This window comes from Sporosarcina sp. NPDC096371, assembly GCF_044762865.1.
Classification (GTDB): Bacteria; Bacillota; Bacilli; order Bacillales_A; family Planococcaceae; genus Sporosarcina.
This window is the reverse complement of sequence record NZ_JBIWFE010000001.1, coordinates 515,900-573,570: the sequence shown is the minus strand read 5'-3', so window position 1 is coordinate 573,570 and position 57,671 is coordinate 515,900. Positions and strand designations below refer to the sequence as shown.

The following is a 57,671-nucleotide window of genomic DNA, read 5'->3' as shown; positions in this document are numbered from 1 at the left end:
CATGAACGTACGAAAGGTCTGGTATTTGGATTCGTAACGGGTACCCGTATACCCCAAACAATTACTTCAAATAAAACAACCCACCATTTACAATGTCAATTTTAATCCTCGCTTCGTATTGCTGTTCCATGGCTTCCTTCTCCGTCTCATAACAATCCGGCCTGTCTTCTACCCCCTGATAGAAGTATTCCAACACTTTTCGATCTTTTTGCAACCTCAATTTTGCTTCTTCCGCCCATGTGTGGTCATCTTGTTGAATGCGATTATCGATAAACGTATCCAATCGTTCTAGGGCACGAAGCGGCTTTATAATATACGGTAAATGAAAGGTATTTGCCTGAATCGTCATAGCTAAATCCACTTCACCGATAGATTCCTGAAACCCTTCTACTAGATGACCTGTCATTAAATTAATGCCTAACGAATACAGCGTTTCTTTCGTTTGATCGCAGTAATACGATATTTTATAATTCACGCCTAGCCAAGGAGTTAAAATGATTTGCGTGTCAACGGGTTCAACTATCCGTTCATACATCTGTACAAATGAACCTAGCTCTTTTGTCACCCGAAACAATTGACTAAGTCGAGGGGAACCAAAGTGGACTACTTCCCCTCTCACGTCTTCCACAAGCTCATTTTTATCGGTGATAAATGTCAGCCTTGCTGGATTCGGCACTTCATTTATACTTTCAATGTAACTCCAATAATAGGGTCGATTCATAATTCTTTTATCCATTTCAATGGTTAATTGGACGTCGATGTAATGGGCATGATTCGTGATGACTTGGCAATTGTTTTCTTGAAAAAACTGTAGTAAATAACTGTGAATTTGTTGCGGGTACATAAGCAACCTCCTATCAATTACGCCTCGGTGTAATTGCGTCCAAATTTTGAATTGCGACTGAGGCCAACAGGATGTTGGTCATGCAGTCGTTGCGACAGGACGTCGCGATCTTAGACTGCCTTCCTTTTAATTTGTGACATCCACCGGAGGCTTTAACTTGCTTCTGCAGGGGTCCGCTGAAGCAAGCTAAATGGACTTCTTATAAGTAGATAAAATATCATCTAACTCACCCACTACTTTTTCAAAGACCCCGATTTTATCATAGAGCAAGTCCAATATATGGTCCTCGATGGTATGCTGAATGGCTAAATTGTAAATATGCACGTCATGTTCTTGCCCTAACCGGTGGACACGACCAATTCGTTGCTCTAACTTCATGGGATTCCAAGGTAAATCGTAGTTAATGACATGATGACAAAATTGCAGGTTTATCCCTTCACTACCTGATTCTGTTGCAATCAACACCTGCGCTTGTTCTTTAAATAGTTGTTTCATCCACTCTCGTTTACCTTTGTTGAACTTTCCATTAAAAAGGACGCTGGAGATTCCTTTTGAATATAAATACTCCTGCAAATAGGTTTGACTTGCCCGATATTCGGTAAAGATAATAACCTTATCATTTGCCTCGGCAATAATTTCATAAGCCTTTTCTGCTTTTGAATTTATGTCTAGTGCCATCAATTTTTGAATCGTTGCATCGACATGGGAAATGTCCTCAGGTTTCACGCATCTTTGGCGCATTTTCGTCAAGGTCTCATATGCCGCTTCCTTCGTACTGCACATTTCCCTTTGTAAAGTAATCATAGAGAAGGCAGCTGAAAAAACTGACGAAACATGCTTGAGTTCTGAAATCAGATCGTATACTTCTTGTTCCTCTTTTGTAAAATCGATAGGAATGATTTGAACGTGGCGATTTGTCCATTCTATTCCTGTATCCTGTCTTCGATTTCTGACCATCACTTGGTTTACCAATTCTCTCAAAAATTCATCGTATTCCTCATTATTTTCACTTGCCGAAAACAAGGATTGAAACGTCTCGTAATTACCAAGATGGCCTGGTTTTAGTAAAGAAATCAGATAAAATAACTCAAGCACATTATTTTGAATAGGCGTGGCCGTCAACAACAAACAAAACTTTTTCTTTAAATGTTGGACGAACTCATAATTCTTCGTTTTGTGATTCTTTAATTTATGGGCTTCATCAATAATGACCAAATCATAATCCTGCTCATAAATATTTTCTTTGTGCGGGCTTCTTTTCGCCATATCTATACTCATCACGACAATATTGCAATGATTTAAATCGTAATTTTTTCTATAGAGCAAAGCCGGAATATGAAATTTTTGATTCAGCTCATCAATCCATTGATTGGCCAGGGATGCTGGGGCCAAAATAAGTGCTTTTTTCACAAGTCCCCTGATTAAATATTCTTTCAAAATCAAACCCGCTTCAATCGTTTTACCAAGTCCAACTTCGTCGGCAAGAATCGCTTTGCCATTCATCCGTTCAATGACTGTTTCCGCCGCCTCCAATTGGTGGTCAAGGGGCGTAAGATTGGGTAAATACTTAGGTGATTGAAGACCATGGAAATCCGCAATCAAGTTCGTTTTCATTACCTCGTAACTCATATTGTATAATGTCCAATTATCCCATGCTTCCCGATCCTCCAACCGTTCGACAAAGCCTTCTTTCCACGCAGACGACCTTTCAATAATCATAAACATCACCTCACGGAATTTTTGCTTATAGACTAAGTTGCCCCAAAATGAATTTCCTATGTTTTTTTTAGTTTATTTCGCGTTTTTTTATGTTGTTCCCTAATTTCAAAACCACGATACACATCATACAGATTATTATCACCAGTACGAACAACGCAGGAATAAAATTATCAAACACATCTACAGTTAATCCCATAATAACAGGACCGAGTGCCCCAAATAGGTAACCACCACATTGCATCATCGCGGACCAGGAAATCGTTTCTTCCGTACTTTCAGCTTCTTGGAAAGGAAGAAGTAACGCCAATGGAAACAAGCCGCCAGCCCCAATACCAAGGAAAACAGTCGCTAGCCACGGAGATACATGAAACAACAACAGGATAATTCCTATTAATTCGAAAAGACTACATACGACTAACCAAGCTTGTCAATTTCCCGTTTTGCTGACGAGTATGGGAATGAAGAAACTTACGGGAATTTGAATAACTGTAAACAGCGTCAATATCATCCCCGATTGAGCATAACTAAACCCGGTAGCTTGTACGATTGGAGCTAGCCAAGCTGTTATCGAATAAAAGATAGCTGCCATACATCCAAAAAACAACATGAACAATGCTACCCTTTTATTTTTGTTAACTAATGAAGATATAGATAGAGGGCTTTTACTCTTTTCTGAGTTTTTTAGAAGTGGGAGAAGAAGTAAAATTGCCGGAACTGCTAATAGGCTCCAGAAACTTAATGAGGATTGCCAAGACTCATTAAACTTTTGGTATAAAGGGACAGAAAATCTAGAGGCAATCGCCGCCCCAATCACCATGGATACGAAAATTGCAGGTCAAAAGAACGTTCAGAAGGTACATTAAGGGGTTACCTACTCGATTATGGGTGTGGTAAACTGAGATGTACTAATATTTAAAGTTTGCCAAGTAATAGGAGGAAAAGTAAATGTTTAAGAGTTTTAAGAAGTTTTTTGCTACTAGCTTAGTAGCAATTCTTGCTTTATCTGCCATCGTTCCCTCTGCTTCAGCCGCGGAACACCAATTTATCGATGTAAATTCAAATTATGATGAGGCGGTAAGTTTCTTATTTGAATTCGATCTAATCAAAGGGAAAACAACTACTTTGTTTGGAACAGATTTAAACCTAACTAGAGGAGATGCTGCGGTCATCTTAGCAAACGTGCTTGAACTAGATGTGGAAAGTGCACCATCCGCTGGTTTTAAAGATTTAAACTCACGTGTCAGAGGTGCAGTAAACGCACTAACTGAAGCAGAAATTGTTTCTGGAATTACGAAAGACAAGTTCGGTCCGGATATTCTGCTAAGCCGTGGGGCAATGGCCAAATTCTTGAATCTTGGGTTCGGATTAGAAGACTATGCAGAAACAACACCATTTACAGATGCAGTAGGGGTATTCACACCTCATATTGAAGCTTTATATGGCACAGGAATCACAAACGGGAAGACGCCAACTACATTTGGAACGAATGATAATATCAAACGTGGTGAGTTCGCTAACCTTCTTTACAATACCATCATGTTCTCCTTCTATTTGTATACGCCATTTGCGGAATCGGCAACCATCTTGAGTCCAACAACTTTAGAAATCAAAATGGAAGAAGTTGCACCTAAAGATTTTCCTGCTGCAGACCTTGCCGAGATGTTCTACATCGAAGCGTATTTCAAAAATGGTTCAGTAAAGGGATTAGAATTTGTTGGTAGCTCTCTATCTGCAGATCGTATCACATTGACGGTTGAACTTTCTGCCGACAGCTCTTTGGAAGGAAAAAAAGGAAAAATCGAAATCAACGGAAGAAATGAAATCGATTTTGACTTTACAACACCAGCTGTGCAACCAGTAGAAACTAAATAAAGAATGAATAAAACTCATCCTCTGATGGAACTAGGAGATGAGTTTTCTTGTTTTTGAACTCGGAAAGGAGTGCATAGGGTCAGTAAAAAGTACTCGTTAACTCCAAAAAAGCCATGGGAAGTGTTACAACTCCCTTGGCTTTCTTGATTCTTTTATATTCCAACTTTCAGTTTTTCTAATACAGTCCCCTTCGCCTCATACATTGCGCGATCAGCATGTTGGAGTAACTCTTGAAAGTTTTCTCCATCATCGGGGTAAATGGCAAATCCAAGCGAAGCACTGATAGAAGGAAATCCATCTATTGACAGTTGTAGATTCCGAACATAAACGGTCTCGTAATCTTCTGCAATGTCAGGCACGAGAATCAAGAATTCATCTCCCCCCCATCGTGCTACCCTATCATTCTTCTGAACTGTTTTTTTTAACATCACAGCAAAATGACTTAATAATTCATCGCCTGTATGATGTCCATATGTATCGTTAATTTCTTTAAATTTGTTAAGGTCTATCATGATGATCCCTAACTTTTGATTTTCTTTTTTACGAGCTTGTAAGATTTTTTGGAAATACTGCTCTACTGTACGCCGATTGTATGTATCTGTTAAAGGGTCTTTTTCAGAGAGGTATTGCATGCGATCGTACTGCCTCCCACACCATAGGGCAATCATTAAAAAGATAAATGTTATTACAAAAAAGTTTGCTTTAAAAGGTAGAGCCAAGTATTGATGATAATAAAAATATCGAAGGACATTGAATAAACACACTAAGCCAACTGCAACTATCCTACCGTGACACTTCACATCATTCACCCATTTCTATACTCACAATAGGTATTTTACACTATTAAAGAGTTACCCGCAACTTCATTTCCCCATAATGATGGTCAAAAACTCGTATTTATTACCTGGCACCGCTCGCACACATAACACCAGCATAATAGGGAAACTGGAGCACTTGACGCTTCATGTCCCGAAAAGACTGCCACCTTTTTGTGTCCTCGCAATAGGTTTCCATGTCCATTTTGTCACTGGCGTCCAGAATAGTATGTGGCCGTACACCAAACATCCGCTGATGCACTGTTCGCGCTTCCTCCTCTTTTCCCGACAAATAAAGAGCAAATCGTTTGGAGGCCATCGGAACGATAAATAGCTTGACTCTGCACATCATCAATTGATTTTCATCTCGCATTTTCGAAATAGCTTCATAATCCAATTGCGCATAGGGGATCGTAGTTGCCGGATCTTCAAGCTTCACCATTCCTTGTTGCACGGCATAATAAATGGCATGTGCCAAATAGGGTTCGTCATATGTGATGGCATCACACAATAACTCCTTCACTGCTTGTCTCACGATTCAACACCTCCCCTGTGAATTTGTTGTAGCAAGTGATTGCTGTTCCAACTGGACCATTTCTATTTTTCGCAACAATGAGCTCCATCCCATTGTCAGCGTCGTCTTTCGAGTAATACGCATCGCGGTATAAGAAAACAATGACATCCGCATCTTCCTCAATCGAACCCGACTCACGCAAGTCTGCCATCATCGGACGCTTGTCCTGTCTCTGTTCAACAGCACGACTGAGCTGCGCCAAGGTAATCACAGGACAATTGAACTCGCGTGCCATCGCTTTCAACTCTTTCGTGATGCTAGACACTTGTAAATGCATATTATGCTTGTTTTCATCGGAATGAATGAGAGTTAAGTAATCAATTAAAATGAGTGGTTTCAACCCATTCTGTTCACTCATCATCTTGCGTATTTTCATACGCATTTCTGGAACAGTTTGCCGGCTACGATCGAAAATTTGAATTTTCGTTTCACTCACCAACCCGATCACTTTTGACCAATTTTCTTTTTGATGGTCCGTTAGCATGTGGTAAGGGTCCCTCATGCGACTTCTTGAAAAACGGCCTGTTGATGCAATGAGGCGATCTCGTAAACTAGTCGCTGACATTTCAAGCGAAAAGATCATCGGTACATAGCCTTTCCAACCAGCTTGCTTCGCGATATGTAGCATCACGTCTGACTTGCCCATAGAAGGTCTTGCTGCCAGAACGATTAATTCACCGTCCTGAAAACCATTTGTCATTTCATCCAATCTATCAATGCCTGAGGGTGCACCATCTGTAATGTCTTTTTCAACAAATGGATCCTCATAGACGTCAACCAGCATAGATTGGATATCGGAATGATCACTCACTCGATGATCCGTAAGGGCTGCGAGTTCAATTGTGATCCGGTCAATCGACCAATCCTCATGCATCGAAACGTGCAACACATTTTTCTTTTCACGTTCCCGCCAAATGTCCAGCATCACGCCAACATGATCATCGAACTTATCAATATGCGCATAATTGGTTAGGTCATTGACATAATTTGCGCCGCCCAAATCTTGTGGGCTGTAAGTCGTCAGTAATGTGACCAGGTCGACTGCTTTCCCGGCGATTCGCAGTTCCATCATGGATTGGAAGATGGTGCGATTTGTTGGATCTGTGAATTGTGATGCTAGCAAATTGGATTCGACGATTAAATAATTTTCTTTTAACATCGAGCCTAGCACTGCTTGTTCTGCAATCATGCGCCTTCTCCTTTCGCAAGGTCTAACCTGAATTCCTCTACCCGCTTTTTTGGTGTATGTGGAACTTGTCCCTTAGCCGCTGCATGTTCTTGCTTGATCTGGGATACCATGTGATCCCAATTCCGCCTGATGGATGCTGGCGAGAGGACAACCGTGTGCCAAAACGCATGTTGTTGTGACCAATTCATCACATGTGTAATCTGTTCGTTTGTCCGCTTATCCCGTTCGACGATCAACCTGAAATCGTTGGACCATTTTTGGAGATTCGGTTTAGTCAAATGTGGATGATTCATTTTTATATTTTCAAAGAGTGAAAAAGCGAATTGATAAAAAATAGATGATTCGTCGTAAACGTGCTTGCGACAATTACTTTTCTTTTCATTCTTATCATTCTTGTTAGTTGTTAGCTGTCTGTTAGTCGTTTGTTGCCCGTCTGTTGATCGAACTGTTGCTGTCTCCTCACTCCCTTGATAAACGCCCCAGTTTACAATGGTTATCAGTCGATTATGGGGTGTTGATTCGTCTGTTAGAAATTCGTATTTCGCAAATCTTTTGAGAGCCGTTCGTATCTTCTGTACACTGCTCCCTTTCCCGCATTTTTGGACGAGAGAAGACAAAGAGGTTACGAATTGACCAGGACTTGCCGAAAACACCTTCCCTTTCCATTCCCATTGTTTTTCTTCGTGATTGCCCATCAGCAATAACGTGATGAGCAGTATTTTTTGCTCAGCTGTTGCCTCTGTCCAAATGGGCTTTTCTAAAAGTTTTCGATGCATTTTTATCCAACCTTGTTCCATAATAATTCCCCGCTTTCTATTCTTTTTTGATTACCCCTGCTACTTCTTAGATAGACAATTAACACGTGAAGGGATACATCAGACGTAAATTTATTTTATAAAGATTTATTGGAACGGCAAAAAACACTAGAAATCCGTCGAGGTTCAATCGATAGATTCCCAGTGTTTTTCTTAAAAACACAACATGCAAGCCGACTTTGAGGAGTCAGCTTGCATGTTTTTCGTTTGAATTATTAACAGCCACGTAAAACCATTACACCTGGAAACTTTCCGATTTCGCTTCTGCCAATTGCCCGCCGCCATTTTTGAGGTATTTCTCAATTCCCTCTGATGCACGGTACGCCAATGCTCCGATTGTTGCAGTCGGATGGTGTCCACCAAAGTGCGGAAATGCAGAACCCCCTACAACAAAGAGGTTGTCCATATCCCACATTTGCAAATAGTTATTCACTGCAGATGTTGCCGGGTCGGCCCCCATAATGACGCCTCCCGCATAGTGTCCGCCATCATAGATGTGATCGAATTCTTCCGGAATCTCATCATCATCAATTATATCCGCACCCATCTGCTCTACGATTCCCCTCGTTTTCTCGATGCCGAATTTGGCAATATTACGATCTTGGTCCGTGTATTTATTCGTAACACGCAAAAGCGGATCATTAAACTCATCGGTATACGTCGGATCTAAATCTAAATAGTTATGCCACCATGGCATGATGGCAGGGGTGTACCAGACGACCATATTTCGGTTCGAGTAGAAAATCGACTTTTCTTTAAACTCCGCGCCCCATTTTGGCGTACCTTTTGGGACATGATTTGTGGCAATGGCCGCATGACCATATTGTCTAAATTCAATCCCCCCACCATTGATGAAATCTAGATCCGTATGATCGAAATTATCACCTGCAAAATCACTTAATGCTCCGCCTAATGCGCCTGCACCCATATAAAGATTAAACTTTTTTTCATTAAAATAGCCACGAGCACCAAGGAATGTGATAGCAAATTGACCATTAAAGTTTCTGCCAATCACGCCTTTTCTTGTCTTCGGATCATACTGTTGACCTATCTTTGATAACATCAGTAGGCGATTGTTCGTAATTGAAAATGCCGCTAAGACAACCACATCAGCTGGTTGTTCATATTCAATTCCCGTTTTTGTATCAACATACAATACACCAGTAGCCTTTTTCCCGGTGTACAGGACACGTCGAACATAGGCCTCCATTCTAAATTCACACTTACCGGTTTTTTTAGCTGTTGGAATTACCGTGACCATTGGATCCGATTTCGCACCAAAATCACATCCGTACTGCGTGCAATACGAACAGAACATGCATTGATTGATCGTTTCCCCGTCTGGATTTGTATACCCCTGTGACAAGTTACCTGATGGTACTTGATAAGGATGGTAACCCAACTCTTTCGAGGCCTTTTTGAACAACGCCACAGCTGGTGATTCTAGCATCGGTGGATTGGGATAATCATTTGTACGTTCCTCACCAAAAGGATCACGTTCACCGGAAATCCCAGCTGTTTTTTCAAAACGATCATAGTATTGTTCAAACTCTTTATAAGTAATACCCCAGTCCTGTATCGTCATGCCCTCCGGAATTTTCCCTTTACCATAACGCTCTACCGTCTTACTATAAATTTCAAAATCATACGGCATAAATCGATACGTAGCCCCCGCCCAGTGGACACCGCCGCCCCCCAAATTGGTTCCTGCCATAAATTCACTTCGCGTTCGAACAGGCAGGGCGGTTTCCTCAAGCGTATTGCGGGAAGTAATCGTTTCAGGTGCCAGATTTTGCATCATTTCATAACGATCCGTAAAACGGAGCTCATCTTTCACTTCCGTGTAGTCTTCCCTTGTTCGATCTCCTCCACGTTCAAGTGCAACCACCTTATAACCTGCCTTAGACAACTCGGCTGATACAATGCCACCTGCCCATCCCGTTCCTACTACGACAACATCTACTTTGTCTAGTTTTACTGCCATATGCAACATCTCCCCTTAGTGTCCTTGGTAATTTTTTAGACTTTCAGGTTCCATGACGATAAATTCCGTTTCGCCAATCTGCCCCAAATAACCCATTCGCGGACCTGGATATTCTTTCATTCGCCAGCCCGCCATATTTTTGTTGCCGCCATAGACAGGATCTGAATAAGCCCCCTCCAGCGTTGTTTGCAATAGTAAATTGAAGAAGGTAGCCGAATCCACCCCTGACAACGCCACTTTGTTATCGTCAAACATTTGAAGAATCTCATCTTGCTGAGCCGCTTCCGCATCCACAAACCGTGCTCCAAATTTTTCTTGGGACACGCTATCCATTTTCCGAAGCCCTGTGATGAATATTTCACTTCGGTTCAAACGCGTCTGATATCTTGCGGTAGGCGTTGGGATCTGTGTATCGGCATTAGGTCCTTGCTTACTCTGATCCTCGCCTTTATCCTGAAATCCTTGAATTTGAGGGTTTAAGACAAAAGGACCTTTCATATACTCTTTCGCATTCAAGCCCCACGCCCCGGCTAATTGTTTATCAATGAAGTAAGGGACACCCAATTCGATTGCACCTGGACCGTTATCATTTTTCGGAAAAATCCGTTCTGTAGCCGCTGATAGAATATCGAAATCTTCTTTACGACTGAAGAACATCCGGGCTTCTTGTAAATTTACGACGTCCTTTGTTCCTGTAGTCGTGGCTGGCTTTTTTTGAAACTGGTTTGTCAGCAACCCTCCAAATAGCGAGCCACCCACCACACCGCCAGCGACCAATCCACTATTTTTAAGGAACTGGCGCCGGCTTAATCCTTCTTTTGTATTTGTATCAGGTGGTTTATTCGTCATTCAATTTTCCTCCCCATAGATATTGTTAAGTTGATGTTTACTTCCACTGTTACCAACTTTATCCTCGAATAAACACATTTATGGAAACAAACAAGATTGTTTACACTTTCACTAGTGAATGCTTATCACCATACAATTAAAAAGCCACCCCGCTCCGGGATGACTTTTTATTCTACTTATTTTTCAGTACATTTGGTCGGATCTATATATGTGACTTCCCATTGACCTTTCTTACGCTTTACTAACTGAGACACTAACACATCTGTGTCATTCGTTAGTTGAATAAAGATAAATCTATAGTCATCGCCATCTGTACCGATAACATCAATGGTTTTCACATAGCCATCCCTTTTTGTCGGCAATCTTTTTTTAATTAATTTACACCAATTCCCATACTCGACATCAACAACCCCTTCTCCCTGTTGGCGCCAACCGTGATAGGCAGCACACAAAAAATCCTCACCTGTCAATGTGATGGCATCTATTTTAGATAACCCATCTTCCTGTATGACCGAAATAATCCCGTAATGATATTGGAAACCAGTTGCGCCTGTCGCTGTCCCATTAATCGTTTCAAGTTCGACGAAAAATTGAATCGGTTGGACGTTATGAGGATTCTGCAACTTATATAATTTAATGAGATTGGTATGACCGACACCTTCGAAAGAAGAAAGATAGGAGGAATAAGACGTTTTCTGTTGATAGGATTTGGTGAAGAAGTTATACGCGATTGGAAATGGTATCCTTACCCAGCCTACCGTACCACATCCACCAATGAGCTGATTTGTCAGATTTTCAGCCTCTCGCAAAATGCTGAAATAATTGAGGAGCATCCCTTCTGGCGCATCCATCAAAGACGAGGAAAGCTGGATTTCATCATACGTCTTGTTAATATACGGGTCGAAAAATTGGTATCCGAATAATCGTCGATTCAGTATCGAGCGACTGGATGGACGAAAGAATTGTTCCACCTCTATCTGTGGATTGGTTTCTTTCTCTTCGTTGATTTCCCTTTGCCTCCACTGTGGCTTTTGCAATTCCGCCCCCATGATAGTCGTGGTTGTCTTTTCATCATCGCTCTTTAGAAATCGTGTACGTTTCCTAAATCTCACGCTGCGACTCCCCTTTTTTTCTATTGCTTCTAGCGTATGCAGCTGTTAAAAAAAGAGTTTTGAAGTATACATATTTCAGAGATCGGATTCAACCGGGAATCCCCCATGGCGTTCGGGCGTGGTACTGTTCATTAGGTCATGTTCATACACTTACTCAACAGTTCTAGCTAGCTAGGTGGTATTTAAATCAAGGGAGAATGGGGGAAGATAGAGATAAAACTGGAATACATTCTTCATTCCTATTAAGGTGCTTGATTTTAATAAAGTTCCGAATTGTCTTAGTACCTGACTGCAGTTTCTATTATTCTTACTAAAATTAAGACCTCTTGGTAATTTCATGTAATCATAATGTTTTCTTACATATCCCTATGTTTTTCTACTATACTATTGAGAGGCATCATGCATGCTACAAGTCTGAAAAGTAAGGGGCATGAGGAAGATTCGAATTAATTGGAAGAAACTACTTGTACTTTTCGCTACTGTCTTCTTGGTGATCCAAGTCATCGGTAGCTTCTTTTTCTATGAGCTGGCCATCAAACGAGGACCAAAAGAATTCTTGCAGAATAATGCAGATTTAGAAGTGTCAGATCAAGCCATGGAACTGTTTGTGAATGGGGATTGGATCGACTGGGTCAATGCGCAATCATTTGAACAGCTTACGTTAACATCACGAGATGGACTCCAACTGTCCGGCTACTATTTGCCAGCAGCCAAACCAACAGATAAGGTTGTCATTTTAACACATGGCTATCTAGGCAATGCCAAACAAATGGGGCTATTTGGACAGTATTATCATAACGATTTAGGGTACAACATTTTCATGCCGGATGCACGAGGACATGGAAAAAGCGCGGGGAATTATTACGGATTCGGCTGGCCCGATCGGCTCGATTTGATTGATTGGACCGAAGCTTTGGTGAAGAAGCTTGGGAAAGATACGAAAGTGGCCTATCATGGGTTATCGATGGGGGCGGCAACTGTCTTGATGGCGAGTGGAGAAGAACTTCCCCGCCAGGTCAAAGCCATCATAGCAGACAGTCCGTATGCGTCCGTCTATCAATTATTTGCCTACCAAATGAATCGAATGTTTTACTTGCCAGCCTTTCCGTTGTTAGATAGCACGAGCGGATTAACGAAAATCAGAGCAGGTTATTCATTTAGAGAAGCAAGCGCACTGAAAGCTGTGAAGAAAACGAAAGTCCCGATCCTGTATATCCACGGGGAAAGCGATACATTCGTTCCGACGAAATTGACTAAGGATTTGTATCGGCATACCGCAAGTGATGCGGAACTCTTTCTTGTCCCGAAAGCGAATCACGGTGAATCATTTGTGTTAGCCCAGGATGAATATAAGATGAAATTAGATGATTTTTTGGGTCGATACATTGACTAGGGTTGTCTAAATAACAAAAATGCGCAAAGGGCTTCCCTTGCGCATTTTTATTTACACTATTATTTCTGTTTCAATGAATATTTGACGAAACCTTCTGCAGCTGGAGCAAGGTATTCAATACCGCTTCCTTGTTGAACAAAGTCTTTCGCTTTTCCAGATGTTTCAAAAGTTACATTGGCTTTTTTGCCGAATGATGCAAACGACCAATTGCCATCCGCAGATGGATCAATTGTGCCTAGGTTCACCATGTAATCCGTAACAACTTGACGGTTTTCATAGGCATAATCGATTCTTTCCGTTGCATTTCGTACGCCCGGGAAGTTTCCACTTGCACGGTAGTTATTCGTCACAACGATAAATTGTTGTTTCGGATCAATCGCTTTTCCGTCGTATTGCAAATTCACAACTCGACTCGCTTTTTCGTTAACCGTCTCACCCGAACCGTCATATTTTGCAGGTTGTGTCACATCGAATTCGTAAGTGACGCCATCAATGACATCAAAGTTAAACGTCGGGAATCCAGTATTGATCAAATCTTGTTCTTTCGTTGAAGTTGAATCGATTTGTTTAAATTGACCCGCAGACATTTCAAGCCATTCTTTGATGTCCGCACCCGTCATGACAAGCGCGAAAATCGTATTGTCGTAGACATACAAATCCGCAACGTTTTTAATCGCGATATCGCCTTCAGCTATTTCCGTATAATAACTTGACCCCATACGACCGCCCGCTTTAAACGGTGCTCCGGCTGACAAAATAGGAAGCTTGTCATACTTCGTGTTTTTGACTTGTTGCTCCACGTACCATGTTTGTGCATTATTGACAATCTGTATAGAAGGATCATCTTGTACCAAAGCAAAGTAGCTATTGATAGGCGCTGTCGTTTTTCCAACAGGGCTACGAACATACTTAACAGTTCCTTCGTGTGCTTCTTTTACCGAATCAATCACTTTCTGAACAACTACGCCAGATTTTTTATCGATTTGGCGCACTTCACCTTTACCACTTACAACTGACCATTGTTCCCCATCTTTTTTCAAGACAAGGTCAATCACACCTAAATGGTCACCAAATTTACCCGGCATCACGATAGGCGTACCGTTGATTGTTCCTTGCGCCTGATTTACATTTGCCAGATCTTTGAAGTCCCCTGGGAATAGCGCGTGGTTATGCCCAGTAAGAACTGCATCAACGCCCTCAAGCGCTGTAATTTGATACGCTACGTTCTCTTCACCTTTTTCGTGAACTTCATTACCAGGTCCAGTGTGAGCTAACACCACGATAACGTCAGCGCCTTGCTCTTTCATTTCTGGAATAAATTTCTTAACAGAATCTGCTGCGTCTTCTGCAGTGACTTTTCCTTCAAGAAGTGTGCGGTCCCATTGCATGATTCCTGGTGTAACAACACCGATGACACCTACGTTCACCGTATGCTTAGCACCATGACCGTCGACAACTTCTTTTTCAATAATTTCGTACGGCGTATAACGGTTCTTCTTCGTGACCGCATCGTAGACGTTTGCGTTCAGCATTGGAAATGGTGAGGTAGCCAACACTTCGTCCAAATACTCTAGACCATAATTGAATTCGTGATTCCCTAGCGTAGCGCCATCAAAATCAAGTGATGAAAGTGCAGCGATAGCTGGGTGAATTTCACCTTTTTTCAGCTTGTTCACATTTACTTTATAACCAGCCAAAGGCGTCCCTTGAATCAAATCCCCATTGTCGAACAGTAGGTTGTTCGGATTCTCTTTACGAGCTTGTTCAATCAGAACAGCCGTTTTCGCAAGGCCGAGTTCATTCGACACTTTGTCTTGGTAATAATCATAGTTCACAAAGTTCGTATGTAAATCCGTTGTGCCCAAAATACGAAGTGAAACCGAATCTTTTGGAATTTCTGGGCTATATACTTTTAACATCCGCTCGATAATTTGCATCGCTTGCACGTTTGTCACAAGTTTTTGAGGTTTGACTGTACCGTCTTCAAATCCTTGTAACAGACCAAGTTCGACACTTTTTGCAAGCTCTTTCAATTCGTTTGTTTTGAACGATTTGTGATCTTTAAATTTCTTCAGTACATCAGTTGAGAATGTTTTATCCGTTTGAATGGCACGGGATGCGATGATAAATGCATGTTCACGTGTCAATTTCTGATCAGGTCTGAAATCTCCTTCTGTTGTTCCTTTGACAAGACCCGCTTTAAACGCTGCTTCCACATAAGGTGCCAATTTTTCATTAACATCCTTAAATTTCGTCGTAACGCTGTCTCCAAGCTCTAATTCAAGTGCTTCGACAACCGCAGTAATAAATTCACCGCGTGTCACATCTTGCGTCTTAGCAGCCGCGCTTGCTTGTGTTGCAAACGACAAACTACTGAATGTAACTGCAATAATAGCAACCCACATTCCAGCTTTTTTCAACAAAGACATCATTCCATCTCCTCTGCTATTCATGTTTGTTTCGTATTTTCATACGAATCAACTCTATCAATCTAGTAGAATGATAGTGCTGCATTGGTAGCATAACACGGGAATGTAAATTTTCGGTTAACAATAATGGTTATTAGACTATAATAGGTTGTAGGGACTAGTTTGGATATTCGAATGAATAAGATTTTTATCCCACTTTAAAATAGAGGACTAGGACTTATTGCGAGATATGTACGGTACGCCCAACATTTTCTCCAATTAATGTAAGACATGCTATTATAAATAATAAGATTCTGGTTCATTCACCCAAGGAGATGATAACAATGCCTACCTACAACAAACTAGTGCGAGATCGCATTCCAGAAATCATCGAAAGCACTAACAAAATATTCACGTCTCGCTTATTAACGGATGATGAATATCGAAGTGAAATAAATAAAAAAATGCACGAAGAATTAGCGGAGTATGAAGCCACTACGACAAATGGAGATGCAGTCGAAGAACTTGCAGACTTACTTGAACTGATCCATGCGGCGGCCGCCCTACATGATACAACTTTTGAAGAACTTGAAAAAACACGTATGGATAAAGCGAAGCAGCGCGGTGGATTTGATGAGCGTATTTACCTGATTGAAGTAGAAGATGACTGAAGCCAGGCATTAACAAAATTATTAAAAGCGTAATACACATTCTCATCCGTCATTCTTTCAGGTCCTTCTCTTTTAAGATAATCTAGACATGCTTTTAATTTACCGATTATATCGTAAAGAAACATGGATTCAGTGAAAGCAACACTTGAGGATACCTTACACTACGCTTTATTGTCGAAAATCGTATATAATTCTAGCAAAAGGGGGAGATTATTTATGAAATTTGAAATGACGGAAAATGGTTTTGAGACAGCGACGGCATTTGGTCAATTAACCATTTCAGGCAATGAGGAATATGGGTTTAGGCCATACCAACTTCTTGTATCTTCTGTTGCGGTCTGTAGTGGTGGAGTGTTACGAAACATTCTAGAAAAAATGCGCATGCCCGCCGACAATATAACCATTGAAGTGAAGGAAGTCCGTCGGAATGCTGAGATCGCCAACAGAGTTGAAAAAATCCATCTTCATTTTATCATCGAAGGTCAAAAAATCGATGAGCCAAAGATGGAGAAAGCCTTCGAGTTAACGATGAAGAATTGTTCGATGGTACAATCCGTCATTGATTCAATTGAAATCATTGAAACGTATGAAATTAAAGCATAGCTGTTCGTATTTAGTACCTGTGTAATGGAAATTCATGATTGTTAAATAGTCACGATCCTTTCTTGCATAGGTACTTCAACAAAGTTTTATTATCTTTATCTACGGAAAAATCCGATTCAAAAAATGACGCAATGCCTGTTTCACTGAAGAATCACTTCATGATTAGAGTGTTGCCGTTTTTTGTAAATTTTTGCGTTTAATTTTCTTATGAGAATAACCTCATCCTCATAAGAAAAACACTAAGACATTCATCTTAGTGTTTTTTGTTTGTTTAATATTTGTATAGCATCACAATAACCTCGTAACCTACACCAACAGTCCAGAACATAACCAAGTCACCACGATTAATCTGACCAGCTTCAATCGCTTCATGAAGAGCCACGAATGGGCTACTTGTGCCAGTATACGCATAGCGGTCTCCTATATATACAAGCTTTTCGGGAGAAATATTAAAGCGTTCTTCAAATTTTTTAATATTAGTAAGTCCAAATTGCGAGAAGCAGAAGCTATCTACATCTTCAATTTCCAAGTTATTTCGTTCTAATATTTTTTCAATCAGTTCATATGAGATAGGTAGAGATACTGAACCATCGAATGGTTTCCATAGAATATAATCTGCTTTCCCATCACCTCTTAGAGCATGTGACAAACCCTTTTCTGGATATAAAACATTATTAAGACCCTCTGAATGGACTTCAAACAGACCATCAATAAACCCTGTATCTTCTTCCGTTTTCTCTAAAATAATTGCGGAAGCAGCATCTCCGAAATTCGGATAAGTTAATGAATCTTCAGGATTTGCAAGTAACGAGAAGTAATCAGAACCTACAACTAATGCTTTATTAATATGCGGATTTGACAGCATGTATCGTGATACTTGTTCCACAGCGATAGTCATTCCTGCACAATTTGCATTTAAATCATACATAACTATACCCTTTTTAGCCTCTATTGCCTGATGGACAAACACAGCATTCGTTGGGAGAGTTGTTTCAGGAACTTGTGTGGAAAATACAATCATATCCATATCTTTTCCTTCTAACCCTGCTTTTTTTAGTACACGTTTAGAAGCTTCAATCGCCATTGTAATTGAATTTTCTTCAAGTCCATCTATTATGTATCGTTCTTTTCTCCCCATTATTTCTAAGAAGTGTTCGATATCCTTTCCTTGCTTTTTAAAATGTTCAATATAAAATTCATTTTTAACGATTTTTTTAGGATGATATACATCTACCGCATTTATTCTTATGTTTGTCATGGTGTTGTAATAACTCCTTTTGAATATATTAATCTATTATTTTCAAGCAAATATTATCTTACAAAGACCATAGAATAATATTAATGAAAAACAACTCTATACTTGTTGAATAAAGACAAATAAAAAAGAAGCAAGAAGCAAGAATCAATTAGGATTCTCACTTCTTTTGGTTTTATTAATAGATTTCTGCAATCTCTAAATTTGTCATCCCTGCACCTCGACCCAAACGAGCCATTTGCATTTTAATGACAGGGTTTTTCTTAATTCCAAATTCTACTTTTTTGAAACCCGATGCTTTATACATTTGGAAGCAGCTTTCAAGAGCGGGTATCATCTCTGGTGTTACAATGTCCATATCTCCGCAATCCAATTTTAAAGTAAATTCATCAGCCTTAATTGACCCAACTTTACTTTGGTAATCTTTAATAAACGCCTCTGCTTTTGCTTGGGAAAAGCGACCAACAATCCTCACATCAATTGTTTTCGTTGCAATGCTTACGTTCATTGTGTAAGATCCTTCTGTTGCCATAGTGCAAAACACTTCCTTTTCTTTTATGTAATAAGGAGTTATATATCCCTATGATACGTATTAATTATACATAAAAGTATTACTTTTGTCACAAACTAAAAAATACAACTTTAGCACTCCACCGGACTCAGATCATTTAATTTCGCCTTCATTCGCTTGTGATTGTAATACTCAAGATATTCTTCTAATTCCTTTTCAAAATGCGCCCTGCTCTCAAACTTTTGTAAATAAAGCCGTTCTGATTTTAATAACTCAACTTTGGCATCGAATAAATTTGCGTTATTGGTTGCTTAGCTTGGCTTTAGTCCCAATACTATATATATCGACAGTTTTAGAAAATAATAAAGACACCTCATTCTTTTGGGATAGTGAGATTATCGAGAAATCACTACCACATAGAAGAGGTGCCTACTATACGACAAACCAAAATCGTATTGATAATCAACTACCTAAATAACTTTACTTTGTTTTTTCAGGGCTAGAGCTTATTAAACACTTGCGTAAAGCTGGCATTCAAATAGATATATACAGGTCCTCCCCATCTACTTACACACCCCTTACCGCTCCTTCATCTCAATACTCATGCTTATCAGTTCTTCACGGTCAATCATCCGAACATGATTACGTTTAGCCAATGTCTGCGCTTGCTTTGTATATGTACTGTTGGTGATAACCCATGCAGCAGTTGCATCGTACATCCTCATAGATGGAATCACTTCCTGCACAGCTTTAACCCCAACCGTTTGCTTATAACGTTTCGCTTGAACAACAATGACATCTTTTTCTTTTTTTAATATCAAATCCGCCCCATAGTCACCAGTAGTAGGCGTGTATATTACTTTGTAACCTCGACTTACAAAAAGCGTACCGACATACTCCTCGAACTGTCTACCAGTCATCTTGTCGATATCATATATTCCCGATTGTTGCATTCGTTTCTTAAAACGCTGTGATCGCCAAATGCTAAATGAAAGTACAATTCCAATACCAATTCCCGCTACGATTCCTGCCCCTTTAAGCGTTCCAGTCAAATACCATCCCGCGATTCCAGCAACGAGTATTAATAGACTAATCATCTCATCTAATTGTTTTTGTTCTTTTTTTGTACGATTGCGCAATTGAACTTCCCTCCTTTTCATTGAGTCTAATTACCTACAATGAACCATTGTATCAAATTTACCATAAAGAAAAGTCGAATCGTATCAATTCAGGTGTCTACTTCTAATTAAACTCCTAATTACGTTAGTATTTGATACTTCTTATCCCCTCATTATTGAAGAATAGAAAAAACATGATCCCCTCTGACTGAGGATCATGCTTTTTCTTTGTATTGCCAAATCTACTTCACTTGCACCCTAAGCAATTTATTCACCTTCAAAAATACAAGCACCGTAAAAACCACCGTTATCGAGCCGATTGCTGCGGCAATACCAATATTGCCGATAATTACTGCATATAAAAGAAAACAGATGCCCCTACTGTTAAATCATACGAAACTTTAAAGACATCCCCAACTTTCACTTGTTTGGGAGTATAACCACCTCCCGTTTCAGCATTAAAAAGTTCTTTCAACAATTCATTCGGGACGAAAAAATAGTTTCTTTTATAAAAAAGGTTTAATCACATCCAATCCGGGTATACAAAGAATACAAGGCGGAACTACCGGAGGGATAAAGTTGTAGACGAGCTACCTACAATGACTTCCAACGATGAACTGCACAGCCTTGGCGGAAAATTTGCTTTGCTGGCGATGGGTACACTTTTCAAGGATTGAGTAAGTAAGTATTACTAGTTAAGCGTGAACCAAGTAGTAGAATGAAAGTTTTTTGTTGAAGTGCAAATGGATAACTGACTACGACGAAGAAAATCACGTCTATTCTCTTGTGGCATTCAAAAACCAGTCAGCCCAATCAAACTGCAAAGATCGGCATTTCAATAATCGCCAGGAAGAACAGTTTGTGTAATTGAAAAAAACATCAAATTTTCCGAGTGCGCATCCCTGTTAGAAGGGATAGAAAAAGCATGGTCCCCGGGGGCCATGTTTTTTCATGTTTAATCGAAAACGTGTATTTCATTTAGCAAATCCTTCAACTTTTCCAAACTGAATCTACTTTTTTTAAACCTAAAGCACCGAATGAACTTTTCATTTCGGGAAATGCTACGACTCTAAGGAGGCGTAAACATGTCGAAAAACAATAAAATTCTAGTCCCCGAAGCACGCGAAGGGTTAAACCAACTAAAAGCAGATGTCATGAAAGCGCAAGGATACAAGGTTGATACTGTAGATCCAGGCAACGTCAAATACGAAATTGCGGACGAGCTCGGCATTCCGTTGACGAAAGGCTATAACGGAAAACTCACATCGGAACAAGCTGGGAAAATCGGTGGCCCGATTGGAGGAAGTATGGTTAAAGAAATGGTACGGATGGCGCAAGAACAAATAGCCAAAAAATAAAGTATCTTACCAACGAATACACTGTGAATATCTATCAGAAATCACACATCTTTTTCTAATCAATCAACGAAAAAAACGCTAATCCATAATAAGCGGATCAGCGTTTTTTCACTCACTCTTTAGTTCTTTACAGCTGGTTGATAGTCGCCGGGCACATTGTTCATTGCGATGGATAAGCGATTCCAACTATTAATGGTGTTGATTAAAAAAACTAAATCTACATATTGTTTTTCATCGAAATGGGCACGTACTTTTTTGTACAATTCGTCGTCCACTCGACTCGTTGCAACGAGTGTCACTGCCTCAGTCAATTCCAACACGACTCGTTCTGCATCACTATAAAAAGGTGCTTCACGCCATGCATTAAGACAGTAAATTCGCTGTTCTGTCTCTCCAAATGCACGGGCATCTTTCGTATGCATATCCAGGCAATACGCACAGCCATTAATTTGGGATGCCCGAATTTTAATCAACTCAATTAACGTCGTGTCAAACCCCGTTTTCTTAGCATAGGCCTCGAATTGCAGCATGATTTTGTAAGCCTCTGGGGCTACTTGCGCGGCATTGATACGTTGTTCCATCGTCATTTATTCCTTTCCTCAAAACTTCGATCCTCCATCTCCATACTCATTCAGGAGTTCTTCGAAGCTTTTATTTTTTTCACGTTCTTTGCGTTCACGACGAATTTGTTCTTGTCGCTCTTCTTCTTTCGCTTGTTCAGCAGCGGATAATTGTTGTTTAGCTGCCTTCAACTTTGCTAGTATATCCTCGCCGAGTGCATCTGATAACGTTAAGCCTTCATTTTCGACTTTTTTCGGACGTGCTGGCGCTGCTTGTTTTCGTTTTTTAGCCATTTGTTTCACCTGCTTTCATTCATGGACGCGTCACAATGGTAGCGACACCTTGTCCCCCTCCGATGCATAGCGTTGCCAGACCAGCCTTTGCGTCACGACGCTTCATTTCGTGTAGAAGTGAAACGAGAATGCGTGCTCCACTTGCGCCGATTGGATGACCTAGTGCGATTGCACCACCGTTGACGTTCAGTTTTTCTTTATCAAATCCAAGTTCTTTATCGACCGCAATCGATTGTGCCGCAAACGCCTCGTTCGCTTCAATCAGATCCATATCGGACAGTTGAAGATTGGCTTTATCGAGTGCTTTTTTAACGGCTTGTACGGGACCAATTCCCATGACAGATGGATCGACACCTGCACTACCATTTGCCGCAATCGTTGCGAGCGGTGTTAAGCCGAGCTCATCTGCTTTGGCTTTTGACATGATGACAAGCGCTGCTGCGCCGTCGTTGATGCCGGAAGCATTTCCTGCTGTTACACTGCCGTCTTTTTTGAATGCCGGACGTAGTTTCCCTAGCTTATCTGCCGTCGTTCCCGCTTTGACGTATTCATCTGTAGCAAAAATGATGGGCTCGCCTTTCCGTTGCGGAATAACAATCGGAACAATTTCTTCTGTAAATACGCCAGCTTCGATTGCCGTAGCTGCTTTTTGTTGGGAGTGTGCTGAAAACGTATCTTGCTCCTCGCGCGAGATGCCGTAGCGATCGCACAGATTCTCAGCGGTAATGCCCATATGGACATCATTAAATGCACACCACAGCCCATCCGCAATCATACTATCGATGATTTTCTGATCACCCATTTTAAAGCCTTCCCGCCCATTTTTCATGAGGAAAGGCGCTTGACTCATATTTTCCATGCCGCCTGCGACAATGATGTCCGCATCCCCTGCGACGATGGCTTGACGTGCAAGGTGCACGGCTTTTAATCCAGATCCACATACTTTGTTAATGGTCATGGACGAAACGGTTTCAGGAAGCCCCGCTTTGATGGCAGCTTGCCGCGCCGGATTTTGACCAAGCCCCGCTTGTAAGACATTCCCCATGATGACTTCGTCGACACTGTCAGGCGCCACCCCAGCGCGCTGCAATGCCTCTTGGATGACCGCTGCACCAAGGTCTGTTGCCGATACATTTTTCAATGAACCCAAAAATGATCCGATTGCGGAACGAACCGCACTAACGATTACGACTTCTGTTGACATAATTTTTCCCCCAATTCCCTTAATCACGTTGCCTGTATATGCATCCCTTCAGTACAATATACTAGAGGAGGGATGTTATGTTCATTTTACCAAACAACGTCACGATTATCGAGGTCGGCCCGAGGGATGGGCTACAAAATGAAAAGAAACATGTTGATGAACAGCATAAACTTGCATTCATCAAGGCACTCCTGGGGGCTGGCATTACGGAAATGGAGCTTACTTCATTCGTATCGCCAAAGTGGGTGCCACAAATGGCGGATGCAGAAGCTATCATTGCTGGAACGGAGCGTATCGGACGGCAGTTCGTCTTAGCACCAAATGCGAAAGGTGCCGAATTGGCGCGTGCAGCGGATGTGCGAAGTATCGCTGTGTTTGTAGGGGTCAGTAATACATTTAACTTAAAAAATATTAATCGAACAACGGATGACAGTATGGATGCGCTCGAACCAGTGATTGCTGCCTTAAAAGCAGATGGACTTTTTGTTCGCGCCTGCATTTCCACTGCATTTTATTGCCCATATGAGGGGAAGATAAATCCTACAGCCGTCGTTGCATTATGCCGGCGATTCGCAGCTCTTGGGGCGGATGAATTAAGTGTTGCTGATACCATTGGCATGGCGAATCCCCAAGAAAGTTATCAGCTGTTTACAACATTGAAAAAGGAACTACCTGATTTGCTACTAACGGCGCATTTTCACGATACGCGAAAGATGGCTATGGCCAATATTTTTGCTGCACTGCAAGCGGGTGTGGATCGGTTCGATACGTCAGCCGGCGGGTTAGGTGGCTGTCCGTTTGCACCTGGTGCGACGGGCAATGTGGCGACGGAGGATGTCGTCCATATGCTCGATACACTCGGTATCACAACAGGCGTAGATGTCAAAAAAGTGTGTGAGGCTGTCCAAATGATCGCACCACATGTAACACGGCCTATAGATACAGGGATGTACAGATTGTTCGAAAACAAGCAATTGTAAAAGGAGTTGAATGAGGATGAAACGGCGTGTTCTTTATATCACCGGTATCCTTTCCGGTATTTCCACGGCGTTGTTGACGATTTTTGGCTTTCTCCTAACAAGCAAAATGATGTTTTTAAAGACCAAGAAGTTTGAGTTGATTATGAGACGAGAAATTCTGTCCAAACGGTTCGATGAACAGTGGTATGAGACCGTTCACAAGGATGATATGTGGATTGATTCCCCAAATGGCTATCGTTTAAAAGCGGTCTTTTTGAAGCCGCTTCAGACAACAAGAACCGTCATTATCTGTCATGGGGTAACGGAGAATAAGATCAGTTCGATGAAATATGCTCGCCTATTTGAACGGCTCGGTTTTAATTCGGTTGTGTATGATCACAGACGACACGGGGATTCCGGCGGTAAGACAACTAGTTTTGGTTATTATGAAAAAATTGATTTGCAGGCGATTGTCCAAGCCGTGCGGAAACGAATCGGCAAAAGGGCTTTACTCGGAATCCATGGGGAATCCATGGGGGCAGCAACAACGATTTTATACGCAGGTACATATGAGGATGAAGCGGACTTTCTCGTTGTCGACTGTCCATTTTCCGATTTTACCGAGCAACTTCTACATGTTTTACGCACTGAAACACCGTTACGTTCGGCCATGATACTTCGAATTGGTAATCTATTTCTTAAAATGCGTGATGGGTACTCAACGAACCTGGTTTCACCACGGGAGGTCGTAAAAAATATTACAATCCCCATGCTGTTTATCCATAGTATGGAAGATGATTTTATCCTACCGTATATGTCCAAAGAATTGTACGAGGCAAAAGTGGGTGACAAAATGCTGAAATTGTTTCCAAAAGGAGCACATGCCAAATCATTCAACGACAATCCACAACAATATGAACAAATAGTGCAGCATTTTTTAGCCCGCTTCGGCTTTTCGCAATAACGAAAACACCCACTCCGTATTGCATGCTGAGTGGGTGTTTTGTTGATGGTCACATCAATCTTTTGACTAAATAATACTGTTGGCAATCTTTCGTTGGATGATCTTCAATGATACCAACGATTTGATAGCCATACTTTTGATAAAAATCGGGTGCTTGAAAGCTGAACGTGTCTAGTTGAATCAGTCGACACTTATTTTCTCTTGCCGTTTCTTCTATGTAATCCAATAATTTTTTCCCGTAACCTTTACCTCTTAACGATTCATCAATCCATAAGAAGTTAATATGCAAATGATGCCAAAATATAGTTCCTGTGATGCCCCCAAGTATTTCTCCCTTATCATTTTTAACCATAAAACTAATATTTTCCACTGGCTTCTTTATTTCTTCAGGTAATTTGGACGAATTATATTCAATAAGCTTTTGTCGAATATATTCACTGTCTTCCTGATTCCACTGCTGAATGATTTGCATCGTTTCCACCCCTTCGTAAAAGTCGGAATTTTATTATAACATAGGCGTTTAGCCTAGGCATCCCCTAGTGAATGGAAGGATGTTGTTCGCATTCGAATCTTTCCGCTATGACTAGAAACACTGGTAAGAGCGAATATCGTGTAGATTAACCGAATCATGTGTCCATCCCCACCTACTTCGCCAGCGGAATCCCCTAATCGAGTGCCTTCCCACAGATGTTGGAAAGAACTAACAGCTTCTCCCGTTCCATAAACAGATATAGGTGTTGCCATTTTGACAATACCTACCCCCCTAGGTTCCTACCTGGTGCGCTGGAATGGGCGGTGAAAAACCAGGTGGCGGACCCATAGGAAATGCCGCCGCTGGTGGTGGGCCAAACGGTGGTGGTTCAAAATAATCTTGCTGCCATCCTGGATAATTGTGTGGATGAAAGCTACTTCCATGCGGATTAAAATTATTGAAATTCAGATCCGTTCCTCCCCTCTATGTCATTCGTAGTAGTATATGAACCAGAAAGGGATTGGGACACCTGTGTTAAAATTGATATTTAGAAACTTTAAGAGGTTTTTAATCGTCTAAATAGAATGATAATAATAAAACTTAGGAGGTAATATTTTTTGAGAAAAGTTATCTTTATGGCTTTATCTTTAGCTTTTATGTCTTTGGTCCTCTTTGGTTGTCAACCGGAAGAGAATATCTCTACTGAAATCACAGTTAAGCCATCTACTAAATCAGAAAACAATAAAAAACTTTCAATAGACAGCAATTTTATAAGCATCGGCATTTCAAAAACAAAAGGCGTTGATGAAATTATTTTTGGTGATAAAGAATCCCTTAACTCCTTTCAAAATATCTTTTCAAGTGCAGTAAAAGAAGATGGCGAAGTTGATATAGCTGGCCCTGAATTTTATTTAGATGTCGCTTATGATAAGAATAATGAGCAGAGTTTATACTTATGGATAGGTGATAGAGGACAAAGAAGTACATTTATGAAAACAGAGAATACAAGCACCATTTATTCTTTTTCACCAGAGATAACCGATAAATTGATCAAATTAGTTGAATCTCGTTTTAATTGAGACCTCGTATGGGGTCTTTTTTATGTACATCTGAGCATTTCTACAGTAGAAGTATTCTATTTTTGACACGCTGAAATAAGCATTTGTTACACATACACATTTACCTCATTCCAACATTTGTAAATTTTCTACACTATACTCAAAACTGATTTGTAAGTATAGTTGAATTAGGTTAATATTCGAAACTTTATTTCTTTTTATTCGTTTGATTTATTAAGTGATTAAAAGCGAGGTGTGTAAATGCATAAAAAGTCAAAGTTATGCTTTGTCGTCATCCTACTTTTCATTAGCTTAATACTTAATTTATATTTGGGCATTACCAGTTATATCAAAAGTTCATATACCCCTAACTTAGATGATCAAGTAATTTTAGGGGAAATGACAAGAATGGTACTTCAAAACGAACAATATCAAGATATCGCTTTAAGAGAAACGATTTATTCGATTAAACAAGGCGTAAGTCGATTTAATGTCGCTAACCCTTCTTCTATATTCTTTTATGAAATTTCCGTACAAACCGAACAGCAAACGTATATTTTTACTTGTACCGACGAATCTTGTACAGATGTTTCGAATGAAGGGTGGACTTACTCAAGATACAGCGAAGAAGAGCCTGTATTACCTTTGAATAAAAACAATTGATCTATTTACTTGTATCTGCTTTGATGATTAATATTCCGTATTAAAGAAAAGGGCCGTTCCTCTGGAACTCATAAATAGTGAAAAAGGAGGTTACGCTGTGAAGACTGTGTGGAACATGTGTATGTCTTTATATATTCTTCTATACTTTGGTTATTTCTGGTGGATTGGTGCAATGCATAGCCGTTTTAATGCGGGCACTATAACAGCCTTAGTGCTACCTGTTGTCGTACTGATTGTACTATACCTTTTGCAACGGAAAGTAACTAATCGGGCAACACGTATAGGGCTAGTGATATGTATATTAATTTGTACAGGTGGTTTATATCAAATGTGGGTGCATGAACAACAATCTTATTTTACGATGGGCAAATGGATAGCAAAGCCCGAAGAGCGCGTTTGGATGGTGGATGACCTACTGAAACAATATGATTTTATTGGAATGGATGTGTTGACGATAGAATCTATGCTTGGCAATGAAACCGACACTTCTTATCCCGAAGCATCCAAACAGTTGGTGTACTATCTGGGCAATGAGCCTGGATCCCTTTCTATCGATAGTGAGTGGCTTGTCTTCGACGTTAACGAAGACAGCGTTGTGACGAACGCAATCGTAATGCGTGATTAAGTATGTGGAGCAACTTTCATAAACTCAACTCCCGAAACAATAATGAATGTTAGCATAGCCACTTAAAGTTAGGTCTTGCTTGTATGATTGATTTCAAACTTCATTTGCTTGATGCTGTGAGCTTTGTACATGTTCATTTCCCCCTGTCCACTTCTTAAAATAGAATGGAAGAATAACATAAATATTAGCTCCAAAACCGCTCGGAACACACCTAACGAACTTGATATTCTTAATGACACCCTAAGTCTCCAACTTCTTTAAGGCACGTCTAATGGTTGATACAGACTTCTCTACACCCTTTGAGTTGGTTTCATGCTTTAAGTGGGCCGCACCATGTTTAACTGAATATCTGCGAATCCTATCTAAAACAGCTCTATCAGTGTTATTGATTTGATTCCTTTTGAATGGGGTATGTTGAACTTCTCCACTAAATCGCTTAACAACAACAAAAAGACCTCCTTCTCTGATTAATCTTTCATCAGGAAAGTGGTCTATTTTAAAGGCAGAAATGATTTATTAACAATTTATTTATCTGTTTGTTTTTGCTTCTTTTTCAAATACTCCGCACGTATTTTTTCAAGTTGCTGCTTTTTATCAAATATGGCAGGCTTGTTTTTTTCATGATACTTTGTCACAGCTGCCTGACCTTTGTAATCCAATTGATATTTCCCCACATTGTTCACCTACTTTTCTTGTCTTTAAAGAAAATCTATTCAACACATATAATATACCCTATTTTACTGAAGTACACCTTATTTATCTTCGCCCGCAAATCATGAACTGAAATACTTCCAATTTATGCAATTACACGTTTGACAATTAAAAAAATTTAGTTGATTACATTCTTGACGATTGTTTATCATAGTCTTTTTTGTATAGCCTTTTGCTAAACAATGACATAAATACTCATCTAATAAATCCTCTAATAATAACAAAAAACCACTCCTCCATTAATTTTCTAATGGAAAGGTGGTTATTCATTATAACGTAGACGGACAAAGTAAAAGCAGTTTAATTTCAACAAAAAGATCAACTCTTTCATTAAAAACTGTTACTGCCTTCTCCTCAAAAAACGCATCATATCAACGTTAACGATTATTTCTTTTTCGTAGCTTTATCACTAGCTTTGTTCATTTGTGTCATCATTTGATTGATTTTCTTTTGTGACGGTTTTTGTCCCATTTGCATCATCATCATTCGTAACATATCTTCATTAATTGGCGGGTTATCTTTCAAATATTTCATCATATATTGACGTGCAATGAAAAATCCGAGGGCGACACCTGCTGCTAGCGCGACGATGATCAAAATGATCCCTAAAGTCAAGCTCATCCGCTAATACCTCCTTCACTTCCGTAATTCGAGTGTAGTCCACCATGATGGATTATACAGCATAGCGGTAGTGAATGGCAATCTCCTATACGAATAATTCTCATTATGGTATTCCTGCATGTTACAAAATTAATAAATATGTTAAATTTATCGTAGAAAAAAGCAAAAAGCCATGTAAAAAGGACTGCTACATCATTCTCCAGCAGATCCTTTTTACATGACTCTATTTATAATCATAGAAACACATTTTCTTGCCTCAATCGAAGATCTGTATATTTTACTGGCTTCAACCATCCCCACTCGCCGTATCCGTCCATTACAGCGAAGAAACGGTCGTCCGAGCCCGATAAGGCCACGAATAAATCCAAGTCCAACATGCGGGAGCCATCGCAAAACACATTCAGTGAATACGATGAACGCGAAATCAGGATAGACCCTTTAACAGGGTGCGTCAGCTTATATTCCCCTTCGCGGCACTCAATGGACGTGAAGCCTTTTCCAAGGTTTGTCAGAATAGCTTCATTAATCAACTCTTCCTCAAGCCTGTCACATAAATAGTCCACTTCTCGCATACAATCATCCTGTTGACCATCCTCTTTCAAGAGGTCATACAATAGCCGTTCACGTCCAATGACGAATGGCTGGTACATTTCCTTTACCTTATAAATTCCGTATGATCGCAAGTTCGCCACCCCCTACTAGTATCCTACATCCTTCGAATTGAAAAGGCTGTCATATTGCGGAATAGAACTGCACTTTTATTGTCGGAAAAGATAGATTATAAATCGATAATAAATCGACAAGCCCAAAACAGCATAACGGCGGGGTTTCACAACTACAAAAAAATGTTTTCATGCAAAAAAATGTTCCATTAGCCTTAACAAAACAGGCAAATGGAACATTTTAGTAATCAATTACACCTTGGCGTAATTGCATCCAAATTTTGAATCGCACTTGTGCAATTCAAAATTTGTGACATCCTCCGGAGGACCAACTTGCAGCAGCAAAGGTCTTCCGATGATGAAAGTTAGTTATTGAATAATGATTTTACTGTTGCAATGACATTTTCTTCCGTGAAGCCAAATTCCTTGATGACTGTATCGCCAGGCGCACTTGCACCGAATGTATCGATTGCAATAATAGCACCTTCGTCACCAACGTATTTATGCCAACCGAATGAAACAGCCATTTCAATACCTAGACGTTTTTTAACCGTTTTCGGCAGGACACTTTGTTTGTATGCTTCGTCTTGTTTTTCGAATAGATCCCAAGAAGGCATAGAAACAACAGCTACATCGATTCCTTCAGCCAATAGTTGTGCTTGCGCAGAAACAGCTAGGCTTACTTCAGAACCCGTAGCGATCAAGATTGCATCCGCTTGTTCTTTTGTAGCAGGTGAAACCGTGTATGCACCCTTTTTAACGCCTTCCATTGCCAATTCAGCAGATTTCGCTAGTGTCGGCAAGTTTTGACGAGAAAGAACAAGTGCAGTTGGTGTACTTGCAGATGATACAGCGATATTCCATGCAGCAGCTGTTTCATTCGCATCCGCTGGACGAATAACTGATAGACCTGGCATTGCACGAAGAGATGCAAGGTGTTCAACAGGTTCGTGTGTCGGACCGTCTTCCCCAACAGCTACACTGTCGTGTGTAAACACGTATGTGACAGGAACACCCATAAGTGCTGACAGTCTCATAGCCGGACGAACGTAGTCACTGAACACGAAGAATGTTCCACCGAATACGTGCAATCCACCATGGAGAGCCATACCATTCAATGCAGTACCCATTGCGAATTCACGTACACCAAACCAAATGTTACGGCCAGCATAATCCGCTGGAAGGAAATCGCCTGCGCCTTTGATGGTTGTCTTATTTGAACCAGCAAGGTCTGCGCTTCCTCCGAAGAATGATGGTACTACTTCAGCAATTGCGTTAATCGCATCGCCTGAAGCAGAACGTGTCGCATGTGATGAGCCTGTTTCATATGTCGGTAGGGAATTTTCGAATCCTTCCGGCAGTTTACGGTCGATTGCGTCTTTCAACTGCTGTGCAAGTTCCGCATGTTCTGTTTCGTATTGCGCGAATAGCTCATTCCATTGTTGTTCCTTTTGAGCACCTAGTGTTTCAGCTGCTTCTTGGAATGTCTCATAGACACCTTCAGGCACATGGAAATCTTCATCCAATGTCCATTTGTAGTATTCTTTTGTCAGTTTCATTTCATCAGCGCCAAGCGGCATACCGTGTGCATCTGATTTTCCTGCTCGGTTTGGTGAACCGTAACCGATAACTGTTTTCACTTCGATAATTGTTGGGCCGCCCGTGTTGCCTTTAGCCGCTTCAATCGCTTGTGAAACCTCAGCGATGTCGTTGCCGTCTGCTACACGGATGTAATTCCAGCCGTAAGACTCAAAACGCTTGCGTGTGTTTTCAGAGAAAGACATGCCCAAATCGCCGTCAAGTGAAATGTCATTACTATCGTAAAGGACAATCAGTTTATCTAATTGTAAGTGTCCTGCAAGAGAAATCGCTTCTGCTGCAACACCTTCCATTAGATCGCCATCTCCACAAAGTGCATACGTATAGTGGTCGACAACGTCAAAGCTTGGTTGATTGTATGTAGCGGCAAGGTGCTTTTCTGCCATTGCCATACCAACTGCCATACCAATCCCTTGTCCTAGTGGGCCTGTTGTTGCTTCAACGCCAACTGTATGGCCGTATTCTGGGTGACCTGGTGTTAAAGAACCCCATTGTCTAAACTGTTTAAGTTCTTCCATAGGAAGACCATAGCCAGCAAGGTGAAGCAGGCTATAAAGAAGTGCTGAACCATGTCCAGCGGAGAGGACGAAGCGATCTCGGTTGAACCACTGTGGATTTGAAGGATTATGGTGCATGTGTTTTGTCCAAAGCGTGTAGGCCATTGGTGCAGCACCCATCGGTAATCCCGGGTGTCCAGAATTCGCTTTTTCAATTGCATCGATAGATAATGTACGGATCGTGTTAATAGCTAACTGGTCAATCTGTTGAGTCATTGTGTACTTCCTCTCCCATTAAATCTATTTTTCTACAATCTCTAGTTTAGACAATTCGCGCAGTGAATGCAAAGGTCAGTTTAGGTATTTACTATTGCGCGCCTGTTTCACCTTGTCTGGCGTCACATCATTGCCATCCGGGTCGATGATTTTAACGTGTTCAATTGTACCGCGCATCGATGATCTGAACGTTTCCAGATACTCTTTACGTAGAAGTGTTTGTTCTTTTGCCTCTTCTAATGTAAGGCCTGTTGATTTCGATTTTTTCGATAACTCGTTGATTCGTTTAATTTTTTCTGGTGAAAGCATGTGTTTTCCTCCATTTTGTTTCGTGATTACATAAAAGGTATACAAAAAGAGCAGAAAGTGCAACCAATCAGCCTTCCTGCTCTAATTCATATTCTTTAAATCGACGATGGACGGTCGCTTTGCTAATATCATGTCCAAGTCCATTTAACACGCTTGTAATTTCTTCGAACGTTAGTTCTTTGTCGCGAAGTGCAACGATTTCATGGATGGGTACTTCAATTCGTTCGCGCCCTTCTGCATTACCTCTATTTTTCAAATTACGTTCAGGACGATAGCCTTCCCTTACTGCACGTTTCATGCCACGTTTAATTTTTGCATTATGTAATTTGCGTTGATATTCTTCGACAATCGCCAAAATTTCTAGCAACATCGTATCCATTTCGTTAAGCGCAATCGGCCCGCTATCATTACGCGAATAGATAGCTGTATCTGTTTTCGCCAACAGATGTAACACCGCCATTCGTGCATTACCACGCCCTAGTCTGGTCTCATCCTGAATGAGCACCGCATCGACTTCCTCATCGCGAATGAAATCGAGCAAACTGAGCAACCCCTCACGATCAATATCGAAACCGCTATGCTTGTCCTCGAATGTCCCTATAGGTTCAAGACCGAGTTCAGCTGCCAAATCCACAAGTTCCTCTTGTTGCCGCACAAGCGACAGTTCCTGCGCATCTTTTTCCGTACTCACCCGGCAATAGATGACGCATTTCTTTTTACGTTCATTCACCGATTATCACCTGCAATTTGTATGATGGTTTGATTGTCCTGATTGTGTCGTGTAGGAAGAATCAAATCTTCTCCTGTTTTGATTGTAACAGTCGGCAGGTCATTTAGTCTCATGACTTCTTTCATCCACTTTTCTTTAGGCATATTGTCAGCATGATGATGAGCAAGATCCCACAATGTATCTCCTTCCATAATTGTGACTTCCGTCATATTTTGCTCTTTTCCAGATTTCATGATACCTATAAGTGCAAATCCCATACATAAAGTGATAAGTAGTAAAATATAGCTGTTATTTTTAATAAAAGTCATTTGAATTCCCCCTCTAGAATGTTTGTTCGGAATACTTGTTCCCAGTATAGGAAATCAGAAATCAAATGTCAACAGTTTTTTTAGAACCTGTGTTTGCCATCTGTTCGTAAAGGTGATATACTCTACTTATTAAAATAACTCGATCTTCTCACGACTTTTAGAAGATAGTAGAATACTAGTTAAGAGGTGAATGTATTGAAGAAAATTTCGAAGAGGCAGGAAGACATCCTGGCATTCATTAAAGATGAAGTAAAGAAAAAAGGATATCCGCCATCCGTGAGGGAAATTGGTGAAGCGGTAGGTCTAGCGTCAAGTTCGACCGTTCACGGCCATCTTGCCCGTTTGGAAAGCAAAGGGTTCATCAGACGAGATCCAACGAAACCAAGAGCCATTGAAGTACTTGACCCTGAAGGGCTTGAATCGATGAAGCCAGGCGTCCTCCACGTACCGCTTGTTGGGAAAGTAACAGCAGGTCTGCCAATTACCGCAATTGAAAATATCGAAGAGTACTTCCCGTTGCCAGAATCATTCGGGACAACGGAAGACAAGCTCTTCATGCTTGAAATTGTCGGAAGTAGTATGATTGAAGCTGGAATCCTAAACGGTGACCATGTTGTCGTCAAGCAGCAGCAAACGGCGAACAATGGTGAAATCGTTGTTGCAATGACAGAAGACGATGAAGCAACGGTGAAACGTTTCTTCAAAGAAAAAGACTATTTCCGCCTTCAACCGGAAAACTCATCGATGGATCCAATCATCGTTGACAACGTTTCCATTCTTGGTAAAGTTGTCGGTGTTTACCGCTTAATTCACTAATTGTATCCATGCAAAAGAGCCGTTCCCCTTCGCGATGGGAACAGCTCTTTTTTAGTTGGATGAAAACGTTCTTGTACTTATTGTTCAATCAAGTTTTCACGAACCAGTTTCTCAACAGAGGATAACACCGCTGCTTTTACGTGTTCGTACGTCAGTCCACCTTGGACATAAGCCGTGTATGGCGGTCTGATAGGGCCATCAGCCGTCAATTCGATGCTGGAACCTTGGATGAATGTTCCGGCCGCCATGATGACATCGTCCGTATAGCCAGGCATATACGATGGCTCAGGTGCATAATGCGCATTGATAGGCGAATTGGCTTGGATTGTCCGACAGAAAGCAATCATTTGATCGGCATTTTTAAAGGAAACAGATTGAATCAGATCCGTCCTTTTTGTCGTATAATGTGGCGACGTCTGAAGGCCAAAATCTTCGAGCAGTGCTGCGGTAAACAATGCACCTTTCACCGCTTGGCTGACGACGTGTGGCGCAAGGAAAAAGCCTTGGTACATTTCAAGAAGTGTATCGAGCGATGCCCCTGCTTCCGCCCCAAGTCCAGGCGACGTCATTCGGTAAGCGCATTGTTCAACAAGATCAGCACGCCCTGCGATGTAGCCGCCTGTACGCACAAGCCCGCCCCCTGGATTTTTAATGAGTGAGCCCGCCATTAAATCAGCGCCCACTTCCATCGGTTCTTTATCTTCCACGAATTCCCCGTAGCAATTATCGACAAATACGACAACGTCAGGATTGACGGCCTTCACGCGACGGACCATTTCACCGATTTCATCGACCATGAAGGATGGGCGATCCGAGTAACCTTTCGAACGCTGTATGCCAATCATTTTCGTCTTACTATGCATATGTTTAACCACTTCATCGAAATTGACCGTCCCGTCTTCGTTCAAATCGATATGTTTATACGAAATGCCGTAATCTTGCAAAGAACCCGTGTCTTTCCCTTTGCCGGAAACGATGGATTCCAAAGTATCATACGGTTTTCCCGTGATATACAGTAGCTCATCACCAGGGCGAAGAATACCAAAAAGACTGATGGAAATGGCATGTGTTCCCGAAATAATTTGATTGCGCACTAGGCAAGATTCCGCCCCAAAAACGTCGGCGTAGACCTGTTCCAACACGTCACGACCACTATCATCGTAACCATACCCTGTAGATCCCGTTAGATGAAAATCACTGACCATATTTTTACGGAATGCTGCTAGCACTTTCCGTTGATTGTAAAAAGCTATTTTTTCAACATCTTTAAAAAACGGAGCAAGCTTGTCTTCAATCACTTCCGCCTTCTCTAGTAACAACTCATCTTGTTCATTCAATATCATCTGAATTCCTCATTCCGTTAAATAGTCACTTCATTATCTTATCAGTCTGTCCACATAGGTCAACGATTACGTAGCTTTTTATTGATAAATACATCCAATCTGGTAGAATGCAGAATGATAGTTTGAATGGGGGAAGCGTATTGGCGTGGGATGTATTTAGTTTCATAGGTACCGCGGCGTTTGCCATTTCTGGCGCGATTATTGCAATGGAAGAGGAATATGACATTTTTGGCGTTTATATATTAGGTATAGTCACTGCATTCGGTGGAGGAGCTGTCCGCAATCTATTAATCGGTGTTCCTGTATCCGTTCTATGGGACCAACAATTTTTATTTATCGTTGCAACTGTTTTAATCGTGACGATTTTCTTCTTTTCAAGGCATCTACTAACCCACTGGACAAGATGGGGAACGTATTTTGACGCGGTCGGTTTGGCTGCCTTCGCGATTCAAGGTGCGATGCTGGCCATTCAGCTCGACATGCCGCTTAATGCTGTTATCGTTGCAGCCGTTCTGACGGGAGCAGGAGGAGGCGTAATCCGCGATTTGTTGGCAGGTAGGAGGCCTCTTGTTTTTCAAGAAGAAATCTATGCCATCTGGGCTGCGCTTGCTGGACTGCTTGTCGGACTCGGGATTTTTTCCGGAGATTGGGCGCTTTACTTATTGCTCATTTTCACTGCGGGTTTGCGTATTTTGTCATTTATTTTTCATTGGAAATTACCGCTACGAAAAATCCAGCCATCTTAAAGCGAAACAAGGAATCTACCCCTGTTCCGCTTTTTTCATTCCATTAGTATAGGCAGAAACTAACCGTTTCTAAATTAATTCCGTTACCGCAGGAAACAAAAATAGGTTTTCATTGGATTTCATACTCTCTAACGATTTTGGTGAATGTCCTTTTGCAATTATCCAGCATGAAAAAATCAAATTTATTTTTTTAAAAATAGCGTTTGGAGCAATTCTCATATATTGATATCGTAAAAACAAAAAAACGGAACTAGGAGTCCTTCTCCTAATTCCGCTTTTCTGTCTTACACTTCCTCTTTTAAAATCACTGGTTTCGCCGGGACATATGTCGAAATCGCATGTTTGTAAATCAATTGTTGCTTGCCTTCCGATTCAAGTAAAACCGTATAATTGTCATACGATTTAATAAGCCCTTTCAATTGAAATCCATTGAGTAAAAATACCGTTACAAATGTGTTATTCTTTCGTAACGAGTTCAAAAAAGTTTCTTGCATGTTCCCCTGTGCCATACGCAGAATCCTCCTGTTGGTGTGCTAATATTTCTCCTACTCCCTTTATCTTATTCGCTTTAAATAGTCGAAATCCTGCATAATTTCCAAAATTCCCTTAACAATTTCTGCAGTCCCCAATTTCGCGTCAAACCATTCCACATCCAACTTATTGCGGAAATACGTCATTTGCCGTTTGGCATAATTGCGTGTGTTTTTCTTCATCAACTCAACGGCCTCTTCCAGCAATAGCTTACCCTCGATACTTTGATGAAGTTCTTTGTAGCCAATCGCCTGAACGGACTGCATGTCACGAATGCCCGCATCCCATAATGCTTGCGCTTCATCCCATAACCCTTTGTCCATCATGATGTCCACACGTCGATCAATTCGTTCATACAGCACATCACGGTCCATTTCCAGGCCTACAATAAGATGATCATAAAGAGGAGCATGTCCCACATTTTCTTCGTGGTCGCCTTTTGTTTTTCCAGTCACTTCAATGATTTCAAGTGCGCGAACAAGCCTACGGTGATTATTAGGGTGAATCTTTTCAGCACCTGCCGGATCGATGGACACGAGCCGTTCATACAGAACATCCGCACCTTTGTCCGCTAGTTCCTGCTCGAGCCGTTCCCTAACAGCAAGATCCGCCGCCTCTTCAGTAAAACGAAAATCATACAACACCGATTGCACATACAGGCCTGTTCCCCCCGCTATAATCGGTGTTTTGCCACGCTCTTGAATATCTTTGATCCAGTGTCGTACTGCCGTTTGGTATTCGGCAACTGAAAAAGATTCATCCGGTTCTTTCACATCAAACAAATGATGGGGAATCCCATCCATTTCTTCTATTGTAATTTTCGCTGTACCAATATCAAGCTCCTTGTAGACTTGCATCGCATCACCATTAATGACTTCGCCACCAATCGCTTTCGCAAGTTCTACACTTAGGGCTGTTTTTCCCGACGCCGTTGGTCCGACGATTGCAATTACTTCTGGCATCTTGTTCATCGTTTTTCCATCCAGTTGTACACAAATTCGAATACATGCTGTCGGTTCTTTTCATTTAGCATTTCGTGTCTACCACCTTCAAACAGCATGACTGTCACATCTTCAATCCCTGCATGTTCATATTGTTGTGCTGCATTCCAAACTCCTTTACCATTGTTCCCCACAGGGTCTTCGCTTCCTGAGAATAGAAGGATGGGTAACTGTTTCGGAATGCGATTAATTTCATCTGTATCATGCACTTTTCCGATTCCTTCTAATAAATCTGCAAAAAAACGAGTCGTCGGTACATGCCCGCAGTTTGAATCGGCCAGATAGGTTGCGACGGCCTCAGAATTATTTGCTAACCAGTCGAAAGGTGTTTTCGGGTCACGAACAGATTTATTGAAACCACCAAAAATAAGCTTATTTAAAAAATGATCGGGTTGATCGAACCCATTCTTTTTACCACGTAAATAGGCAACTGCCTGCCCAGCTATGCGACTAACGCCTGGGTCCCCGCCCGTCCCCGAAAACACAGCAAGATCAACCTCATTTCCATGCAATTGAACATATCTACGTGCAACAAATGACCCCATGCTATGACCAAATAATAGGAATCGATTGGCAGGGTACTGCACTCGTAAAGCCGTCACAATTTCATGGGCATCTTGTACGACACGGTCAAAACCGCCCTCATCTGCAAAATGACCTTTCTTACCATTCACTTCGGCCGTCTTACCATGGCCGCGGTGATCATGCCCCGAAACGATATAGCCTTGCTTCATAAGATAGGTAGCAAATTCCTCATATCTGCCAATATGTTCGGACATGCCGTGCAGCAGATGGATATGCCCTTTTGGTTCGCCCTCTGGTTGTAAAATGAAAGCATAGATTGAAAATCCGTCCGTCATATCCAAGACCAAGTGCTCCATCGATAGCCACCACCCTTTCGTTTTTTACATCACTCGTTTAAACATCTTTTCAATTTCGTATGTGGTGAAATGAATGAGTACAGGCCGACCATGTGGACAGGTGAAAGGATTTTCAGATTCGGCTAAATCGTGTAACAACCTTTCCATATCCGCGACTGTCAAATAATGATTAGCCTTGATAGACTTTTTACAACTCATCATAATGGCTGCTTCCTCACGCAGTTTCCCAACATCCACCTTACGTTTTTCTAATACTTGTTCAATCAGGTCTTCGATAATCTCCGTCTCTTGTCCTGCTGGAAACCAAGAAGGATATTCCTTGACTGCATATGAGGACGGTCCAAATTCCTCCAAGTAAATGCCGACATCTTGTAGAAGAGTCATATTTTCCTCGATTTTTGTCTTCTCATTTGCTGCGTAGTGGAACATCAATGGCAGCAATAATAACTGTCGTTCTCCGTGGTCTGGCGCACTTAACTTATCCCTGAAAAACTCATATTTTATGCGTTCTTGCGCTGCGTGTTGGTCAATCATGAAAAAGCCATCTTCGTTTTGCGCAATAATATACGTGCCATGTACTTGTCCAACCGGAACCAGTGATGGAAATGCTTTTTTCGGTTCACTTGGTGGTTGTTCTGAAGCGATTGGCGTTTCAATTGCAGATTCAAATGGTGCTTCAATTGGCGCTTCCTCGACCGTCCATGTCGGTGGTTCAATCGTTTCTGTTGTCTCATAAGGCCGATAGACCGGTTGTTCCTGTATCGTTGGCGGTCTTTCCGGGACTGATGAAGGTTTGACAGTTCTGAATGAATCCCAGATATTCACTTGTTCTGATTGAATTTTCTTAGCTGGTTCTTTTTTGATCGCATCCGGCACGATGACACTTTTCTTAATGGCCTCACGAACGGCTTCTTTTATCAGAATGATCAGTTCACCTTCCTTACTCATGCGAATATGTTGTTTAGAAGGATGGACATTGACGTCTGTTAAGAAGGGGTCGCCCTCAACGTTGATGACGGCAACGGGTGAGCGTCCAATCGGCAAGTACGTGTGGAATGCATCTAGTACGGCATGATTTACCGCATTACTTTTCACCCATCTGCCATTGACAATCAGTGTCATATAGTTTCGAGAGGCACGGGTCATTTCCGGCAATGTGACATAACCTTGCACGCTGTAATCGGCATTGGCACCTGAAAAAGGAACCATCTTCTTGGCAACGGCCATCCCATAGATATCCGACAGCACGCGCCGTTGGTCCCCGCTACCTGATGTCTGTAACAAGGTTTGACTATGATGAGTCAATTTAAAGGAAATCGTCGGATGACTGAGTGCCAACCGATTGACGAGGTCAATCGTGTGGCCCAATTCCGTTTGTATGGTCTTCATATATTTTAAACGTGCAGGTGTATTGAAAAATAATTGGGACACGGTCATATCTGTCCCTTTACGAAAAGCCGCATTTTCATGCTTGACGACTTGTCCGCCATCGATTTGCACTTCCGTACCGGACGTTTCTCCATCAGACGTCCATAGCATGATTTTAGACACGGAGGCAATACTCGCAAGTGCTTCTCCGCGAAAACCAAGCGTCCGGATGCGAAACAGGTCATGCTCATTGCTAATTTTACTTGTCGCATGACGCTCAAACGCTTGCACAGCATCTTGACGTGTCATGCCTTTACCGTTATCTGTGACGCGAATAGACGTTAGGCCCGCTTCTTCAAGTGCAATCTCGATGACACTACTCTCCGCGTCTATGGCATTTTCTACAAGTTCTTTGACGATAGAGGCTGGACGTTCTACGACTTCACCCGCAGCAATTTTATTCGACAGCATATCGTCCATCACTTTGATGATGTCCATCCGTCTCACCCTTTCTAACCCTTAAGCTTTTCTTTCATCTCATAGACATACTGGAATGCCTGAAGTGGCGTCATGTTCAGCACATCATAACTCGCTAATGCATCGAGTACTTGCTGTTCCCCTGTTGTACGAACAGGTTGTTGTGGCTGTTGTTGTTGTTGTTGCGGTTCCTCTTTTGGCAAATCAAAAAAGTTTAGTTGTTGCGGCTCATCCGCTTTCGTATGAACCTGCTCACTACTTTCAAATGTTGCCAGTAGGGTTTTGGCCCGTTCTAAAAGAGGTGCAGGAAGACCCGCAAGCTCCGCCACGTAAATCCCATAACTTTTATCCGCTGGGCCTGCCATCACTTTATGCAAAAACACAACTTTACCATCCTGTTCCATCGCTGCAACATGGACATTTTCAAGTCTAGATAGTTCTTTATCTAAATTCGTCAATTCATGATAATGCGTGGAAAATAACGTATTCGCCCCGATTTCATGATGAATATATTCCATCATCGCCTGCGCAAGTGCCATGCCATCATAAGTAGAGGTTCCCCGCCCAATTTCATCGAACAACAGAAGGCTTTTCGCCGTTGCATTGGCAATTGCATTTTGCGACTCCATCATTTCCATCATGAACGTACTTTGACCAGAAGCAAGATCATCTGCCGCCCCAATCCGTGTGAAGATTTGATCGGTGACCGGCAAGTAGGCCTGTTCACAAGGGACGTAACAACCGATTTGTGCCATGACAACAGTTAGTGCCACTTGACGCATATACGTACTTTTCCCGGACATATTGGGTCCCGTAATGAGTAACATATTCGCTTGTTCCGCTAATTTACAGCTATTCGGTACATAGAGCGAATGATCCATCATCTTTTCTACGACTGGATGACGCCCGTTTTTAATTTCTAAGGCAATCCCTTCATGGAATACCGGCTTCACATAGTTACGTTTCTCTGATACCGTTGCGAATGCTAGTAGAACATCCAATTCACTCAGAACACTTGCGAGATGTTGAATTTGTCTAATATGCATTTTCATCTCATCTCGAACGCTACTGAATAGGCGATATTCAAGTTCCTGACCTTCTGCTTCCGCATTAAGAATCAAGTCTTCTTTCTCCTTCAATTCAGGGGTTATGTAACGTTCCGCATTGGCAAGCGTCTGCTTCCGTTCATAGCGCTCCAGATCAGCAAGATGGATATTGGATTTCGTTATTTCAATAAAGTAGCCAAATATGCGGTTATAGCCTATTTTTAATGTTTTAATGCCTGTCCGTTCGCGTTCTTCTCGTTCCAGTTCCGCAAGCCACGCCTTACCATTCTTCGATGCATCCCGATATTGGTCGAGTTTCGCATCAAAGCCATCCTTAATGACGCCGCCCTCTTTAACCGATAACGGCGGATTTTCAGCAATAGCTGCTTCGAGTGTTGCTAACGCTGCTTCACAGACATTAATACGCTTGGCAAAATCGTTCAATAAAGGCCGTTCCGACTCATGCAGTAATTTTTTGATTTCTGGAACACGGCGCAGTGAATTTCGCAATTGTGCTAAATCTCTACCACTCGCGCTGCCCATCGAGATGCGCCCCGCTAGTCGCTCTAAATCATAGACTTCTTTCAAATTCGTTTTCAGCTCATCACTTAAGAAAAACTCTTCCATTAGCTCTGATACGGTATTCAATCGATTTTCAATCGTCGTCTGTTCCGCAAGTGGCTGATGTATCCACATTTTCAACTTCCGCGCACCCATAGCCGTTACCGTTTCATCGAGCAACCAATAGAGCGTGCCTTCCTTGCTGCCATTCCGGATTGATTGGACCAATTCTAGATTACGCATTGAATTGGCATCGATGGATAATTTCGCTTGTTTCCGGATAAATTCAAAGGGTCTGATATGGTCAAGAGCCGTTTTTTGCGTCCGTTTGATGTAGGCTACGAGCATACTGCACGCTTCCATTACCATTTCCGGTATATTGCCAAATAAATCGGTTGTTTCGACTCGCTCTTCACTATGCTCAATCGATAGCACGATATTACGTTTTGCCATGCTATCGCTGAGTGCGATATGGAGCCTTTCGCCGACGACGATTTCCTTCATCCCTAACGCTTCGATTTCAGCGATTAACGACCTTTCATCGCCTTCCACACGTTCCACTTTCCCCTCACCTGTCGCCAGATCAAGATAAGCGAGAGCATAGTGATTATCATCTAAACTATCTACGGCACCGATGAAATGATTCGTGTTGGCATCAATCGTTTTCCCTTCCGTCATGGTGCCCGGTGTCACAATCTTGACGACTTCCCTTTTCACAATTCCAACCGCGGTTTTTGGATCTTCTGTTTGCTCACAAATGGCCACTTTATGCCCTTTGCGGACCAACGTTTCAATATAACCTGCCGCCGAATGATACGGCACGCCGCACATCGGAATACGTTCACTCCCCGCTGAATCACGGCTCGTCAGCGTAATTTCAAGAATTTGTGCGGCCTCTGTCGCATCTGTAAAAAACAATTCATAAAAATCGCCTAGCCTAAAAAATAAAAACGCATCCTCATGCTGCGATTTCACTTGTAAATATTGTTGCATCATTGGTGTATGTTTCGTTGTCATTAGTTACCCTCACTACAGTTACTTTTTTTATTATTATACCAGTACTCACTCGAAATCTGTTGAACTAATCCTCAAAATAAGACCAAATGCACCACGTCCAATTACTGGCACCAATTGTTTCTGTCATTCTCGCTACAGCCGGGGGCTCCCCCTTGTCAGACGTCTTCGCTCAGTTCTCATAAGCCATACATTCACCGCAAACATGGAACACGAAAAAAAAGCCGGTAGTGTTGCCGGCTCTTAAAATGCGGGTGCATCTTTTCCTCTCGGGTGATCGTGTCCAGGTCCTTTACGGTTTTCTTCCCTGTTGTCTTCCCGATTTTCCTGTCTATGTCCGTGATTATGATTGTGTTCATGGTTATGTGATGATGATTCATCACTAAAAGGCCATTCTTCCTCAAAGTTACTCTCTTGAACCAATACACAAATTTTAGTTTCACCAACAACCTCTGCGAGCAGTTCACGTTCCACTGTGATGATGAACTTCTCACCACATTCCGAAATGATAGCTTCCGTACAATTCGGATGCTGAATCACATTCACAATAATTTCCTCATGCCCAGACGTTGGCTCATCACGATAATGTAGGCGAATCCGTTCTTTGTACGTGACACATTCCGTAAAGACAGACGTTTTCGAATGCTCCTGATGTGAATACCACACGTTGACATCAAATTTACCCGTCACTTCAATGAATTTACCAATCTTTTTCGCTGTGTGCGTATGATTGATAACCCAGCAGCCTAGGATGCTCGTTGGGCAATGCGGCGGCTTCAGCGTTACATTCATTTCGGAGCGTTGCTTCCCTTTGGCGATAATCGTTTTGGCCACAATCTGACGTAAGTTTTTCAAGTCTCGATTCCTCCTCCATTCGCTTCAATCCATTGTATGCAACAAAAGCCCAGAAAGTGAAAAAAATCGGCAGGAAATTTTCCCTGCCGATCTCTTATAGTTTGTCATATGTCGTACTTTTTATATAAGAACCCGTTTCTCCGCGTGTTACATCACCACCTGTTGCTCTCATGATTTCATCTGTCACGCCGTTGGCAATAGCATTTGAAACGAGTTGCAACAAATCATTGACATCCATTTGTGATTGTTTGAATTCTTGTACAATCGGAACCTCATCAATTTCAGTTTGAATTTTATCGATTTTACCTTCAACAAGATTCATCGCTTTTTCTTTACCATACTGTTGGAAATTGACCGCTTGTTTCTGTAAAGTTTTTAAACTTGCAATACTTTCACGGATTTTCGTATTTTCATTAATTTGCGCTTCTGCACGTTTGAAAAACTCGACTTCTTCCGTATTGGCAATCATTAGTGCGATTTCTTTCGCTTTTTCAACAATCTCATCTTTCGTATATAGCTTTTCCATTAAAAAATCACCTTTTCCTTTTCTGCGACGCCGATAAATTCACCGTCGAGCGACCATGTTTTGGCCTCTATTATTTTAACATTAACTAGTTTCCCAATCACCGATTGCGGTGCTTTAAAATTCACAAGCTTATTCTTCGCCGTGTAGCCTGCGAGTACTTCTGGATTCTTCTTACTTTCGCCTTCAACAAGTACTTCAACAATTTGGCCTTTATAGGACTTCATTGCCTCTGCTGACCCATCATTCACAAGCTTATTCAGTCGCTGCAATCGTTCTTTCTTCACTTCCATCGGCACATTATCTACCATTTTGGCAGCCGGTGTACCTTCACGTGGGGAATAAATATATGTGTATGCAATGTCAAAGCCGACTTCCTCATACAAGGACATCGTCTCTTCGAACTGCTCGTCTGTTTCGTTCGGGAAGCCTACGATGATATCCGTCGTTAACGTGACACTTGGGATAGCTTCTTTTATTTTACGGACGAGGTCAAGGTAATGCTCACGTGTATACTTTCTAGACATGATTTTCAAAATATCACTGGAACCCGATTGAACAGGTAGATGAATATGATCGACTAGATTTCCACCTTTGGCAAGCACCTCGATCAAATGATCATCAAAATCACGTGGATGACTTGTTGTGAAACGGATTCTTGCAATATCAATTTTGCGCAGGTCATCCATCAAATCACCAAAACGGTAGTCAACATCATCGAAATCTTTACCATACGCATTGACGTTTTGACCAAGTACGGTAATTTCCCGATAACCTTGTGCCGCCAAATGCCGGACTTCTTGGATAATATCTTCTGGTCGTCTGCTACGTTCTTTTCCGCGCGTATACGGCACGATGCAATACGTACAAAACTTATCGCAGCCGTACATAATATTGACCCATGCTTTAATGTTACCGTGGCGCACCTTCGGAAGGTTTTCAATGATATCCCCTTCTTTAGACCACACTTCGATAACCATTTCTTTCGATAAATACGCTTCATGTAAAATATGGGGCAGCCTATGAATATTATGTGTACCGAAAATCATATCTACTTGATCATAGGTTTTCAAAATTTTATTGACCACAGATTCTTCTTGAGACATACAACCACATACCCCAACGAGCACGTCAGGATTGCGTCTCTTAAGCGATTTCAGATGACCCAGTTCACCAAACACCTTGTTCTCCGCATTTTCACGAATCGCACATGTATTCAGTAAAATAACGTTGGCATCTTCAACCGTATCCGCCAGTTCATAGCCTAGGCCCGTAAAAATACCCGCCATTACTTCTGTGTCATGTTCATTCATCTGACAGCCGTATGTACGTATATAAAATTTCCGACCCATCCCCATATCACGGAAGCGTTCATCGATGTTGAAATCATCATGATACGTGATTTCCTCTTTCCCACGCTTTTTTGCGTCTTTCAATGAAGGTGGCGTATAGACAGTTTGGAAATATTGACTATAATCCTTTTCTACTTTCTCCTCCGGTTTTGTTAAACCTGGTGTTACAAGCCCCGCACTCAGGCGCTGTTCTTCATTCATGAAAAAGTCCCCTTTCCTACGATCCCTTGGGAATGTAAACATATACATCTATTATACTGAATTGTAGGGTGCCTGTACAAGTTAAGGCTGCTTTGTTGTTTGTTTGTCACAGTTGCATAGACTTTTTCAATCATAAAAGACCACGGGAAATGGATACCCCCGTGGTCTTTACTTATTTAACGATTAATAGTCAACGAGTTCGCTTTTCAACAAGTAATTTTAACGCCGTACGCCCTTCACCATTAATCTCAATATCGGTGAAAGCAGGCGCACATATGAGATCGGAGCCGCTTGGAGCGACGAATCCCCGCGCAATTGCAACTGCTTTCACTGCTTGATTTAATGCACCTGCGCCTACTGCTTGCATTTCTGCGTAGCCTTGGTCCCGGATTACTGCGACAAGTGCACCTGCTACCGAGTTCGGATTCGAGCGAGATGATACCTTCAATGGATTCACCATTATTCCTCCTTATTTTCCGATGTCTATGGAATGGATATCTCCATAAACTATCCTATGAAACGGAGGTGATGTTTAGACGCGAATCAACCTTTGAGCGGACGGTCTTCATTGATGCTAACGCGCTCGATTGCTAACGCTTTGCCTGTTTGGTCATCTAGTTCAACGAAAAGACCGTTCAATTGTGTTCGTCCATTTTTAGGCACTTCAAAACGAACCGGTAAATTGGTACGGAAACGGTAGATGACGTCTTCTTTCTTCATCCCCAGAATCTCATCATACGGACCTGTCATACCAGCGTCCGTTAAATAGGCGGTTCCTCCTGGCAAGATGCGGTCATCCGCTGTCTGGACGTGCGTGTGCGTTCCTACGACGACAGAAGCCTTACCATCAAGATGCCAGCCCATCGCAATTTTTTCACTCGTTGCTTCTGCGTGGAAATCGACGAAGACAAGAGGAGAAATTTCTTTAGCCTCTGCTACTAACTTTTCAGCCTTTTCAAACGGATCCCCGTGTGGCGGTAAAAATGTTCGTCCGTGCAAATTAATAATAGACAACGTCACGCCATTGCGTGAAATAGACGTCATGCCTCTACCAGGCGCCTCATCTGAAAAATTCGCGGGACGAATCAGATAATCCGTTTCATCGATAAAATCATAAATTTCTTTGTGATCCCATGTATGGTTACCCATCGTTACCACATCCACCCCTGCACGCAGTAGGTCGTCGAAAATCGCTTTGGTAATCCCTCTTCCAGATGCCGCATTTTCACCGTTGGCAATAATCACATCCGGACTATACTTTCTTTTCAACCGTGGTAAATAATCATACAGCATATCCCGTCCCGGTGAACCTACGATGTCGCCAATAAATAATACTTTCATATCAATTCTCTCCCAATAGAAAAGAGACTTCCGGACCGAAGTGCACGGAAGCCCCTTTTTTTCATTTTTAACTTTTGTTCTTTATTTTGCGTATTCGACCGCTCGTGTTTCACGGATGACCGTTACTTTAATATGTCCTGGATAATCGAGTTCTTCCTCAATCCGTTTTCGGATATCTCTCGCCAGGCGATGCGCTGTAATATCATCAATTTGATCGGGACGAACAATAATTCGAACCTCACGACCAGCTTGAATCGCGAATGATTTCTCTACTCCGTCATACGATTCTGAAATCTCTTCGAGCTTCTGTAATCTACGGATATAGTTTTCAAGTGTTTCACTGCGTGCACCTGGTCTTGCAGCGGATAATGCATCTGCCGCAGCGACAAGCACCGCAATCACCGATGTCGCCTCTGTATCCCCATGATGGGATGCGATACTGTTAATGACTACCGGATGTTCTTTGTATTTCGTTGCGAGTTCCACACCGATTTCAACATGACTACCCTCTACTTCATGGTCAATCGCTTTTCCGATATCATGAAGAAGTCCAGCACGTCTTGCGAGTGTAACATCTTCCCCAAGCTCAGCTGCTAATAGTCCAGCAAGATAAGCCACTTCCGTTGAGTGCTTCAAGACATTTTGTCCATAGCTTGTACGGAATCGCAATCTACCAAGGATCTTGATAAGATCTGGGTGTAAATTGTGGACCCCAATATCAAATGAAGTTTGCTCTCCCGTCTCCCGGATTAGCTCATCGACTTCACGCCTTGACTTATCGACCATCTCTTCAATACGAGCTGGGTGAATTCGTCCATCTTGCACAAGTTTCTCCAACGCAAGACGTGCCGTTTCCCGTCGTACCGGATCAAAGCCTGATAGGATAACTGCTTCTGGCGTATCATCGATAATCAAATCGATACCCGTCAGCGTTTCAAGCGTTCGGATATTACGTCCTTCGCGCCCGATAATGCGACCTTTCATCTCATCATTTGGTAGATTGACTACCGAAACCGTTGTTTCTGCGACATGGTCTGCCGCGAAACGTTGCAAGGCAAGGGAAAGGATTTCACGTGATTTCTTATCTGACTCTTCTTTTGCACGTTGTTCTGATTCCTTTGTCATAATCGCGATATCTGTCGCCAGTTCCTGCTCTACTTCACCCAGAATAAGCCTTTTCGCTTCATCTCGAGTCAATGCCGATACTCTTTCAAGTTCCGTTTGTTGAACGGCAACTAGTTCTTCCGCCTTGCGTTCCATCTGTTCGATATGCTGTTGTCTTCCGGTTAGCGTTTCTTCTTTACGCTCCAGACCTGCTTCTCTTTTGTTTAGAGCATCATCCTTGCGGTCATGATTTTCTTCCCGTTGTAAAAGACGGTTCTCCTGCTTTTGCAGTTCCGCTCTTCTTTCCCGGATCTCTGATTCCGCTTCAATTCTCAGTTTGTGAGTTTCATCCTTCGCTTCTAAAAGTGCCTCTTTTTTCATAGCCTCTGCTTCACGCTTCGCCTCTTCGACGATTTGTTCAGCGGTGTGTTTGGCACCCGTCACTTTTGACTCATTCACGTTCTTATTAAACAAATAGGTAACACCAGCACCAACGAGCAGACCGACCAAAACGGAGATGATAATTTCTAACAACATTTAGGTCACCTCTTCCTGTCGTTCTTGTCATTTTCAGTCGGTTCGTATTTCTACTTACAACATAACTGCCAAAATCAATTTTAGGATATTAATTATACAATTCTAATTGTATCCGTGTGAAAATGACATGTCAAGGTTTCACGAGCCTTCCTTACGTTTTATTACACAGAATAGGGATCAATATCTTCCATTCTCGTATTTAGTTGATCAATGAACACTAATATTTCTTTTAACTCTCCGCGGCTCATGGGACTGCCTGCGCTCAGTTTATATGCCTAATCATTTGTTCAACTAATCTTAAGAAAAAAAGCCAATCGCCCGTTGTAGGGGAATTGGCTTTTGAATTAGCTGATTACTTTTCGTCAAGAAGTAGTTCCAACTCTTCGTCTTCATCATCTTCGTCATGACCAGCAATTATATAGTTTGCACTTGCAAGACCATAAGACTCACGGATTTTATTAGAAATCTCTGCACAGACAGCAGGATTTTCTTTCAAGAATTGCTTCGAATTCTCGCGTCCTTGTCCGAGTCGTTCTCCTTCGTATGAATACCATGATCCACTCTTCTGAACAACCTCGACTTCAACACCAAGATCGATAACTTCACCTTCTCTAGAAATCCCTTCACCATACATAATATCAACTTCTGCTGTACGGAACGGTGGTGCTACTTTATTTTTCACAACACGAATTCGGGTCTTGTTCCCAACAATATCATTGCCTTGTTTAATCGCTTCGCCGCGTCGCACATCTATACGCACGGAGGAATAGAATTTTAGTGCACGTCCACCAGGTGTCACCTCAGGACTTCCGAACATGACGCCTACTTTTTCACGAATCTGGTTAATGAATACGGCTAGCGTATTAGACTTGTTAATAGCACCAGAAAGTTTACGTAGGGCTTGTGACATCAGACGAGCTTGTAACCCAACGTGCGAGTCACCCATCTCCCCTTCGATTTCCGCTTTTGGCACAAGTGCTGCAACGGAGTCGACAACAATAATATCAACAGCTCCACTTCGGACAAGTGCTTCAGCAATTTCAAGCGCTTGCTCCCCCGTATCTGGTTGAGAAAGCAGTAACTCATCAATATTTACACCTAATTTACGTGCATAAATTGGATCGAGCGCATGCTCTGCATCGATAAATGCGGCTGTTCCGCCGTTTGCTTGTACTTCTGCAATCGCATGAAGAGATACTGTCGTTTTACCAGAACTCTCAGGTCCATAGATTTCGATGACACGTCCGCGTGGATAGCCACCTACTCCTAGTGCTGCATCAAGTGCAAGAGAACCCGTTGAAGATGTTGAAATTTCTAGGCCCGTTTTTTCGCCCAACTTCATAACAGACCCTTTACCGAATTGCTTTTCAATTTGTTTTAATGCCATATCTAAAGCGGCTTTACGATCGCTCAAATTATTTCCTCCCTTAGGGTGTGTTCTGTTTTATTTACCTGTCTAGCTCCAGCGCCTAGGGGCTTGGGTCATAAGCCAACCTAGCAGGGAAGGTTTGAACTTCATCCTTCCTATGTGGCAAAGAGCGCCACGTCTCTAGTTCGTCTTATGCCTGGCGCCCCTACCCAGGCGCTTCCGCTTTTCTATCTATCTCTACTATACTCCGTTACTCAGAAATGTTCAATCAAAAAGCGAACATTTATTCTAAAAAAGTTTTCAACATCCTAGTTTTAAGTGAGAAAAAGGAAGATATTTGATTTTTAATTGAGAATACGGGCCAAACTTTAATTTTGACCTTCTATTTCAGTTAGCAATTGAATGAGGTAGTAAAGCGCAAATCTAGCTGATCTAAGTCGATTAGCATTTCTTGAACCTGATAGGAATAGCTTATATGTTTTTGGTTCTTCGTCTTTGTAAGCAATGCCAATCCACACCGTACCAACGGGCTCCCCATCATGAGGCGACGGGCCTGCTGCACCCGTTAGTCCAACTCCGATATCTGTTGCAAACTTCCGTTGAACACTTGTTGCTAGAGCCGCAGCACATTCCTCACTGACAATGCCAAATTCATCCAACAATTCACTATCTACACCGAGCTGAGAAATTTTCACTTTCTCATTATAGACAATGACACCACCTTCAAGTGATGCACCTATCCCCGGCTCACCTGCCAGTTCCGCCGTGAACAATCCTGCAGTTAAACTCTCGGCTGCGGAAATCGTCCAGCCATTTTGAATGAGCAATTCTGCAGCTTTGGAGGATAATGTATCATCATCGATTCCATAGATAAATTCCCCAACAATTGCTCGAATTTCTTCCTCAATAGGGGCAATCAGTGCCAATGCCTCATCTGTAGACTGCGCTTTCGCCGTCAAGCGTAAGGTCACTGCATCAGCAGTCGCTAACGGCGCGACTGTCGGATTCGTTTGCTTATCTAAAATCGCTTGGATGCGGTATTCGAGATCCGCCTCCCCAATGCCATAAAACTTCAACACACGCGATGTGATCACTTCTTTGTTCCCCGTTGCGCCTAACAAGTAGGGAATCGCTGCATCTGTGAACATCGGTTCCATTTCATGTGGCGGACCGGGTAGTAGAATGTATTGCACGCCGTCTTTTTCTACAGCCATGCCAGGCGCCATCCCTTTACGATTCGGCAACACATGAGCGCCTTTAAAAACAAGTGCTTGCTTCTTATTATTGTCTGTCATCACGCGTCCACTACGCTCAAAATAGTTTTGAATATAACCAAGTGCCTCGTCATCACTGACTAATGTTGTCCCAATATGCTTCACAATGGTTTCTTTTGTCATATCATCTTTCGTCGGTCCCAGTCCACCTGTAAAAATCAACACATCCGCACGTTGCCGCGCAATGGTCAACACTTCATCCAATCGGGCTGGATTGTCACCCACAACCGTTTGATAATATACATCGATACCAATTTCTGCAAGTTTAGATGAAATGAACTTAGCGTTTGTATTGGTAATTTGACCAAGTAATAACTCAGATCCAACCGCAATAATTTCAGCTTTCATGTTTCAACATCCCCCTTACATCGAATCCAGTAACACACGTCTATTTTTATAGAAATAGTCGACACCTGACCAAATTGTAAATAGTAGCGCAATATACAACATAATCATGCCGAATGGCACACCGATTGATTCAAAAAAGATATTATTCAATAATAATGATGTGATTGCCAAAATTTGTGCAACCGTTTTTATTTTCCCAAGCTGATTCGCTGCCACTACTTCTCCTCCACCAGCAAGAATGAGTCGCAGCCCTGTCACCGCAAATTCACGGCTAATAATGATAATGACAATCCATGAAGGTGCCGTTCCCAATTCAACAAGAATAATGAATGCGGCTGAAACGAGTAATTTGTCTGCCAATGGGTCCAAAAATTTCCCCATATTGGTAACGAGTCCATATTTCCTTGCAATGTAGCCATCAAGCCAGTCAGTTATAGAAGCAACAATAAAAATAAGTCCGCCAATTAAATGGCCTGTCTGAATCTCTGTGCCGGCAACATGTACGCTGCCAAAGCCAAAATCAACAAGCATAAAAATCATGAAAACGGGAATAAGCAACACACGGGATACCGTGATTTTGTTTGGTAAATTCATTCGATACACCTATCCTTTCAAAGAAAATAGTCATCTAGGCAGATGACTATTTTCCTTACTGTATTCAATATTAATATTTTGTGCAACGCCATCTTTGGCTGGTACCCCATATTCAAGCAGCTCTCCATTGACATAGATTTCTGTCAACGTTGGGCGCCCCACACGGATTCGAACTTTAGATGTTGCCGTCAGGTCAAATGCAACGGTTTCTCCAGCATTCATCACATCTGCCTTTGGAGTCATCCATTCTTTCCCTGTATTATCTTTCACACCAATCCATGAACCTCCGTTTGTGCGGATTTCCAGTTGGAACGTCTCCGCATCGGTAAGTGTATAGATTGAAGTTTCTCCGCTACCACTTTTAAACGACAGGGATTGTGTCGGCTTTTCGGGCTCTTCTACCGGTGGTTCTTCTGTCGTTGGTTCCTCAATCGGCTCTTCTTTATCTACTACATCGACTTTGCCTACTTCAGGTTTCTTTTCCATTGTGATCGGTTGTTGAACATTTCCGTTCTCTTTCGGCTTATTAGACGCAACATATTGATAAAGGAACCAAAAGACAACGATAATAACGATGATAAATAAGGCCACAATCAATTTTGGCATCATTTCGTTTAATTGCGTGTTGCTTTTTAACCCTCTTTTCCGCGTCATTGTTGGCGTGGAAATTTGACTTGCCTCTTCTTCAGATGTGAGCGTAGGAGTCATATCCTTATACATATCTAACATTTCGTCAGGATTAAGCCCTACTGCCTCCGCGTATTGCTTGATAAAGGCACGCACATAGAAGGATCCTGGCATCATGCTATAATCTTCACTTTCGATACCCAATAGGTACCGTTTCTGTATCTTTGTTATGGACTGTAAATCATCCAATGTAAATCCTTTTGCCGTTCTCGCCTCTTTGAGACGATCACCTAATCCGGTCACACAAAACACCTACCTGTTCAGAAGTTAAATAAGCCCGAACCACCCATTGCCCCCTGGTCAGACATCATATGGTTTTTTTCCATTATATCATATGTAATTTCCTGATCTGGGTCGGTTCTTAATTCAATAATGTAATCAAAATCTTCGATGGAGTATTCCGAATGCTGCACAAACATATCTGGATGCTCCACCACTTTTATAGATGGCATCCGCATCATTTCCCTGACCAGTTGCATATGACGCTCATCCTCCGCACGACGCGTCACGATACCATCTAAGATGAATATGTTATCTTTGGAAAATTCATCACCCATCAACTTATTGCGCACAGTCTGCTTGATCATCGTAGAGGACAGAAAGATCCATTTCTTGTTCGCACAGACACTTGCGGCAACAATCGATTCTGTCTTACCAACACGAGGCATCCCACGAATTCCGATTAGTTTATGGCCATCTTGTTTAAAGATCTCCGCCATGAAATCAACCAAAATCCCCAGTTCACTTCGAAGGAACCGAAAAGTTTTCCGCTCATCTACATCACGTTGAATATAACGACCATGTCGGACCGCCAAAATATCGCGCAACTTCGGCTCACGAATCTTCTTTACCTGAATTGTATCCATCGTCGAAGCGATTTGCGCAAAACGTTGAATTTGGTCGTCATTGTCGGTACGTAATAACATCCCTCGATGTCCGCCATCGACGCCATTGATGGTGACAATGTTGACGCGGAGCATCCCAAGTAACGAAGCAATATCTCCCAAAAGACCAGGTCGATTCACTTGGACTTCGTATTCAAGATACCATTCACCCATCCGACACACCCCTTTATTTTCGATGCGTTACTAGTAGGACGCACAGTAAGCAATATAGTTCTATAATAACGGAAATTACTTATGAATAAAAGGAAAAAAGAAAAAGGGAACTATTTGCCCCTCTTCGCCCTTTTCCCGTCAAATATACCAACCGCCATTAATTTTCATTATCTCACCAGTCATATAATCCGCTTTGCCACTTACCAAGAATTGAACGGCCTCCGCGATATGCTCAGGTGTACCAGTTGTCTGCAACGGAATTTCGTCGATGACCATTTGCCGTTCGTCCAATGGAATCGCATCATTCATGCGTGTATCAATCCAGCCAGGTGCCACAGCATTGACACGGATTCCTGAAAAAGCCGCCTCTTTCGCATACGCCTTGACAAATGCATGCTGTGCCCCTTTTACAGCGGAATACATCACTTCTCCCGCTGCTCCTGTATTGCCCCAAATCGAACCAATAAATACGACATATGACATGTCAAACGCGCGTAATTGCGGTGACACCAGGCTTATAAATCGAGCTGGGTTTTGGACATGGACTTTCCATAATGCATCCATGTCCTCCGCAGTTGTTTCCGTTAACAACTTTAGCATCGACTGCCCATTCGCGACCACAATCGCTTTCACTTGCCCTACTTGTTTCGCAAGCGTTTCCGCACCATTCACACTGCCAAAGTCGGACTGCACGACTCGAAAGTCCGACTCTGGGTAGGCAGCACTCAATTCACTCCGCAATCGATCCGCTTGTAGGCTATTTTCATGGTAATGGAGATGTAACGACCAACCTGCAGCAGCTAACGTGCGACTTATTACTTCTCCAATCCCACCAGAAGCGCCAAGGACGACGCAGTATGTCCGCTCAATCATTGACCCTTGTCAGCCGGAACAACTGAATAAACGGTATGCCCGCTAGCATCAGCAAATGTTTGGAAAGCAGCTTGCAGGTTGTCAACCGTCAATTTTTCAAGTGTTGGAACAACATCGAACAAGTTCATCTTATTGAAAGTATAGCGAGTGAATTGGTTGGCAATAAATTCTGGTGAGTTCAATGAACGCATGAATTGCCCAATTTTCTTCTTGCGCATCCGATCAAGTTCCACAGGGGTAATCGGCCATTTCTCTACGGCGTCCTGAAGTGTTTTGCGGATAGCACTTTCCAGTTGTTCAGGTTGGTCCGTATCAGACCCGACCATAGCGAAACCAAATCCGTTTTCAAGCGTGAAGTCATAGGAGAATGATTCATCAATCAGACCCTCTTCATAAGCAGCTGTATAGAACGGAGATGTTCTGCCAAACAAAAGATCCAATACAAGACCTGACGACAGTTCCTGAATCAGCATTTCTTCTCCCTCTACATCCGTCTTGTTACACTTCAAGCCCATATTAAATTTCGGCTTAGAAATATCCATTGCAAGTGTTCTTTCGCTAATTGCAGTGGCATCCAGTTCAGCCGGGAAAATTCGAGCAATGTCTGCTGGCTCATCAAATGTTTTTGCATCTTGATTCTTTTTGATGAAGGTCATCATCTCATCTGGATCAACCGACCCGACAACGAACAGCACCATATTCGACGGATGATAGAACGTTTCATAGCATTCATATAAATGTTCCGCTGTAATATCTTGAATGGATTCAACCGTTCCCGCGATATCAATTTTCACCGGATGTTCATGATACATATTTTCAATCGTCCCGAAATAAAGCCTCCAATCGGGCTCATCATCATACATCGTAATTTCCTGGGCAATAATCCCCTTTTCCTTATCAACCGTCTTTTCCGTGAAGTACGGTTCTTGTACGAAGTCGAGAAGAATTTCCGTATTGTCGTAAAGCTTATCTGTAGCAGAGAATAAATAAGCAGTTCGTGTAAACGACGTAAAGGCATTGGCAGAAGCCCCGTTCACACTAAACTTTTGAAAGACATCGCCATCTTCTTTTTCAAATAATTTATGCTCTAGGAAATGGGCAATACCATCTGGCACGGTGACTTCTTCCTTCTTGCCACGAGGAATAAACGTCCGATCGACAGAACCATATTTTGTTGTAAACGTTACAAAAGTTTTTGAAAATCCACGTTTCGGTAAAATGTAGACATCGAGCCCATTGGACAGTTTCTCGTTATATAATGTTTCCTGTAAATTATCAAATTCAATCTTTTTCATTTTACGGCCTCCTTGCCGGATAACAGATAAACAATTTCCAGCGTGATTTCAGAAGCCATCTGTTGGACGTCCTCTTTTGTAACAGCTTGCCATCCCGCAATTAGTTTTTCTGCTGTGAAATGTTCATCTTGTTCTTTATATTGATCGAACACTTCAATCTGTCCTCTCGCCGAATCAAATGCACTTTTAATGCCATTGGCAAGTAACGCTTTCGTCTGGTCGAGCTCTAGCGCTGTGATATCCCCTTGCTGAAGTGCCACAAGCTGCTCTTTAATCAGGTTTACAGCCTTCTCTTCAAGATCCGCATCAATACCTGCCATGACATAGATCAAGCCGTAGTGAGAAGCATAAGCACTGGATGCGTAATACGCCATGCTTTCCTTTTCACGAACGTTCATAAATAGCTTACTATGCGCAAACCCTCCGAAAACTCCGTTTGTCACTTGCATTTTTGCATAATCTGGATGTTTGAATGTGATAGGTGTGCTAAAACCTAGATGTAATTTCCCTTGTTTCATATCCTGTTGTTCCCCGACATGTTGAACAGCCACTGTTTGATCGGCTGGAACCTGCGTTCCTAGCTGACGTTCACGTGTTGGACGCGCTTTGAATGTGAACATCTTTTTCACTTTCTCAATCATGACGTCGGCGTCAATATCCCCTACGATGTACAGGTCAATTTCATCTTTGTCTAGCATGTCTTCATAAGACGCAAATAATTCGGCTGATGTTATTGCCTGGACATCTGCTTCTGTTCCATATGAAGACGCAGATGCAGCTTGATTCGGTCGAATAAGCTCCAGCATCCGTTTTTGGGCATATCTTGTTTTATCGTCATAGAGGGAACGAATTCGTTCGATAACAGAACGTTTTT

Annotated in this window: 60 protein-coding genes and 1 pseudogene (1 of these 61 cut by a window edge); 12 read left to right on the top strand and 49 right to left on the bottom strand. The window is 41.9% G+C overall.

The features are described 5' to 3' along the window. Nucleotides 1-61: 61 nt before the first annotated feature. From ACIQ0H_RS02685 to ACIQ0H_RS02670, 4 genes are all read right to left on the bottom strand, one after another. Nucleotides 62-844, bottom strand: a complete 783-nt coding sequence (locus ACIQ0H_RS02685) for a YqhG family protein (protein WP_403410523.1) — start codon at nucleotides 842-844, stop codon at nucleotides 62-64. A gap of 186 nt (nucleotides 845-1,030) precedes the next feature. Continuing rightward, nucleotides 1,031-2,563, bottom strand: coding sequence for a DEAD/DEAH box helicase (locus tag ACIQ0H_RS02680; RefSeq protein ID WP_403410521.1), 1,533 nt, complete (start codon nucleotides 2,561-2,563; stop codon nucleotides 1,031-1,033). A 67-nt stretch (nucleotides 2,564-2,630) separates the two neighbouring features. Further along, nucleotides 2,631-2,939 (bottom strand): hypothetical protein, encoded by a 309-nt coding sequence (locus ACIQ0H_RS02675; protein ID WP_403410518.1) that lies wholly within the window; start codon nucleotides 2,937-2,939, stop codon nucleotides 2,631-2,633. 51 nt (nucleotides 2,940-2,990) lie between these two features. Next, nucleotides 2,991-3,380, bottom strand: a complete 390-nt coding sequence (locus tag ACIQ0H_RS02670; protein ID WP_403410515.1) for a hypothetical protein — start codon at nucleotides 3,378-3,380, stop codon at nucleotides 2,991-2,993. Nucleotides 3,381-3,508: 128 nt separating this feature from the next. Between ACIQ0H_RS02670 and ACIQ0H_RS02665 the strand changes: the two genes are divergently transcribed. Beyond that, nucleotides 3,509-4,435: an S-layer homology domain-containing protein gene (locus tag ACIQ0H_RS02665; protein ID WP_403410513.1), complete on the top strand. Its 927-nt coding sequence runs from the start codon at nucleotides 3,509-3,511 to the stop codon at nucleotides 4,433-4,435. A 152-nt stretch (nucleotides 4,436-4,587) separates the two neighbouring features. On the opposite strand, the gene ACIQ0H_RS02660 is transcribed toward ACIQ0H_RS02665, so the two are convergent. The 7 genes from ACIQ0H_RS02660 to ACIQ0H_RS02630 all read right to left on the bottom strand — a co-directional run bounded on the left by ACIQ0H_RS02660 (nucleotide 4,588) and on the right by ACIQ0H_RS02630 (nucleotide 11,773). Then, entirely contained in the window at nucleotides 4,588-5,244 is a 657-nt protein-coding gene (locus ACIQ0H_RS02660; RefSeq protein WP_403410510.1) for a GGDEF domain-containing protein, read from the bottom strand. 91 nt (nucleotides 5,245-5,335) lie between these two features. Next, complete coding sequence (locus ACIQ0H_RS02655) at nucleotides 5,336-5,785, bottom strand: hypothetical protein (protein ID WP_403410509.1); 450 nt, start codon at nucleotides 5,783-5,785, stop codon at nucleotides 5,336-5,338. Beyond that, nucleotides 5,754-7,013 carry a replicative DNA helicase gene (locus tag ACIQ0H_RS02650; protein ID WP_403410507.1) on the bottom strand — a complete coding sequence of 420 codons (1,260 nt, stop codon included), beginning with the start codon at nucleotides 7,011-7,013 and terminating at the stop codon, nucleotides 5,754-5,756. Before ACIQ0H_RS02650 ends, ACIQ0H_RS02655 begins: the two co-directional genes overlap by 32 nt. Continuing rightward, nucleotides 7,010-7,810 (bottom strand): hypothetical protein, encoded by an 801-nt coding sequence (locus ACIQ0H_RS02645; RefSeq protein WP_403410505.1) that lies wholly within the window; start codon nucleotides 7,808-7,810, stop codon nucleotides 7,010-7,012. Before ACIQ0H_RS02645 ends, ACIQ0H_RS02650 begins: the two co-directional genes overlap by 4 nt. A 253-nt stretch (nucleotides 7,811-8,063) precedes the next feature. Then, complete coding sequence (locus tag ACIQ0H_RS02640; protein WP_403410503.1) at nucleotides 8,064-9,812, bottom strand: GMC family oxidoreductase; 1,749 nt, start codon at nucleotides 9,810-9,812, stop codon at nucleotides 8,064-8,066. Between the two features lie 15 nt (nucleotides 9,813-9,827). Further along, entirely contained in the window at nucleotides 9,828-10,661 is an 834-nt protein-coding gene (locus ACIQ0H_RS02635) for a gluconate 2-dehydrogenase subunit 3 family protein (RefSeq protein WP_403410500.1), read from the bottom strand. Nucleotides 10,662-10,837: 176 nt separating this feature from the next. Further along, complete coding sequence (locus ACIQ0H_RS02630; RefSeq protein ID WP_403410497.1) at nucleotides 10,838-11,773, bottom strand: hypothetical protein; 936 nt, start codon at nucleotides 11,771-11,773, stop codon at nucleotides 10,838-10,840. 430 nt (nucleotides 11,774-12,203) lie between these two features. Between ACIQ0H_RS02630 and ACIQ0H_RS02625 the strand changes: the two genes are divergently transcribed. Beyond that, on the top strand, nucleotides 12,204-13,166 hold the full coding sequence (locus tag ACIQ0H_RS02625) for an alpha/beta hydrolase (RefSeq protein WP_403410494.1): 963 nt from the start codon (nucleotides 12,204-12,206) through the stop codon (nucleotides 13,164-13,166). Between the two features lie 59 nt (nucleotides 13,167-13,225). On the opposite strand, the gene ACIQ0H_RS02620 is transcribed toward ACIQ0H_RS02625, so the two are convergent. Further along, complete coding sequence (locus ACIQ0H_RS02620) at nucleotides 13,226-15,595, bottom strand: bifunctional 2',3'-cyclic-nucleotide 2'-phosphodiesterase/3'-nucleotidase (protein WP_403410492.1); 2,370 nt, start codon at nucleotides 15,593-15,595, stop codon at nucleotides 13,226-13,228. A 323-nt stretch (nucleotides 15,596-15,918) separates the two neighbouring features. On the opposite strand from ACIQ0H_RS02620, the gene ACIQ0H_RS02615 reads away from it, so the two are divergent. Further along, nucleotides 15,919-16,245 carry a pyrophosphohydrolase domain-containing protein gene (locus ACIQ0H_RS02615; protein WP_403410489.1) on the top strand — a complete coding sequence of 109 codons (327 nt, stop codon included), beginning with the start codon at nucleotides 15,919-15,921 and terminating at the stop codon, nucleotides 16,243-16,245. Between the two features lie 216 nt (nucleotides 16,246-16,461). Further along, a complete protein-coding gene (locus ACIQ0H_RS02610) occupies nucleotides 16,462-16,848 on the top strand; it encodes an OsmC family protein (RefSeq protein ID WP_403410486.1) in 387 nt (128 codons plus the stop codon). 271 nt (nucleotides 16,849-17,119) lie between these two features. Here ACIQ0H_RS02610 and ACIQ0H_RS02605 read toward each other — a convergent pair whose 3' ends face one another. From ACIQ0H_RS02605 to ACIQ0H_RS02585, 5 genes and pseudogenes are all read right to left on the bottom strand, one after another. Then, complete coding sequence (locus ACIQ0H_RS02605; RefSeq protein WP_403410483.1) at nucleotides 17,120-18,106, bottom strand: ketoacyl-ACP synthase III; 987 nt, start codon at nucleotides 18,104-18,106, stop codon at nucleotides 17,120-17,122. 175 nt (nucleotides 18,107-18,281) lie between these two features. Beyond that, nucleotides 18,282-18,635, bottom strand: coding sequence for a hypothetical protein (locus ACIQ0H_RS02600; protein ID WP_403410480.1), 354 nt, complete (start codon nucleotides 18,633-18,635; stop codon nucleotides 18,282-18,284). Nucleotides 18,636-18,745: 110 nt separating this feature from the next. Next, nucleotides 18,746-18,886, bottom strand: a pseudogene (locus ACIQ0H_RS02595) (IS3 family transposase); the annotation flags it as partial. 306 nt (nucleotides 18,887-19,192) lie between these two features. Beyond that, the gene (locus tag ACIQ0H_RS02590; protein WP_403410477.1) at nucleotides 19,193-19,753 is read right to left on the bottom strand and encodes a restriction endonuclease; all 561 of its coding nucleotides are present in this window, start codon (nucleotides 19,751-19,753) and stop codon (nucleotides 19,193-19,195) included. Between the two features lie 328 nt (nucleotides 19,754-20,081). Next, on the bottom strand, nucleotides 20,082-20,210 hold the full coding sequence (locus tag ACIQ0H_RS02585) for a hypothetical protein (RefSeq protein ID WP_403410474.1): 129 nt from the start codon (nucleotides 20,208-20,210) through the stop codon (nucleotides 20,082-20,084). A 607-nt stretch (nucleotides 20,211-20,817) separates the two neighbouring features. Between ACIQ0H_RS02585 and ACIQ0H_RS02580 the strand changes: the two genes are divergently transcribed. Further along, nucleotides 20,818-21,090 (top strand): alpha/beta-type small acid-soluble spore protein, encoded by a 273-nt coding sequence (locus ACIQ0H_RS02580; RefSeq protein ID WP_403410471.1) that lies wholly within the window; start codon nucleotides 20,818-20,820, stop codon nucleotides 21,088-21,090. Nucleotides 21,091-21,209: 119 nt separating this feature from the next. Here ACIQ0H_RS02580 and ACIQ0H_RS02575 read toward each other — a convergent pair whose 3' ends face one another. The 3 genes from ACIQ0H_RS02575 to ACIQ0H_RS02565 are packed head-to-tail and all read right to left on the bottom strand — an operon-like array spanning nucleotide 21,210 to nucleotide 23,148. Next, nucleotides 21,210-21,671 carry a carboxymuconolactone decarboxylase family protein gene (locus tag ACIQ0H_RS02575; protein WP_403410468.1) on the bottom strand — a complete coding sequence of 154 codons (462 nt, stop codon included), beginning with the start codon at nucleotides 21,669-21,671 and terminating at the stop codon, nucleotides 21,210-21,212. 18 nt (nucleotides 21,672-21,689) lie between these two features. Further along, nucleotides 21,690-21,944, bottom strand: coding sequence for a YqkE family protein (locus ACIQ0H_RS02570; protein WP_403410465.1), 255 nt, complete (start codon nucleotides 21,942-21,944; stop codon nucleotides 21,690-21,692). Between the two features lie 19 nt (nucleotides 21,945-21,963). Beyond that, the gene (locus ACIQ0H_RS02565; protein WP_403410462.1) at nucleotides 21,964-23,148 is read right to left on the bottom strand and encodes an acetyl-CoA C-acetyltransferase; all 1,185 of its coding nucleotides are present in this window, start codon (nucleotides 23,146-23,148) and stop codon (nucleotides 21,964-21,966) included. A gap of 77 nt (nucleotides 23,149-23,225) precedes the next feature. On the opposite strand from ACIQ0H_RS02565, the gene ACIQ0H_RS02560 reads away from it, so the two are divergent. Both ACIQ0H_RS02560 and ACIQ0H_RS02555 read left to right on the top strand, forming a co-directional pair. After that, complete coding sequence (locus tag ACIQ0H_RS02560) at nucleotides 23,226-24,128, top strand: hydroxymethylglutaryl-CoA lyase (protein ID WP_403410459.1); 903 nt, start codon at nucleotides 23,226-23,228, stop codon at nucleotides 24,126-24,128. Nucleotides 24,129-24,144: 16 nt separating this feature from the next. Next, complete coding sequence (locus ACIQ0H_RS02555; RefSeq protein ID WP_403410457.1) at nucleotides 24,145-25,071, top strand: alpha/beta hydrolase; 927 nt, start codon at nucleotides 24,145-24,147, stop codon at nucleotides 25,069-25,071. 49 nt (nucleotides 25,072-25,120) lie between these two features. On the opposite strand, the gene ACIQ0H_RS02550 is transcribed toward ACIQ0H_RS02555, so the two are convergent. Further along, complete coding sequence (locus ACIQ0H_RS02550; RefSeq protein ID WP_403410454.1) at nucleotides 25,121-25,543, bottom strand: GNAT family N-acetyltransferase; 423 nt, start codon at nucleotides 25,541-25,543, stop codon at nucleotides 25,121-25,123. A 53-nt stretch (nucleotides 25,544-25,596) separates the two neighbouring features. Then, nucleotides 25,597-25,815: a hypothetical protein gene (locus ACIQ0H_RS02545; protein ID WP_403410451.1), complete on the bottom strand. Its 219-nt coding sequence runs from the start codon at nucleotides 25,813-25,815 to the stop codon at nucleotides 25,597-25,599. 345 nt (nucleotides 25,816-26,160) lie between these two features. Here ACIQ0H_RS02545 and ACIQ0H_RS02540 point away from each other — a divergent pair, with 345 nt between their 5' ends. From ACIQ0H_RS02540 to ACIQ0H_RS02530, 3 genes are all read left to right on the top strand, one after another. Further along, on the top strand, nucleotides 26,161-26,622 hold the full coding sequence (locus tag ACIQ0H_RS02540; protein ID WP_403410449.1) for a YhfM domain-containing protein: 462 nt from the start codon (nucleotides 26,161-26,163) through the stop codon (nucleotides 26,620-26,622). 240 nt (nucleotides 26,623-26,862) lie between these two features. Beyond that, nucleotides 26,863-27,264, top strand: coding sequence for a hypothetical protein (locus ACIQ0H_RS02535; protein ID WP_403410446.1), 402 nt, complete (start codon nucleotides 26,863-26,865; stop codon nucleotides 27,262-27,264). A gap of 97 nt (nucleotides 27,265-27,361) precedes the next feature. Beyond that, nucleotides 27,362-27,889, top strand: coding sequence for a hypothetical protein (locus ACIQ0H_RS02530; RefSeq protein ID WP_403410443.1), 528 nt, complete (start codon nucleotides 27,362-27,364; stop codon nucleotides 27,887-27,889). A 524-nt stretch (nucleotides 27,890-28,413) separates the two neighbouring features. Here ACIQ0H_RS02530 and ACIQ0H_RS02525 read toward each other — a convergent pair. The 7 genes from ACIQ0H_RS02525 to yneA form a co-directional block, all read right to left on the bottom strand. Continuing rightward, on the bottom strand, nucleotides 28,414-28,563 hold the full coding sequence (locus ACIQ0H_RS02525) for a hypothetical protein (RefSeq protein ID WP_403410440.1): 150 nt from the start codon (nucleotides 28,561-28,563) through the stop codon (nucleotides 28,414-28,416). Nucleotides 28,564-28,984: 421 nt separating this feature from the next. Continuing rightward, nucleotides 28,985-29,221 carry a YneF family protein gene (locus tag ACIQ0H_RS02520; protein WP_403410437.1) on the bottom strand — a complete coding sequence of 79 codons (237 nt, stop codon included), beginning with the start codon at nucleotides 29,219-29,221 and terminating at the stop codon, nucleotides 28,985-28,987. Nucleotides 29,222-29,454: 233 nt separating this feature from the next. Further along, on the bottom strand, nucleotides 29,455-29,904 hold the full coding sequence (gene sirA, locus ACIQ0H_RS02515; RefSeq protein WP_403410434.1) for a sporulation inhibitor of replication protein SirA: 450 nt from the start codon (nucleotides 29,902-29,904) through the stop codon (nucleotides 29,455-29,457). Between the two features lie 344 nt (nucleotides 29,905-30,248). Then, nucleotides 30,249-32,255: a transketolase gene (gene tkt / locus ACIQ0H_RS02510; RefSeq protein WP_403410431.1), complete on the bottom strand. Its 2,007-nt coding sequence runs from the start codon at nucleotides 32,253-32,255 to the stop codon at nucleotides 30,249-30,251. A gap of 75 nt (nucleotides 32,256-32,330) precedes the next feature. Further along, on the bottom strand, nucleotides 32,331-32,564 hold the full coding sequence (locus ACIQ0H_RS02505; protein WP_403410427.1) for a DUF896 domain-containing protein: 234 nt from the start codon (nucleotides 32,562-32,564) through the stop codon (nucleotides 32,331-32,333). 67 nt (nucleotides 32,565-32,631) lie between these two features. After that, a complete protein-coding gene (locus tag ACIQ0H_RS02500) occupies nucleotides 32,632-33,294 on the bottom strand; it encodes a YneB family resolvase-like protein (protein ID WP_403410424.1) in 663 nt (220 codons plus the stop codon). Further along, nucleotides 33,291-33,602 carry a cell division suppressor protein YneA gene (gene yneA / locus ACIQ0H_RS02495; RefSeq protein ID WP_403410422.1) on the bottom strand — a complete coding sequence of 104 codons (312 nt, stop codon included), beginning with the start codon at nucleotides 33,600-33,602 and terminating at the stop codon, nucleotides 33,291-33,293. Before yneA ends, ACIQ0H_RS02500 begins: the two co-directional genes overlap by 4 nt. A 195-nt stretch (nucleotides 33,603-33,797) precedes the next feature. Here yneA and lexA point away from each other — a divergent pair, with 195 nt between their 5' ends. Next, on the top strand, nucleotides 33,798-34,418 hold the full coding sequence (lexA, locus tag ACIQ0H_RS02490; RefSeq protein ID WP_403410419.1) for a transcriptional repressor LexA: 621 nt from the start codon (nucleotides 33,798-33,800) through the stop codon (nucleotides 34,416-34,418). A 77-nt stretch (nucleotides 34,419-34,495) separates the two neighbouring features. On the opposite strand, the gene ACIQ0H_RS02485 is transcribed toward lexA, so the two are convergent. Continuing rightward, complete coding sequence (locus ACIQ0H_RS02485) at nucleotides 34,496-35,761, bottom strand: methionine gamma-lyase family protein (RefSeq protein ID WP_403410416.1); 1,266 nt, start codon at nucleotides 35,759-35,761, stop codon at nucleotides 34,496-34,498. 140 nt (nucleotides 35,762-35,901) lie between these two features. Between ACIQ0H_RS02485 and ACIQ0H_RS02480 the strand changes: the two genes are divergently transcribed. After that, nucleotides 35,902-36,507: a trimeric intracellular cation channel family protein gene (locus tag ACIQ0H_RS02480; RefSeq protein WP_403412332.1), complete on the top strand. Its 606-nt coding sequence runs from the start codon at nucleotides 35,902-35,904 to the stop codon at nucleotides 36,505-36,507. A 284-nt stretch (nucleotides 36,508-36,791) separates the two neighbouring features. Here ACIQ0H_RS02480 and hfq read toward each other — a convergent pair whose 3' ends face one another. From hfq to yfmF, 19 genes are all read right to left on the bottom strand, one after another. Continuing rightward, nucleotides 36,792-37,016 (bottom strand): RNA chaperone Hfq, encoded by a 225-nt coding sequence (gene hfq / locus ACIQ0H_RS02475; protein ID WP_403410413.1) that lies wholly within the window; start codon nucleotides 37,014-37,016, stop codon nucleotides 36,792-36,794. A 45-nt stretch (nucleotides 37,017-37,061) separates the two neighbouring features. Further along, nucleotides 37,062-38,009: a tRNA (adenosine(37)-N6)-dimethylallyltransferase MiaA gene (gene miaA, locus ACIQ0H_RS02470; protein WP_403410410.1), complete on the bottom strand. Its 948-nt coding sequence runs from the start codon at nucleotides 38,007-38,009 to the stop codon at nucleotides 37,062-37,064. Beyond that, entirely contained in the window at nucleotides 38,006-38,920 is a 915-nt protein-coding gene (locus ACIQ0H_RS02465; protein WP_403410408.1) for an alpha/beta fold hydrolase, read from the bottom strand. Before ACIQ0H_RS02465 ends, miaA begins: the two co-directional genes overlap by 4 nt. A gap of 24 nt (nucleotides 38,921-38,944) precedes the next feature. Then, nucleotides 38,945-40,786 carry a DNA mismatch repair endonuclease MutL gene (gene mutL, locus ACIQ0H_RS02460; protein WP_403410406.1) on the bottom strand — a complete coding sequence of 614 codons (1,842 nt, stop codon included), beginning with the start codon at nucleotides 40,784-40,786 and terminating at the stop codon, nucleotides 38,945-38,947. 14 nt (nucleotides 40,787-40,800) lie between these two features. Further along, the gene (mutS, locus tag ACIQ0H_RS02455; RefSeq protein WP_403410402.1) at nucleotides 40,801-43,389 is read right to left on the bottom strand and encodes a DNA mismatch repair protein MutS; all 2,589 of its coding nucleotides are present in this window, start codon (nucleotides 43,387-43,389) and stop codon (nucleotides 40,801-40,803) included. A gap of 240 nt (nucleotides 43,390-43,629) precedes the next feature. Further along, nucleotides 43,630-44,241 carry an outer spore coat protein CotE gene (cotE, locus tag ACIQ0H_RS02450; protein ID WP_403410399.1) on the bottom strand — a complete coding sequence of 204 codons (612 nt, stop codon included), beginning with the start codon at nucleotides 44,239-44,241 and terminating at the stop codon, nucleotides 43,630-43,632. Between the two features lie 94 nt (nucleotides 44,242-44,335). Then, nucleotides 44,336-44,767 carry a YlbF/YmcA family competence regulator gene (locus ACIQ0H_RS02445; protein ID WP_403410396.1) on the bottom strand — a complete coding sequence of 144 codons (432 nt, stop codon included), beginning with the start codon at nucleotides 44,765-44,767 and terminating at the stop codon, nucleotides 44,336-44,338. Then, nucleotides 44,767-46,317: a tRNA (N6-isopentenyl adenosine(37)-C2)-methylthiotransferase MiaB gene (gene miaB, locus ACIQ0H_RS02440; RefSeq protein ID WP_403410393.1), complete on the bottom strand. Its 1,551-nt coding sequence runs from the start codon at nucleotides 46,315-46,317 to the stop codon at nucleotides 44,767-44,769. The genes ACIQ0H_RS02445 and miaB overlap by 1 nt, the downstream gene beginning before the upstream one ends. Before the next feature lie 190 nt (nucleotides 46,318-46,507). Further along, nucleotides 46,508-46,774: a stage V sporulation protein S gene (locus ACIQ0H_RS02435; RefSeq protein WP_403410390.1), complete on the bottom strand. Its 267-nt coding sequence runs from the start codon at nucleotides 46,772-46,774 to the stop codon at nucleotides 46,508-46,510. 86 nt (nucleotides 46,775-46,860) lie between these two features. Continuing rightward, nucleotides 46,861-47,658: a TIGR00282 family metallophosphoesterase gene (locus ACIQ0H_RS02430; RefSeq protein ID WP_403410387.1), complete on the bottom strand. Its 798-nt coding sequence runs from the start codon at nucleotides 47,656-47,658 to the stop codon at nucleotides 46,861-46,863. A gap of 81 nt (nucleotides 47,659-47,739) precedes the next feature. Beyond that, nucleotides 47,740-49,299, bottom strand: coding sequence for a ribonuclease Y (rny, locus tag ACIQ0H_RS02425; RefSeq protein WP_403410384.1), 1,560 nt, complete (start codon nucleotides 49,297-49,299; stop codon nucleotides 47,740-47,742). A gap of 352 nt (nucleotides 49,300-49,651) precedes the next feature. Next, nucleotides 49,652-50,713: a recombinase RecA gene (gene recA, locus ACIQ0H_RS02420; RefSeq protein WP_403410382.1), complete on the bottom strand. Its 1,062-nt coding sequence runs from the start codon at nucleotides 50,711-50,713 to the stop codon at nucleotides 49,652-49,654. A 323-nt stretch (nucleotides 50,714-51,036) separates the two neighbouring features. Then, complete coding sequence (locus ACIQ0H_RS02415) at nucleotides 51,037-52,290, bottom strand: competence/damage-inducible protein A (RefSeq protein WP_403410379.1); 1,254 nt, start codon at nucleotides 52,288-52,290, stop codon at nucleotides 51,037-51,039. A gap of 15 nt (nucleotides 52,291-52,305) precedes the next feature. Next, nucleotides 52,306-52,884 carry a CDP-diacylglycerol--glycerol-3-phosphate 3-phosphatidyltransferase gene (gene pgsA, locus ACIQ0H_RS02410; protein WP_403410376.1) on the bottom strand — a complete coding sequence of 193 codons (579 nt, stop codon included), beginning with the start codon at nucleotides 52,882-52,884 and terminating at the stop codon, nucleotides 52,306-52,308. 30 nt (nucleotides 52,885-52,914) lie between these two features. Continuing rightward, nucleotides 52,915-53,814, bottom strand: coding sequence for a helix-turn-helix domain-containing protein (locus tag ACIQ0H_RS02405; protein WP_403410374.1), 900 nt, complete (start codon nucleotides 53,812-53,814; stop codon nucleotides 52,915-52,917). A gap of 17 nt (nucleotides 53,815-53,831) precedes the next feature. Further along, nucleotides 53,832-54,629, bottom strand: coding sequence for a YmfK family protein (locus ACIQ0H_RS02400; RefSeq protein ID WP_403410371.1), 798 nt, complete (start codon nucleotides 54,627-54,629; stop codon nucleotides 53,832-53,834). A 138-nt stretch (nucleotides 54,630-54,767) separates the two neighbouring features. Next, entirely contained in the window at nucleotides 54,768-55,502 is a 735-nt protein-coding gene (gene ymfI, locus ACIQ0H_RS02395; protein WP_403410368.1) for an elongation factor P 5-aminopentanone reductase, read from the bottom strand. After that, on the bottom strand, nucleotides 55,499-56,797 hold the full coding sequence (gene yfmH, locus ACIQ0H_RS02390) for an EF-P 5-aminopentanol modification-associated protein YfmH (RefSeq protein ID WP_403410365.1): 1,299 nt from the start codon (nucleotides 56,795-56,797) through the stop codon (nucleotides 55,499-55,501). The genes ymfI and yfmH overlap by 4 nt, the downstream gene beginning before the upstream one ends. Beyond that, a protein-coding gene (gene yfmF / locus ACIQ0H_RS02385; RefSeq protein ID WP_403410362.1) for an EF-P 5-aminopentanol modification-associated protein YfmF crosses the window boundary here: on the bottom strand, nucleotides 56,794-57,671 show its 3' portion. It continues 400 nt past the right edge of the window; the window shows 878 of its 1,278 coding nt (coding positions 401-1,278); its start codon lies off the right edge, out of view — the gene reads right to left on this strand; its stop codon occupies nucleotides 56,794-56,796. The genes yfmH and yfmF overlap by 4 nt, the downstream gene beginning before the upstream one ends.

Bases quoted from the DNA above. Each gene is read 5' to 3' on its own strand.
- ACIQ0H_RS02685 (WP_403410523.1), bottom strand. From the start codon at position 844: ATGTACCCGCAACAAATTCACAGTTATTTACTACAGTTTTTTCAAGAA.
- ACIQ0H_RS02680 (WP_403410521.1), bottom strand. From the start codon at position 2,563: ATGATTATTGAAAGGTCGTCTGCGTGGAAAGAAGGCTTTGTCGAACGG.
- ACIQ0H_RS02670 (WP_403410515.1), bottom strand. From the start codon at position 3,380: ATGGTGATTGGGGCGGCGATTGCCTCTAGATTTTCTGTCCCTTTATAC.
- ACIQ0H_RS02665 (WP_403410513.1), top strand. From the start codon at position 3,509: ATGTTTAAGAGTTTTAAGAAGTTTTTTGCTACTAGCTTAGTAGCAATT.
- ACIQ0H_RS02650 (WP_403410507.1), bottom strand. From the start codon at position 7,013: ATGATTGCAGAACAAGCAGTGCTAGGCTCGATGTTAAAAGAAAATTAT.
- ACIQ0H_RS02645 (WP_403410505.1), bottom strand. From the start codon at position 7,810: ATGGAACAAGGTTGGATAAAAATGCATCGAAAACTTTTAGAAAAGCCC.
- ACIQ0H_RS02640 (WP_403410503.1), bottom strand. From the start codon at position 9,812: ATGGCAGTAAAACTAGACAAAGTAGATGTTGTCGTAGTAGGAACGGGA.
- ACIQ0H_RS02635 (WP_403410500.1), bottom strand. From the start codon at position 10,661: ATGACGAATAAACCACCTGATACAAATACAAAAGAAGGATTAAGCCGG.
- ACIQ0H_RS02625 (WP_403410494.1), top strand. From the start codon at position 12,204: ATGAGGAAGATTCGAATTAATTGGAAGAAACTACTTGTACTTTTCGCT.
- ACIQ0H_RS02620 (WP_403410492.1), bottom strand. From the start codon at position 15,595: ATGTCTTTGTTGAAAAAAGCTGGAATGTGGGTTGCTATTATTGCAGTT.
- ACIQ0H_RS02615 (WP_403410489.1), top strand. From the start codon at position 15,919: ATGCCTACCTACAACAAACTAGTGCGAGATCGCATTCCAGAAATCATC.
- ACIQ0H_RS02610 (WP_403410486.1), top strand. From the start codon at position 16,462: ATGAAATTTGAAATGACGGAAAATGGTTTTGAGACAGCGACGGCATTT.
- ACIQ0H_RS02605 (WP_403410483.1), bottom strand. From the start codon at position 18,106: ATGACAAACATAAGAATAAATGCGGTAGATGTATATCATCCTAAAAAA.
- ACIQ0H_RS02600 (WP_403410480.1), bottom strand. From the start codon at position 18,635: ATGGCAACAGAAGGATCTTACACAATGAACGTAAGCATTGCAACGAAA.
- ACIQ0H_RS02580 (WP_403410471.1), top strand. From the start codon at position 20,818: ATGTCGAAAAACAATAAAATTCTAGTCCCCGAAGCACGCGAAGGGTTA.
- ACIQ0H_RS02575 (WP_403410468.1), bottom strand. From the start codon at position 21,671: ATGGAACAACGTATCAATGCCGCGCAAGTAGCCCCAGAGGCTTACAAA.
- ACIQ0H_RS02570 (WP_403410465.1), bottom strand. From the start codon at position 21,944: ATGGCTAAAAAACGAAAACAAGCAGCGCCAGCACGTCCGAAAAAAGTC.
- ACIQ0H_RS02565 (WP_403410462.1), bottom strand. From the start codon at position 23,148: ATGTCAACAGAAGTCGTAATCGTTAGTGCGGTTCGTTCCGCAATCGGA.
- ACIQ0H_RS02560 (WP_403410459.1), top strand. From the start codon at position 23,226: ATGTTCATTTTACCAAACAACGTCACGATTATCGAGGTCGGCCCGAGG.
- ACIQ0H_RS02555 (WP_403410457.1), top strand. From the start codon at position 24,145: ATGAAACGGCGTGTTCTTTATATCACCGGTATCCTTTCCGGTATTTCC.
- ACIQ0H_RS02550 (WP_403410454.1), bottom strand. From the start codon at position 25,543: ATGCAAATCATTCAGCAGTGGAATCAGGAAGACAGTGAATATATTCGA.
- ACIQ0H_RS02545 (WP_403410451.1), bottom strand. From the start codon at position 25,815: ATGGCAACACCTATATCTGTTTATGGAACGGGAGAAGCTGTTAGTTCT.
- ACIQ0H_RS02535 (WP_403410446.1), top strand. From the start codon at position 26,863: ATGCATAAAAAGTCAAAGTTATGCTTTGTCGTCATCCTACTTTTCATT.
- ACIQ0H_RS02520 (WP_403410437.1), bottom strand. From the start codon at position 29,221: ATGAGCTTGACTTTAGGGATCATTTTGATCATCGTCGCGCTAGCAGCA.
- tkt (WP_403410431.1), bottom strand. From the start codon at position 32,255: ATGACTCAACAGATTGACCAGTTAGCTATTAACACGATCCGTACATTA.
- ACIQ0H_RS02505 (WP_403410427.1), bottom strand. From the start codon at position 32,564: ATGCTTTCACCAGAAAAAATTAAACGAATCAACGAGTTATCGAAAAAA.
- yneA (WP_403410422.1), bottom strand. From the start codon at position 33,602: ATGACTTTTATTAAAAATAACAGCTATATTTTACTACTTATCACTTTA.
- ACIQ0H_RS02485 (WP_403410416.1), bottom strand. From the start codon at position 35,761: ATGATATTGAATGAACAAGATGAGTTGTTACTAGAGAAGGCGGAAGTG.
- hfq (WP_403410413.1), bottom strand. From the start codon at position 37,016: ATGGCACAGGGGAACATGCAAGAAACTTTTTTGAACTCGTTACGAAAG.
- miaA (WP_403410410.1), bottom strand. From the start codon at position 38,009: ATGAACAAGATGCCAGAAGTAATTGCAATCGTCGGACCAACGGCGTCG.
- ACIQ0H_RS02465 (WP_403410408.1), bottom strand. From the start codon at position 38,920: ATGGAGCACTTGGTCTTGGATATGACGGACGGATTTTCAATCTATGCT.
- mutL (WP_403410406.1), bottom strand. From the start codon at position 40,786: ATGGACATCATCAAAGTGATGGACGATATGCTGTCGAATAAAATTGCT.
- mutS (WP_403410402.1), bottom strand. From the start codon at position 43,389: ATGACAACGAAACATACACCAATGATGCAACAATATTTACAAGTGAAA.
- ACIQ0H_RS02445 (WP_403410396.1), bottom strand. From the start codon at position 44,767: ATGGAAAAGCTATATACGAAAGATGAGATTGTTGAAAAAGCGAAAGAA.
- miaB (WP_403410393.1), bottom strand. From the start codon at position 46,317: ATGAATGAAGAACAGCGCCTGAGTGCGGGGCTTGTAACACCAGGTTTA.
- ACIQ0H_RS02430 (WP_403410387.1), bottom strand. From the start codon at position 47,658: ATGAAAGTATTATTTATTGGCGACATCGTAGGTTCACCGGGACGGGAT.
- rny (WP_403410384.1), bottom strand. From the start codon at position 49,299: ATGTTGTTAGAAATTATCATCTCCGTTTTGGTCGGTCTGCTCGTTGGT.
- ACIQ0H_RS02415 (WP_403410379.1), bottom strand. From the start codon at position 52,290: ATGAAAGCTGAAATTATTGCGGTTGGATCTGAGTTATTACTTGGTCAA.
- pgsA (WP_403410376.1), bottom strand. From the start codon at position 52,884: ATGAATTTACCAAACAAAATCACGGTATCCCGTGTGTTGCTTATTCCC.
- ACIQ0H_RS02400 (WP_403410371.1), bottom strand. From the start codon at position 54,629: ATGGGTGAATGGTATCTTGAATACGAAGTCCAAGTGAATCGACCTGGT.
- ymfI (WP_403410368.1), bottom strand. From the start codon at position 55,502: ATGATTGAGCGGACATACTGCGTCGTCCTTGGCGCTTCTGGTGGGATT.
- yfmH (WP_403410365.1), bottom strand. From the start codon at position 56,797: ATGAAAAAGATTGAATTTGATAATTTACAGGAAACATTATATAACGAG.